We start from the raw sequence: 57,671 nt of genomic DNA on the forward strand, positions 1-57,671 counted from the left end.
CCGCATTTCACTTTTTTGTAGTAACTTTGCGCACAAAATCAGATAAAAATCTTTTTATGCAACAGAAAATCATCATTCTTGATTTCGGGTCACAGACTACACAGCTTATCGGACGTCGTGTCCGGGAGTTGGATACCTTCTGTGAGATATTGCCTTATAACAAGTTCCCGAAAGAAGATCCGTCGGTTATCGGTGTGATTTTAAGCGGTTCGCCTTTCAGCGTATATGATAAGGAGGCGTTTAAAATTGACTTGGACGAAATTCGCGGGAAATATCCGATATTGGGTATTTGCTATGGCGCGCAGTTCATGAGTTATACTTTGGGCGGCAATGTGGAACCGGCTGGGACGCGTGAGTACGGGCGTGCCAATTTGGTTTCGTTCGACAAGGAGAATCCTTTGTTCAAGGGATTTGAGGAGCACTCCCAGGTGTGGATGAGCCATGGCGATACTATTACGAAATTGCCCGAGGGCTTTAAGGTGATAGCTTCTACCGACAAAGTCGTGAACGCCGCTTATCAGGCAGAGGGAGAACCGCTATGGGGTGTGCAGTTCCATCCGGAAGTGTTTCATTCCGTACAGGGAACGCTGTTGCTGAAAAACTTTGTAGTGGACATTTGCGGCAGCAAGCAGGATTGGAGTGCGGCTTCGTTCGTAGACACTACGGTGGCCGAGTTGAAAGCGCAGTTGGGAGACGACCGGGTGATTCTCGGATTGAGCGGTGGTGTGGATTCTTCCGTGGCCGCAGTGTTGCTGAACAAGGCTATCGGTAAGAATCTGACCTGTATCTTCGTAGACCACGGGATGTTGCGTAAGAACGAGTTCAAGAATGTGTTGCACGACTACGAGTGTCTGGGGCTGAACGTGATTGGCGTGGACGCCAGTGCGAAGTTCTTCAAGGATTTGGAAGGAGTGACCGATCCGGAGCAGAAGCGTAAGATTATCGGCCGCGACTTCGTGGAGGTGTTCGATGCAGAGGCTCGGAAAATAACCGATGCCAAGTGGCTAGCGCAGGGAACGATTTATCCCGACCGTATCGAGAGCCTGAATATTACGGGAAAAACAATCAAGAGCCACCACAATGTGGGCGGTTTGCCTGAGGAGATGAACCTGCAACTTTGTGAACCGTTGAAATGGTTGTTTAAAGACGAGGTGCGCCGCGTAGGGCGGCAGATGGGAATGCCGGAACATTTGATTACCCGTCATCCGTTCCCCGGACCGGGACTGGCCGTGCGTATCTTGGGTGACATTACGCCGGAGAAGGTACGTGTGTTGCAGGATGCCGACGATATTTTTATCCAAGGGTTGAGAGACTGGGGGTTGTACGATCAAGTCTGGCAGGCCGGTGTAATCCTGTTGCCCGTGAAAAGCGTAGGCGTGATGGGTGACGAGCGTACGTATGAACGCGCTGTAGCCTTGCGTGCCGTGACCAGTACGGATGCAATGACGGCCGATTGGGCACATTTGCCTTACGATTTCATGGCGAAGGTGAGCAATGATATAATAAATAAGGTGAAAGGAGTGAACCGTGTATGTTACGACATCTCTTCCAAACCGCCTTCGACGATAGAATGGGAATGACAATCGTATACCCACTATGAGGTAGCCGTGCGTGATATGCGCAGCTACCTTTTCTTTTATAAGGAGATATATGGTGAATGGTAGCATTGGTAGCAGCATCGGATTACCGAAAGTTTCGGTAGTCATTCCGGTGTATAATGCAGAGGACACGGTTGTAGACTGGATTGACAGTGTACTTGGGCAGGATTTTCCGGATTTGGAAATAATAGTGGTGGATGATGGAAGTAATGATGGTAGTGGAGTTTTATGTGACAACTGTGCTAGAAGAGATAGTCGTGTCAAGGTTATCCATCAAAAAAATAAGGGACGTTCTGCTGCGCGTGGCGTGGGGACGATAATGTCTCAGGCTAAATGGATTGGGTATGTCGATTCGGATGATACGCTTCCAAAGGATGCTATTTCCCGTTTGTATGCCAAGGCTATTGACGACGTGGATGTTGTTTTGGGGAATGGCTATAAATTTTCGAAGGGAAGGCGGTGCCCTAAGATTTCCATAGAAGAATTCCGTCATATGGTGGTAAGGGCGGAAGGGCCTATCGGTGTGCCATGGGGATGCTTGTTCCGTCGTTCTGTCTTGACATCTTGGGTGTGGGATATTCCTCGTGAGATCAACATGGGAGAAGACTACGTGTTTTGGTTAAGGGTCATTTTTCAAACACGTAAGCCCGTGAATGTAATATATGAGAAAGTGTATGACAAAGGGGCGGACACGACATGTGCGAATTTTAAATGGAACGCAGGTTATGCCTTAGCCATCCATGAATTACGTAAAGGCGCTATTCCCGAGCATTTGTGGGCTACATACATGTCGGATACGATAAGCGACAGGTTGGTCAACCTCTTGGATGTGGCTTGTTGTCAGCCGTGCCGCTTGTGGAGGCATAGTCGTTTCTACATGGAATTGAAGGAGGATATTGGCAAGTATGGTTATGACGTGCCATTGAAAACGAAATTATATTTGTTATTACCTTCCTTATGGATGAGGAGGATGTATTCCAAGCTTAGCGATTTAAAAAATAAGTGGATTTAGGTTAGAGGAGATGCTGTCTCTTTTTAGGGGGAGGCGGATTATATAAAAGTAATATAAAAATGGTGAAAAAAGTAGGGGCGGTTTTCGGATTGGCTGTAGTGTTTTCTTCTATTGTTTGTGCACAAAATGACTCTACATTGGTGTACAATGTGGAAATGTCTGCGAATGCCAGTTCTGGAGATTATGCACCGTTGTGGTTTACAGCCAACCGGAACGGCCTGTCAAGCCAGGAATCGAACAGTGCTTATTTGCGTGCGGGACTTGCTTACCGTAAATATTTTAATCATGGTTGGCGGATTGGAGCCGGATTGGATTTGGCTGCGGCCGTGAACAGCCCTTCCGAATTTATCGTGCAACAGGCTTATGCGGACTTTTCGTGGAGAGTTCTTAATTTGAGCATCGGGAACAAGGAACGCAATCCGTTGGGGAAGAACCCGCTGTTGAGCAGTGGCGGAATGGTGGAAGGAAATAATGCGCGGCCTGTTCCACAGGTTAGGGCAGAGATTGCGGATTATTATACGGTACCGGGAACAAAAGGGTGGTTTGCTTTTAAAGGCTATATCGCTTACGGGCGTTTTACGGATGACCGTTGGCAACGTGATTTTGCGGGGGCAAACCACCAAGCCTACGTGGAAGACATTCTTTATCACAGTAAGGAGTTGATGTTCAAGGTGGGAAACAAGGAAAGGTTTCCTTTGGAAGCAGAACTCGGCATGCTGATGTCGGCGCAGTTCGGAGGAACGCAGCATACCTTCTCTTTGAAAGACGGTGAGTGGAAAGAGACTGTGTACGAGATGCCTCATGGATTGAAGAATTATGCCAAAGTTTTCTTGGCCCAAGCCGGGGGAGACGGCACTACCGGGGGAGATCAGGTGAATGTGGAAGGCAATCATGTGGGCAGTTGGAACTTTGCGTTGAATTATTATTGGCGCGATTGGAAGTTCCGTGCATATTATGAACATTTCTTTGACGACCATTCACAAATGTTCCTCCAATACGGACGTTGGAAAGACGGGCACTTAGGATTTGAGATTACTTTGCCCCGGAACCGTTGGGTCAATACTTTGCTTTGGGAAGGATTGGCTACGAAAGACCAGTCGGGTCCTATTTTGTATGACGGAGACGAACGTTTTCCGGGAGCGGCTTTTCCGGGTATGCAAGTAAGTGCTTGTGACGATTACTATAATAATTTCTTTTACCAGTCTTGGCAACATTATGGTATGGGAATCGGTAACCCATTGTTGCCCGGACCAATCTACAACCGTGATGGCAGCCTTAAGTTCCGGAGCAACCGTGTGCGTGCCAACCATTGGGCTTTCAGCGGGACACCGTCAGACGAGTGGGCCTATCGCGTACTGATGTCATACGCGCTTCATTGGGGAACATACGTCAATCCTTTGGATAAGATATGCAAACAGTTCAGTTCGCTGTATGAAGTGACGTATTCGCCCAAGGCATTGGCCGGATGGCATTTTTCCGTTTCGGCGGCCGTGGATCACGGTAATTATCTTGGTAATAGCGGCGGTGGTATGATAACCATAAGAAAGGAGGGAATATGTATAAAATAAATAGTTTGATTTTTAAATGGATTTGTGTATGCCTGACCGTCTCATTCTGTTTGTCTTGTACGGACAAGGCACCGGAATATCCTGATTTGGAAGGATATTGGAAACAGGAGAGTATAGAGGATGAGGCTACGGACGGGCATTCGGAATGTAATCGTCTGTTTTGGGCATTTCAGCTCGGTGTGTCCGAGATTCGGGATTTGGGTGGTAACGGTTATGGGACGTACGTGTGTAGGTATGATTATAATGAAGGTTCCGCAACTTTGCGTATGTATAATTTCAGGGTAAAAGGGAATCCGTCTCAAGAGGCGGATGTAGATAAGCTGAAGCTTTTTGGCATACCTTCCGGAGATGTGACTTTTGAGGTCGTGCGGCTCGATGGTGACCGTATGGTGCTTCGCTCATCAGGGACTTCCTTGTATTTCCGTTCCTTTTAATTTTTTCCTTTTTTATATGCTCTATTTCAAAAGAAATTCATAAATTTGCAGTGCGCAAGCCGAGAGAAGGCTGACTTCAAAATATTCGTGCTGCAAAATATTAGAAAAGAGTTAGATAACTTATATTAGAACCTTTAATTTTAAAGATTAAGTAAAATGATTAAAGTAGGTATTAATGGTTTCGGTCGTATCGGCCGTTTCGTATTCCGTGCTGCTCAGAACAGAAGTGACATCCAGATTGTAGGTATCAATGACTTGTGTCCGGTAGATTACTTGGCTTACATGCTGAAGTATGATACTATGCACGGTGCTTTCGAAGGTACAATCGAAGCTGATGTTGAAAACAGCAAGTTGATTGTAAACGGTAAAGAGATTCGTGTAACGGCAGAACGTAATCCGGCTGATTTGAAGTGGAACGAAGTTGAGGCTGAATATGTAGTTGAATCTACAGGTTTGTTCCTGACTCAGGAGAAGGCCCAGGCTCATATCGATGCAGGTGCTAAGTACGTAGTTATGTCGGCTCCTTCCAAGGACGCTACTCCGATGTTCGTTTGTGGTGTAAACTTCGACAAATACGTAAAGGGTACTCAGTTCGTTTCTAACGCTTCTTGTACGACAAACTGTTTGGCTCCTATCGCTAAGGTTTTGAATGACAACTGGGGTATCACAGACGGTTTGATGACAACTGTTCACTCTACTACTGCAACTCAGAAGACTGTAGACGGTCCTTCTATGAAGGATTGGCGTGGTGGTCGTGCTGCTTCTGGCAACATCATCCCGTCTTCTACAGGTGCTGCTAAGGCTGTAGGTAAGGTTATTCCTGAATTGAACGGTAAGTTGACCGGTATGTCTATGCGTGTTCCGACTTTGGATGTTTCTGTAGTAGACCTGACTGTAAACTTGGCAAAACCGGCTAAGTACGAAGAGATTTGCGCTGCAATGAAGGCTGCTTCTGAAGGCGAATTGAAGGGTGTTCTGGGTTATACTGAAGATGCAGTGGTTTCTTCTGACTTCTTGGGTGACACTCGTACTTCTATCTTCGATGCTAAGGCAGGTATCGCTTTGACAGATACTTTTGTTAAGGTGGTTTCTTGGTATGACAATGAAATCGGTTATTCTAACAAGGTATTGGAATTGATCGCTCACATGAAGAAAGTTAACGGTTAATTCCCTTTGCTACGATAAAAATGAAGCCATCCTCCTTTTGAGAGGGTGGCTTTTTTCGTATCTTTGCTTTCATTATTATAATATGGTAAACGATGATACGATGAACTATGACCTTATTACGATATTAGGGCCTACGGCGTCGGGAAAGACTGCATTAGCTGTGGCTTTGGCCTGCGAACTGAAGACGGAGATAATCAGTGGTGACAGTCGGCAGGTGTACAGGCGTATGGATTTGGGAACCGGAAAAGACTTGAAAGACTATGTCATCAATGGTTGTTCTGTTCCTTATCATTTGATTGATATAGTAGAACCGGGTACGAAATATAATTTGTTTGAGTATCAGCGGGACTTCTTGAAAGTTTATGAAGCGTTGAAAGCACGTCGTATGCTTCCTATATTATGTGGAGGTACAGGCTTATATATCGAGTCCGTGTTGAAAGGATATAACCTGATGCCCGTACCGGAAAATCCGGATTTGCGTGCAAACTTGGCTCGAAAGAGCCTCCCCGAACTGACAAAGATACTGGGTTCATATAAGGTGCTTCATAATACGACGGATGTCGATACCGTGAAACGTGCGATACGCGCGATAGAAATAGAGGAGTATTATCGTTTGCATCCTACGGAGGCGAGGGCTTTTCCCGAAATCCGTTCCTTGGTCATAGGGGTGGACATAGAGCGGGATTTGAGACGTAAAAAAATAACAGAACGTCTAAGGCAACGTTTGGATGAGGGGATGGTTGATGAGATAAAAAGGCTGTTAGACGAGGGGATACCGGCGGAAGACCTGATATATTATGGCTTGGAGTATAAGTATCTGACACGATACGTACTCGGAGAGCTGACGTATGAGGAGATGTTCCGTGGTTTGGAAACCGCTATCCATCAGTTTGCCAAGCGACAGATGACTTGGTTCCGCGGAATGGAGCGCCGTGGCATTAAGATAAACTGGTTGGACGCAGGTTGGCCTATGGAAAAGAAAATCGGTCAGATTCAAGATTGGCTGTGTCCGTGAAGATTTAGAAGAATATTCAAGTAGAGAATAAATAGTTTTGCGTATATTTGTGCGTTTTTAGTAAATAGGATTATGGAACCATCAAGATGGGGGATTATATACTGTCCGAAAGACGGTGTCCGTCACATACATAAAGAGTGGGAGGCTATACGCTCATATTTGACGGAGAAAGGCGTACTTTATGATTTCGTGCAGAGCGAAGGGCCGAAATCCGTAGAACGCCTGGCGGGTATGCTTGCTTCAAATGGCTATACAACGATTGTCATTGTGGGAGGCGACGCTGCATTAAACCGTGCGTTAAACGGAGTACTATCGCAAGGAGAGGAGGTTCGTCGAAACGTTGCTTTCGGGGTTATTCCTAACGGTTGGGGAAATGATTTTGCACATTTCTGGGGATTTGAGGAAGATAATTACAAGCAAACGATAGATTGGCTGATAAAGCGAAGGGTCCGTAAAGTGGACGTTGGGTATTGTGTGCCGGAGCGGATAGGGGATGCCCATCCCCGTTTCTTTTTAAATTGTGTGAATGTCGGTTTGGTGGCGAACATTATGAATATCAAGCACAAGACGCGCCGTTTTTGGGGTATGCTGACCCTTTCTCATTTATCGTCTATGTTTTTGTTGCTGTTTCAGCGTATGGAACACAAGATGCATTTCAAAGTGAATTTGGATGACATCGAGAAAAGTGTAATGACGGTATGTATCAGTAGTGCCAGAGGGTATGGCCAGACTCCGAGCGGAGTTCCGTACAATGGATTATTGGATGTTTCAGTCGTGTCGCATCCGGAAATCAGCCAGATGGTGGAAGCTTTATGGATGCTTTTCCGAGGTCGCTTCTTGAATCATAAAGCCGTAAAGTCGTATAGGACTAAAGAAGTGGACTTTTTTGATAACGGAAAGGCTATGATCAGCTTGGACGGAGCGGTATGGGAGAACGGTTCTACGCCCATGAAGATAGGTATACATCAAGAATGGGTGAATTTCATCATACCGGGTTGAACGGCTCGGAAACAATAATCATGAGACCTATCCTATTTTAGATATCTTTTCCAATCTGTCTTCCGATATGATTTTGATTTTCCGGCCGTCTATCGCGATGATTTTCTCAGAGGCGAAATTAGTCAATGTACGAATCGCGTTGGAAGTTGTCATGTTGGAGAGGCTGGCCAAGTCTTCACGGGACAGATAGATGCTGAGTGTGCAGCCATCTTCTTCCAACCCGTAACTCTCCTTCAAAAACAGAATTGATTCGGCCAACCGTCCCCGTATGTGTTTTTGAGTCAAGTTGACTGTACGTTCGTCGGCTATACCCAAATCTACAGATAATTGTTTGATGAAAAACCATGCCAAGTCATTATTGCTACTTACCAACTTCGTGATGGTAGACATGGGAATCATGGCTATCGTTGAGGCTTCGAATGCGGCAGCGGCAGTCAGAAACTCCTGATGGGCAAAGTACGCACGATAGGCAAAGTATTCTACGGGCTTGATTACGCGGATGATTTGATTACGCCCGCTGACACCGTTCTTGAATATTTTTACCTTCCCGGATAAAAGACACATGAGTTGAGTCGGGAATTCACCTTCACTGTAAATCGCTTCGTTCTTTCTAAATGTATAAACTGTGAGGTTTTCTGTTAAATATTCGCGTTGTCCTGGGGTGAGTGGTTTGCATAAGTCTGAGATTTTTTCTAAAACCTCTTCCTTGTCCATGTCCTGCTTGACCATAAATCAAATCTGCTTCAAATTATGTTTTACAACACAAAATTAGTAATTCTTGATAGATTCATGAAATCTTAAGGTTATAAAAATATGTTTTGCAGCATTTTTTTATGAATCCTTAAAAAAAACTTATTCCTTATGTTCGTGGATAGCCGGATTTTTATTATTTTTGGGTTGCATAAATAAAAACAGAGACAAAATAAACAGTAAAGTGAAAACCTTATATATAATTTCTAGACTATGAGTTACATTCATTTTGATAAGACTCTGATGACCAATTTGGAGGAAGCGTTACCCAAAGAGATTTTGAGGTCTAATCGCTCGGGTGCTTATTCTTGTTCTACGATTGTGGATTGTAATACAAGAAAATATCATGGTTTGTTGGTTGTCCCGATACCGGAATTGGGCGACGAGAATTATGTGTTGTTGTCTTCATTGGATGAGACGGTGGTACAACACGGGGCTGAGTTTAACTTGGGGCTTCACAAGTATCAAGGGAACAATTTCAGCCCGAATGGCCATAAGTACATTCGGGAATTTAATTGCGACCAGGTGCCTACTACAATCTATCGTGTAGGAGGAGTGGTCCTGAAGAAAGAAAAGGTGTTCCAGCATTATGAAAACCGCATTATCATCCGTTATACGCTCTTGGACGCCCATTCCGAAACGACTTTGAAGCTCCGTCCTTTTCTGGCATTCCGTTGTGTGAGGGAGTACACGCATGAGAACACAAGGGTGAACCGGGACTATCAAGAAGTGCCGAATGGTATCAAGACTTGCATGTATGAGGGTTATCCCGAGCTTTACATGCAGTTGAACAAGAAAAACGATTTTGTTTTTCAGCCGGATTGGTATCGAGGCGTGGAGTATCCGAAAGAATTGGAGAGAGGATATGCCTTTAATGAGGACCTCTATGTGCCCGGTTATTTTGAACTGAAGATAAAAAAAGGCGAGAGTGTGGTATTTTCCGCCGGAGTGTCTGAGATAAAGACCACTCAGTTGAGACAGATAGCAGATTTTGAAGCGAAGATTCGTACTCCGAGGGATAATTTCTATCATTGTCTGGTAAATTCTGCACATCAATTCTATTATCATGTAGACGGGGAGAATTATATTTTGGCAGGCTATCCCTGGTTTAAGTGCCGTGCGCGTGATATGCTGATTGCTTTGCCGGGATTGACTTTGGTCAATGAAGAAGTGGAGCAGTTTGAAATGTGCATGAAAACGGTGGAAAAAGGCGTTCGGGAATTTATGGCCGGCGAGCCGTTGAGCGTGAAAATACATGAAATAGAACATCCGGATATTCTTTTGTGGGCGGTTTGGTGTATTCAACAATATGGCAAGATTGTTTCTTTGCAGAAATGTGTCGAGAAATACGGACTTCTGGCAAAGGACATCATGATGTATCTGAGTACAAGTTCCCATCCCAATTTGAAAGTCAGAGACAACGGATTGGTATACGCCCAGGGGAAGAGTAAAGCCGTGACTTGGATGAACTCGACGGCAAACGGCCGTCCGATAGTACCGCGAAGCGGGTATATCGTGGAGTTCAATGCCTTATGGTATAATGCATTGAAGTTTAGCGAGGAGATTTGCCGGATGGCTGGCCGAAAGGAAGAGGAACAATATTTTGCAGGGATGGCCGCCAAGGCGGAAAATTCGTTCAGAAAGGTTTTCTTGAACCAGTATGGATATTTGTTCGATTACGTGGACGAGAAAAACCAAGAACAAGACTGGAGTGTCCGTCCCAATATGATATTTGCCGTGGCACTTGACTATTCTCCCTTGCCCCTTCCGGAAAAGAAAGCGGTTTTTGATATTTGTACGAAGGAGTTATTGACCCCTAAGGGGCTTCGTTCCCTGAGTCCCAAGAGCGGGGGATATAACCCGATGTACGTCGGCCCTCAAGTCCAACGTGACTACGCCTATCATCAAGGTACGGCATGGCCTTGGTTGGCTGGATTTTATATGGAAGCCTGCATGCGTTTGTATAAAAAGAGCCGTGTAAGTTTTGTGGAACGCGTGTTGGTGGGCTTTGAAGAAGAAATGTTTTCGCATTGTATAGGCACCATACCGGAACTGTTCGACGGAAACCCACCTTACCATGCCCGAGGGGCCATATCCTTTGCGATGAATGTGGCTGAGATTCTCCGTGTGGTGAAATTAATCGAAAAATATGATATATAAAGATTAGGAGGAACTGAATATGAAAGTATTAATGTTTGGTTGGGAGTTTCCTCCTCATATTCTTGGAGGACTCGGTACGGCAAGTTACGGTCTGACGAAAGGTCTTTCCTTACAGCCAGATATGGATATCACTTTTTGTATCCCGAAACCTTGGGGAGATGAAGACCAAAGCTTTATGAAGATTATAGGTATGAACAGCGTGCCTATCGTTTGGCGTGACGTGGATTGGAATTATGTAAACGGCAGGGTGGGCAGTTACATGGACCCGCAACTTTATTATGATTTGCGCGATCATATTTATGCCGACTTTTCATATATGCATGTGGATGACTTGGGCTGCATGGAGTTTTCCGGCCGCTATCCGGACAACTTGCACGAGGAAATCAACAACTATTCCATCGTGGCAGGAGTGGTGGCCCGGCAGCAACGGTTCGACATCATTCATGCACACGATTGGTTGACCTATCCTGCGGGCATCCATGCCAAGCAAGTCAGCGGGAAACCGTTGGTGATTCATGTGCATGCCACGGACTTCGACCGGAGTCGCGGAAATGTGAATCCCACAGTCTACAGCATCGAAAAGAACGGCATGGACCATGCGGACTGTATCATGTGCGTGAGCGAGCTGACGCGCCAGACGGTAATCAACCATTATCATCAAGATCCGGCAAAGTGTTTTGCCATGCATAATGCCGTGTATCCGTTAGCTTCCGAGCTTCAGGAGATTGTGGACCAAAGGAAACCCTATTCGGAACGCAAGGAGAAAGTAGTGACTTTCCTGGGGCGTATCACCATGCAGAAAGGGCCTGAGTATTTCATCGAAGCGGCCAAGCGGGTGTTGGACCGTACACACAACGTGCGTTTTTGCTTTGCCGGAAACGGTGACATGATGAACTCCATGATTGAGATGGCTGCAGCCTACGGGATAGCCGACCGTTGCCATTTTCCCGGGTTTATGAAAGGGAAACAGGTGTTCGAATGTTTCCGTGACAGCGACGTGTATGTGATGCCTTCCGTGTCGGAGCCGTTTGGGATTTCCCCGCTCGAGGCGATGCAAAGCGGGGTGCCTTCCATTATCAGCAAACAATCCGGTTGCGCCGAGATTCTGTCTAAGTGCATCAAGGTGGACTATTGGGACATAGATGCCATGGCCGACGCCATGTATGCGCTTTGCGTGTACCCTTCCTTGCATGAATATTTGCAGGTGGAAGGAAAGAAAGAGGTGGACGGCATCACGTGGGAGAAAGTGGGCCAACGCATCCGGAAACTTTATGACGAGACAATCCAAAAATATAAATAATCTAAAATCCTAAGACATGAAAACGATATGCCTTTACTTTGAAATTCATCAAAATATACATTTGAAACGTTACCGCTTCTTCGACATCGGTACGGACCATTATTATTATGATGATTATGAGAACGAATGCAGCATAACCAATACGGTTGAGCATTCCTACCTGCCTGCGTTGCAGGCTTTGCTTCAGATGCTGAAAGAGAACCCTGGATTTTTCAAGGTCGCTTTCTCGATTTCCGGCACTGCCATTGAACTGTTGGAGAATTATGCGCCATCCGTCATAGATTTGTTACAAGATTTGAATGAGACAGGAGGTGTGGAGTTCTTGGTGGAGCCTTATTCCCACGGCTTGTCTTCCCTGGCCAATGAGGAGAGTTTCCGGGAGGAAACCTTGAGGATGTCACGAAAGATTAAGGAACTTTTTGGAAAGTCGCCAAAGGTGTTCCGCAATTCTTCTTTGATATATTCCGACGACATAGGGAATATGGTAGCTTCGATGGGGTTCAAGGGATTGCTGACGGAGGGTGCCAAACACATCTTAGGATGGAAGAGCCCTCATTTTGTGTACCATTGTTCACAGAATCCGAACCTGAAACTCCTTTTGCGGGATTATAAATTGTCGGACGATATATCCTTGCGTTTCAGTAATTCCACTTGGAGCGAGTTCCCCTTGTTTGCCGAAACCTATATGGATTGGATAGCGGCAGTGCCGGAAGAGGAGCAAGTGATTAATATCTTCATGGAGTTGTGCGCATTGGGTATGTTCCAACCGCTTTCGTCCAATATACTGGAGTTCCTCAAGGCCCTGCCGGCTTGCGCCAAGGCCCGTGGAATCTCTTTCTCCACCCCTTCGGAAGTGATAGACCATCACAAGTCGGTTGACGCGCTTGAAGTGCCTTATCCCATGTCATGGGTGGACGAAGAGCGCGACATCAGTTGTTGGTTGGGAAATGGCATGCAGCGAGAGGCTTTCAACAAGCTGTATAGCGTGGCCGACCGTGTGCGTATTTGTAACGACCGCCGTATCAAACAGGATTGGGATTACCTGCAGGCTAGCAATAATTTCCGTTTTATGACCACGAAATCCAGTAGTTGGAACATGTACCGCGGAATTTATGATTCTCCCTACGATGCCTTTACGAATTATATGAATATCCTTGGCGATTTCATTAACAGGGTGAATGGCATGTATCCTCGTGATATAGACAATGAAGAGTTGAATTCACTGCTTACGCTGATTAAGAACCAGGGAGAAGAATTGGAGGTGAAGGACAAAGAGATTGCACGTTTGAATGCCCGTATGAAGAAGTTGGCATCTGAAGGGGCGGAAACGGCCAAGAAGGTTTCCACGCGCAAGGTTGCAGCCAAGAAGTGACGCATGCCGTTCCGTGTCCCACGGTGCAGGTTTGTGCGTGGGCATGGAACGTAAGATGACAGTGGCCGACTCGCCGTAAAGAAGTGGGTCGGCCTTTCTCGTGTATAGCACCGGGGAGGGGAGGCACATGCGTGACGGACGTTTCTTTGTTGAAAATCCGGAATCTTGTAATGTTTTGGTTTATAGGTCGGTAACATTCTCCTTAGATTCGTTTTTCATTCTCAGGAGATTGAAAAATCATTCGGCTTAGATTGATTTTCCGTTTGGCGCAGATTGGTTTCCCACAGCCCTGTGTCCGTTTTTTTTTGAAAGTATGGTGAGAATTTGGCATAGGGAGGGGAATAAAAAGAACAGGTGGAGAAGCCTATGGTTTCTCCACCTGTTCTTTTTATTCCTGCCGTGGTTACGGGTAAATGAGTGGGTTAATTGAACGTACTATAAATCACTTGGATTTTAAGTTTGTCTGTTGCGCCACCCACTAACTTGGCACTTCCCAGTCCCATGTCATGCGTCACGCTGACGATATTGTTGTTGTTGTCCTGGTTGGTTTCAACAGGAATGAGTACCACCTTGTTCCAGTCCTGATGCTGCTGTTCCCAAGCTTCCGGTGTGATGCCGGCTTTGGCAGATTCCTCATTCCTCTCTCTCTTACAGTAAGATACCAAGTTGCTGATGTTGGAAAAAGTATAAGTGTTATAGCTGCTGTTGAAAGAGGTGACGTAAGATGTTTTTTCGTCCGGCACTTTTCCTTCTTCAAAGAACGTGTACATGTCTTGTTTGCGCACCAACAATAGGGTCTGGGGAACCTCGAAGGCCGATTCCTGGTTTGTGGCATTATAGCGATACAAGGAGAATTGAGCCTGGCTGATGCTGTCGTTGAGGTGTCCTTGGTAGATTTCGTTTACAGGAAGTGTGATTTCCGTAAACACTCCGGCAGGAGTTTTCAAGTAAGTGCATTGGGTGTCGTTTTCTACCAACTCGGCCAGGTCATCATTTTCCACGTAAGTGTTCTGCAAGACTTCGGGAGTAGCTGCAAAACGGCTCATACCTACGTAAACCGTGTCTTTTTCGGCATCTTTATACCTGAAATAGAGATTCATGGCTCCTACTCTCATCTTAACCATCGTACCGTCCCCGTCCGTCAGTTTGAAATAGAAGCCGGGGCATACATGGCGTATGAAATTATATGAATTCTTGAAAAAGCCCTTGTTCTCGTAGTATTTCTTTATGATGAATGTGCCGTATTCTTTAGGCAGCATGATACGTATGTTCGGAGTGTATGAGCTGCTTTCCAGATAATCGTCCGACAAAGTGAAATCCTTTGTCGTGAAGACCTTTCGTGTAATGGGCCCCGTTGCATGGCGGTTGATATACCGGCTGAAATCGGCATTGCTGTAATACGTAGTGTCCTCGCGCACGACGTTTGCGGTGTCCAATTCGTATACGTCTACTTTCATCGGATTGTTCTCGTCTCCGTAATATTTTTCGTAATATAACCTGATTTCAATGGAATCCGCTTCGATTTCTCCTTGCTCGTTCTTGACCATCAGGTCGTAAGCGGGGAATTCATAGTTTTCCAACGTGCCGAACTGCGCCAGAAACTCGGCCTTGATTTGCATGTTCGTTTCCGGGTCGGTCATACGTCCTAAGTAAGAACTGTTGCTATTGCTTAAAACGGAATCTGCCAATAGTGAGTGTGTGCTTGCTTCATATACCGAAGCGGAAGCGTTGATGTTATCGGAATCCGTGAAAATTCCGATAGTATCGGTCGTGTCGTCACAAGCCACGCTGCATAATCCAATCAACGTGATGAATGAAGTTTTGAATTTCATGTTTGCAGAGGATGATAAATGTTTTTAGTCTTCATTCTTACCTTGGCTCCATACTTTGTCGTAGAAGTCGGCAAAAGCATCGGCGTCGGCGGCACTGACGTTTTCCAACACCGGAATCTCTTTGCTTTGGGCGTATTCGGCAAAGGCTTGGAACTTGTCCGTATCGGGCACGGTCAGCCCGTCGGAATAATTGATGGCTAATTTGTTCAGTTCGTCGTATGTCACTTCCGGGCTGAAGTCTTCGAGGACAGATGCGTTCACATCCCTGAACGTTATGCAATTGCCGAAATTCGTGCCCATCGACTGTTTCAAATCTTCGGAAGACATGGAATACACGATTTTGCTGTCGCGGAACGAAGGCTCTTCCTTATAGGCGGTCTTGACATAGAGGGGAACCAAAGCTGACATCCATCCTTGGCAGTGGATGACATCCGGAACCCATCGAAGTTTCTTTACAGTCTCCAATACGCCCCGCGCATAGAATATGGCCCGTTCGCTGTTGTCCTCATATTCGTTGCCGTTCTCGTCGAGAGCCATCAGGCGTTTCAGGAAATAGTCATCGTTGTCTATGAAATATACTTGCATCCGGGCGGCCTGGATTGAAGCCACCTTGATGATGAGCGGATGGTCCGTATCATCTATGATTAAATTCATGCCGGAAAGACGAATCACTTCGTGGAGCTGGTTGCGACGTTCGTTGATATTTCCCCATTTGGGCATAAATGTTCTGATTTCTCGTCCTTTTTCCTGTATTTCCTGAGGAAGTTCTCTACCCATAGCAGCCAGTTCCGAATCGGGAACATAAGGCGTCATTTCTTGAGTAATGAATAGTATTTTCTTTGCCTTCATTGTCATGTTCACTTTTTCCTTGGCACAAAGGTACGAAAAAAGTTTGGCATTATAGCCTTTTTCAAGGGAATAGAGCTTAATTCTTTCATTAATTTCACGTATTTATTTGGCTAATGTTTTTGCTATGTGGTATTTTATATGTTATTTTGCAGAGTTTTTTAGGGAATGCAGTTTAAAATCAACCACAAATGAAGTTAATTCATACAATTGAAGATTTGCGACGCAACTTGGCAGAGGCGCGTGCAAAAGGTGAAAAGATTGGATTGGTGCCTACGATGGGTGCATTGCATGAGGGACACGCTTCCTTGGTGAGACGTTGTGTAGCAGAAAATGATGTGACCGTAGTGAGCGTGTTTTTGAATCCTACGCAGTTTAATGATAAAAAAGATTTAGAGAAATATCCTCGGACGTTGGATGCGGATTGTGCTTTGTTGGAAGGTGTGGGGGCTGATTTCGTCTTTGCGCCGTCTGTGGAAGAAATGTATCCTCAGCCTGATAGCAGGAAATTCAGTTATCCGCCGGTGGATACGGTGATGGAAGGGGCTTTCCGTCCCGGACATTTCAATGGCGTATGCCAGATTGTGAGCAAATTGTTTGCCATCGTGGAGCCTGACCGTGCTTATTTCGGGGAGAAGGATTTCCAACAGATTGCGGTGATTCGTGCCATGGTCGAAGATTTGCATTTGAAAGTAGAGATAGTGCCTTGTCCGGTTGTCCGTGAAAAGAGCGGGTTGGCCATGAGTAGCCGTAACACCTTGTTGACGGACGGGGAGAAGGCCGTAGCGGCTCATATCTTCGGCATTCTTTCCAAAAGCAAGAATTTTGCCACGAACCATACCTTGAAAGAGACCCGGCAATATGTGGTGGATTCCTTGAATGCCATAGTGGGACTGGAAGTGCAATATTTTGCCATAGTGGATGGAGGGTCTTTGCAGGAACTGGACAGTTGGTCGGATTCGGATGACATCGTAGGGTGTATCACCGTTTTCTGTGGAAGCCAGCCTATCCGTTTGATAGATCATATTAGATATAAAGAATAAGATTAAAAGCAAAAGGGTATGATGATCCAAGTGCTGAAGTCGAAGTTGCACTGTGTGCGTGTGACGGAGGCTAATTTGAATTATATGGGGAGCATCACTATTGATGAGGACTTGATGGATGCGGCTAATTTGATTGCAGGAGAAAAGGTCCAGATTGTGAACAACAACAATGGTGAGCGTTTGGAAACCTATATTATAAAAGGTGAACGCGGTTCGGGGTGTATTTGCCTGAACGGCGCAGCTGCCCGTAAAGTGCAGGTAGGAGACGTTTGTATTATCATCTCATACGCCATGATGGATTTTGAAGAAGCCAAGACGTTTGCTCCTACTGTCGTTTTTCCGGATTCAGCGACTAACCGTTTGGTGCGTTAAGGATTTGCGATAGGGGAGGGCATGCATTTGTGGAGTGCCGCCATCGTTCTTATATAATTGTTCCGGCCGACAGTGTCCGTAAAGAGACGGTCGGCCGGTTTCTTTTTTATTTCCTTTGCCCTTTTTGGCTAAACAGAAATTGTTTGCCCTGATAATAATATGAACCCTTTTAAAGTCGTGGTGATATGTGGCGATTTTATTTTAGATTTTCAGCGGTTTGACTTAGCCTGTTGAGGAATAAACTTTTAGCGAACTGTTTGAGAAATAGAAGTAACGAAACTTTGTCTTTTACCGTACTTTTGAAGTCTTGTAAGCAGGACTTTCGGACAATAAAAAAAGCCACAAATCATTGATTTGTAGCTTTTTGTCCGTTTGCTGACCATTTCTGTCCAACACGTTCAGCGGAGAGAGAGGGATTCGAACCCCCGGTGCCTCTCAGCACGACGGTTTTCAAGACCGTTGTAATCGACCACTCTACCATCTCTCCAATACTTTGTCCGGGAAACTCTCTTCCTCAAAAGCGATGCAAAGGTACGTGATTATTTTCATTCGTCCAAATTTTCAATGAAAAAAGTGCTTTGAATTTTTGATTTTATTCTTTCCCTGCTTTCATAGCCCTATGTAAGTTACTATTATTAAACGATATATAGAATAAAGTTTTAGGGCACTCTTTCAATAATCCGGTTCTTTATTTTATATAAACTCTATTATATATAAGGAGATTGGTGTTGTGTGGAAAGGGAATAGGACAGTTCTTTCGGCTACAATCTAGCCGATAGCATTTTCTTGAAGATTTCCGTTTGTTCTTTTCGTTCTTCCTCTGTAAAATCAGGATGCAGTGTTGCCAAGTAACATTTGAAGGTTTCTATGGCTTGCATACGAGCCATGGCTTTTCCTGCTTGTAAACCGCTGTGGTAAGGGGTGTGAGGCAATAGGCTGCGATTGAAATTTCCGTCACTCATGATTTTTTCTTTTAAGATGGGATAAAGTTAAGTGATTTTTTTTATTTCAACGAAGGGTTGGGAGAAATTTAGGACTAATGGGGTATATTTATGAGACAATTTTAGATTCATCTCTCCCGGGGAAACCGGGAGAGATGGGTGAAGTGTATCATTGTCATATTTTGGTCTTAAAGTATAACCACTTCACCTTCTATATGAGGTAGAATGGTTACAAGTCGTTTAATATTAAATAATTGGCTTTGTCTATGACAGTCGTGTCCAAAGAAGCCAGATAAATCTGTGTGGTGGTTTCGGAATCATGTCCCATTCCTTCGCTGATGATGGATAAAGGTATGTTTTTACTTTTAGCGATGCTCGCCCACGAATGCCTTGCAACGTACATGGACAAGGGGTGGGGGCTGTGTACGAATACGGACAGAATCTTGAGTTTCCTGTTTACCAGTGTGAGAGAGTTACGGTATTGTAGGCGTTCGTTTTCATTGGTTGATGTAATGATAGGGAGTAGGTATTCTGTCGGGTTAGGAGGGTATTTTTCTATAATCTCCTGCATGCATTGTTCCCATTTGATGGAAAGTTGCTGTCCGGTCTTTTTTCTGCGATAGGTCAGTATGCCGTTGTGCAAATCCTTTTTTTTCAGATATGCCATGTCTACAAAAGACATGCCTCGCGTGTAGAAACTGAAAAGGAACATGTCGCGGGCGTAGTCTACCGAACTTCCGGTCAGGAGTTCCTTTTCTTTTATCTGCCGGATGATAGGTTGGGGAATAGCTCGTTTTATGGTTTTCTCTATTCCGGTGTATACGTGGCGAAAGGGAAAGCGTTGTGTGGTCAGTTCTTTCTCCACTGCCCGGTTGTAAACAGCTCTTAAGATACGCATATAAAAAGATATGGTATTCAGGCTTAATCGTCCTTTTTTTAAGTATGCCTCATAGGCTTCTATTGTTTCCTGGTTCATCTCGTCCAGTATGATTTCTTCTCCGTTTTTGAAACGCATGAAGCTGTTCAGTGTGCATTGATAAGTTTCTCCCGTGCGTATTCTTCCTTGTTCTTTCAGATGACGGATGAGCGAGGTCATGAAACCGGTCAAAGTGTCGTTTTCACATCGCTTACGATAGAATCGGAGAAGCTCGTCAGTACTGTATGGCTGCCCTTTGCGCGTCAGGTTGGCAATGCACTCATTCAGACGGAACAAATCCTGTTTGATTTCATGTCGGTAGCGGGATAATATGGAATGCCTGTCCGGTCTGGAAGGAGATGGTGTGATGCGTGCGGTACGTGCGTTCCATTCGTCGGGATAGACTTTATACTTAGTCTTTTGTGAGCGTACGATACGACGGTGGATAACTTGCAAATAAAGAGTTCCTGTTTTTCCTTCGATAATCGAGGGTCTGAATTTTACTTTAACTGATGCCATTTGTATGTTTTTTAGTTATGGATTTATGGGCAAGTCTTAAAAAAGGGCTTGCCGTGAAATAAGTTCAAATGTCCAAACCAATTTAAAACATGCTGTAGACGTTGGGCATATCCGGTGTTTTTTATAATTTTGCCCGTCTAAATCGAACACTTATAAGAAATGGGAACCAAGAACGCTTTAACAGAAAAAGTCTATTCCGGGAAAGATATCATGCGTATTGCTTATCCTATTCTGATCAGCCTGTTGATGGAACAGATGATAGGAATGACGGATACAGCTTTTCTCGGCCGGGTGGGAGAAGTGGAACTGGGAGCAGCTGCCATTGCCGGCATCTACTATCTGGCTGTTTTCATGATGGGTTTTGGTTTCGGCGTCGGGGCCCAGATTCTGATTGCCCGTCGTAATGGGGAGAAGCATTACGACGAAATCGGCGAAATCTTTTATCAGGGTATTTATTTCATGTTGGGGTTGGCTTTGTTCGCTTTCCTGCTCACCAAAATCATTTCTCCGTTTTTGTTGCCGGTTATTGTGTCGTCGCCTCATATCTGTGAGGCTGCTCTCAGTTATATAGACTGGCGTATTTTCGGTTTTTTCTTTTCCTTCATAGCTGTAATGTTCCGGGCGTTTTTTGTTGGTACGACTCAGACTAAGACGCTGACACTGAACTCTGTGATAATGGTCTTGTCCAATGTGGTGTTCAATTATATATTGGTGTTCGGAAAGTTCGGCTTTCCGGCATTGGGGATTGCCGGGGCCGCCATCGGTTCGTCGTTGGCGGAGTTGGTTTCAGTCGTATTTTTCATTCTTTATACCTATCGTCGTGTGGATTTGGTCAAATACGGTTTGGTTCATCCTGTGCGTTACAGTTGGTGTAAACTTCGCAGGATGCTTGACGTGTCTTTTTGGACGATGATACAGAATTTTATCTCTCTTTCCACCTGGTTCTTGTTCTTTCTTTTCGTGGAACACCTCGGAGAGCGTGCTTTGGCCGTAACCAATGTCGTACGCAATATCTCCGGAATACCCTTTATGGTTGTGGCTGCTTTTGCTTCCACGTGCAGTGCCCTGGTCAGCAATCTGATAGGCTCGGGAAGAGAAGACATGGTGATGTCCACCATTCGTCAGCACGTCCGTCTGACTTTTATGATAGTGTTGCCGATGGTAGGATGTTTTGCTCTTTTTCCGAAAGTGATATTGGGTGTTTACACCAATATACCGGATTTGATTGCTGCCGCTATTCCTTCGCTATGGGTCTATTGTACGACTCCTTTGCTGATTGCTCCGGGAAATATTTATTTCCAGGCCGTTTCCGGTACGGGTAATACCCGCAAGGCTTTTATCCTGGAGATGGTGACATTGTCGTTTTATACCTTATATATATACGTTACCATCCAGCATTTGCGTTTCGATGTGGCTTGGTGTTGGACATCCGAGCACGTATACGGTTTTTGCATCCTGTTGCTTTGTTATGCCTACTTGCGTGGGGGCCGTTGGAAGTTGAAGAAGATATAATGTGTTCCGGTTCTTGTTCTGGTAAACATTTATCGGTTCAGGCTATCCGTACGGACATAAGTCGTGATTTGCCCGTTCTTTTCTAAGCTCAGCATTTTTTCGTCCACGTCTATAATCTTAAACGCCGTTCTCTCTGGTCGTTTTTGGGCCATGCGTTCGAACAATTCTTTTACTAAGGTCTTGTTTTCCTCCGTTATGCTGTCGCCGAATTCGTAAGTCGTGTTTTGAATGTCGTTGGCGATAATCAGGCTGTCGCCGTCTACTTTCCAAGTTCCGGGATGTTTTATGATACAGTCCATGGTGCCGGCTCCAGTCGTATTCATAAATGTGTGGTCGGCATGAAATTCAAAGGTTTGTCCGGGCAGGGCCGGATGTTCGTATATTCCTGCTATTCTGCTTTCGGTATCATTCTGGCAACCGATGGTTATGAAAGCGGTTGCAGCCATTAGGGCTGCCATGAGACAGGCTCTTTTCATCATTCATTATTAATTAATCGTTAAACTTATCGGGCAGCTCTGAGCCGCATCCTATCTTATCCAAAGATAGCGATTAATCACAGGAGAATTACTGTAAAATCCCCAAAATATTGCAAATTATTCTTATTTGATTTGCCGGACAAGGTGTTGGCTTGTCGGGTTATATAAAAGCAGAAACGGTCTCTCCTTCACGGAGAGGCCGTTCTTTTAGTCAGTGAAAACACTGACTTTTCATAGTTGAGGTTTCCTTATTTAGATTCAATTCATAGTTTTTTCCTTGATTTATGTTTCTTTGTCCAGAATGAAACACAGGTTGCTATCTCTTAGGGTCGCGTTTGCTGTGTGGGGCTGCCGGACTTCTTTTGACCGAGGGTGTCGGTTTAGAGAAAGACGAACGTGTAGGACTCCTTTGTATCCGTTGTGTACTTTGCACTCGCGGAGACATTGGCGATTTTGCCGTTGGGATTTCCGGGTGCACCGATGGACGGTTTACTGTTGTCCGGGTGGAACTCCGTCTATTGTAGTGGCTCTTCGTCCTCAGGTTCGTCACCGGTTCTTCCCGTTTTCTGTTGTCCGAATGTGGCCGTACGACGGGCGGTCGTTTATTGTCGTTGTCCTTTCCTACGACTTGATTTCCAGGTTTTTGTACGGAGGTAAAACGGAAACCATTACCATGGTGCCCGTTCGGGCGTTGTCCTGGTCGTGGCGGTCTGCCGGGCGATTCGAAATGAAAACCAGAACCACCGTTGCCTTTGTGTGGCCCGGGACGGTGAGGTGGCAGGGCAGGACGCCCCGGTAACGGGCCTCTGTGTTCCCCTCTCAATCCTCCGTTCCATACCGGGCGCCGGTGAGCGTAGAAGCTCTGCCGATGCTCGTGCCGGTAACGGTAGTGTCCGCCCCTGTACACCCGGTATACCCTTGGTGGACTGTAATAGAAGCGGCTCGGGCTGTAAATGGTATACACCGGTAAGAACCACCCCGTAGCTCTCCATATCACAGGACGAAAAAAGTAAGTGGTAGCCTGAAACAAAGCATACTGCCAATCGTAGAGGATAAAGCGCAAATCGGCGTTTCTGTATTCCAGATACACGCTCGAAGCGTCGCTTGCCGTCCTGATGTTCATCAGGTAATCCAGATTGATTTCGTAGGCGTCGTTGTATTGTTGGTCGTTAAGGTTCAGTTCATACGCCATCTTGTCCGTCAGGAACCTGGCCCGGTCGCGGGCTTCTTCGTAAGACATGGCATTAAGGCTGGCCAGTCCGAAGCATAGAGCAGTAATCAGTCCTAATAACTTTTTCATGTCTTTTTTGTTTAACGGTTCGTACTTCATCTTTTCTACATTGCAAATATCCGGCTTTTTCATGGAACGTGAAAAGGATTTTTCCTATTTTGCGGTAGGCGTTTCCCTATCATACAAGAGGAGAATGTTTTTGGGAAAAGATTGGTTAATAGACTTTAAAAATGGGGGGGTAAAAAGAGAAAGTTAAAAGAATTATCTTCGTTCATCATTTAAATCGTTACTTTTGAGAAGGCAAGATGGGAGGCTTGCGAAAGCCTTATTTTGATAAATGGAAAAACAAGGAAGCCGAATGGAAGGACTTTTAAAAGCGATATGGGTGTGGGGGCTGTTGTTGGGTTTATCGTCCGGGGCTGTGGCTCAGGCTCGGCAGGAGGTAGCGAAGGAGGACACGGTTAAATCACGCACCATTGCCCTTTGGGGGCATGTGAAGGACGGTTTCACCTATGCCGCCCTTCACGGCACGTTCGTCACATTGATGCGCGAAGACAGCACTGTGGTGGATACCATGCACGTGCAGTGTTTAGATTCCGGCACACCGCAGGAAGACACCTATTACAGGTTCAATGTACCTCCCCGGAGGGCGCGTTACATCATCAAAGCCGAGCATCCCGATTACTATCCGGAATACGTGGACTGCACGGTGCGTTACGTGGCACGCAATTCCTACGTTGATGCCCGGCATCATGAGATGCGCCGTCGTCCGCGTTCGTCGTTTGCAGACCGCAGTTTGGGAGAAGTGGTGGTAAAGGCTACCAAAATCCGGGTGGCTTACCGGGGCGATACGGTGGTCTACAATGCAGATGCCTTCAACTTGTCCGAAGGGGCGATGCTCAATGAACTGGTCCGCCAGTTGCCCGGAGCGGAATTGAAGCCGAACGGCGAGATTTACGTCAATGGCCGCAAGGTGGATTACCTGACGCTGAACGGTACGGACTTTTTCAAGGGCGACAACCGTAAGATGCTCGACAACCTGCCTGCCTTCACGGTGCAGCAAGTGAAAGTGTATGACAAGACGACCGACCGCAGCGAGTTTCTCGGTTACGACACGGAGAAAAAAGCCTACGTGATGGATGTGAGCCTCAAACGCGAATACAACACCGGCTATATGGCCAATGTCGCGGCGGGAGGTGGTACGGACAGCCGCTATGCCGGACGGGCTTTCGGCCTGCGTTATTCCGATCGCTCGCGTGTCACCCTTTTTGGCGGGATGAACAACACCAACGTTTATAATGATCGGCCGGGCGAAAACGGCGAATGGCCGGAGGAAAGCCTGACCAACGGTGAGTTTGTCACCCGGCAGGTCGGTGGGGAGTTTTTTTGGCAGAACAAGGCGAGGGGCATTGAGGACAAACTCACGGCCAATGCCGAATGGAGCGACCAGTTCGTCAACCAAAAGTCGGCGACAGAGGCTTATCTGCCGCAAGGCAACCGTTACACCCGTTCTTCTTCCCTTCAAGACGTGGATTATACGGGGGTGAATGCCAATAACTGGTTGACGTGGAAAACAAAGGACCATTTGCTCACCGTGCATTCCTACGTAGGTTACGATTGTACGGACATGCGCGGTCATGCCCGTGATGCGGCTTTCGACGCCGACCCTTCGGCCGTGGGGGGCATCGACGAGGTGCTCGATTCCGTTTTTCTCCTTCCTTCGTCCGGAAGCGCACGGATGCGTTGGCTGAACCGCTCTTCCACCCGGTCGCTTTTCGAGGAATGGAAGTACAATGTGGGGCATGACATGATGTGGGACGCCAAGTTGCCGTGGGGTGACAATCTCCAGTTGCGATTCACCGGCTCTCTCAGCCGGACGGAGAACGACCGTTTCGAGCATTACCTGCTGGATTATGCTTCGTCCGAGTCCGAAGCCGACCGCCGCAACCGTTACGACCGCAGACGTCGGCGTAATTATTATTACCAACCCTCGGCGGAATACACTTTCAACTTTCCGAACGACTGGCATTTCCTTACCTATTATATATATAAGCAGGATTATCGTTCCGATTCCTCGCCACGCTATCGTCTGGACAGTCTGGCCGGTTGGGAGGTGGGAGCGGTTCGGCATTTGGGCGAATTGCCTTCCGCACGCGAATTGTCCGCAGCATTGGACGTGCCGAACAGTTACTACCGGCATGACCTTTCTCGGGTGCATACTTTAGGGCTGCGCACGTTCTATTCCCGGCGGACGGAGGACAAATACATCTGGTTCAATTTCCATTTGCCTTTCACACAGTCGAAGGAAGACATGCGCTACCGCCGGGAGGAGATAGATGCCGGCCTGCAACGTCGCGTGTTCCGTGTCCAGCCCGATTTCACTTATTTGGTCTATTGGTTTGGAGGTACAAGATATTTCAGGACGTTCATGGTCAATGCCGACATGGCTTTGGGCACGCCCGACCTTGTGAACCGTTTGTCTGTCCGAGATGCTTCCGATCCCTTGCATGTACGTGTGGGGAATCCGCACCTGCAAAACAGTTGGCGGTATAACTTCCGCACGGGATTCTTGCACCGCAGCTCGGAGAAAAAGTGGTTTACACAAGTGAACGTGAATGCCTGGCTTGGGGTGAACGACGTGGCACAGGGGTTCAGCTACAATTCCGAAACCGGAGTGTACACCTACCGTCCGCAGAACGTGGACGGTAATCGGGGCATCAATGGAAGTCTGGCATTTCAGAAAGAAGGTATGGCCGAATATTGGAATGTGGGAGCGAATTTGAACTATGACTTTCACCGTAGCGTGGACCTCTCGTCCGTGGAGGGGATGACGGAGAGCGTGTTGAGCAAGGTGCACAACCACGAGACGAAGGCCTACCTTTCCACCGGTTACCAGCGCGGAAGTCTGACCCTGAATGTGGGATGCGATGCCACTTACCGCCATGCCGACGGCAGCCGGGCGGACTTCAACACCGTGGATGCTTTCGATTTCCGTTACGGCCTTTTGGGAGAATACACGATGCCGTGGAAAATCCACTTGTCCACCCGTTTGAACATGTACAGCCGCAGGGGCTATGACGAAGCCGCCATGAATACGGACTATCTGATATGGAACGCCTCCCTTTCGCGTTCTTTCCTGAAAGACCGCCTGATGGTGAAGGTGGAAGGCGTGGATTTGTTGCGCCAGATGCGTTCCGTTTATATGGACGTGAACGTGCAGGGGAAGACAGAGACTTATTATAATATCGTGAAAGGCTACTATATGCTTACTTTGGGGTGGAAGTTGACACGAAATCCTAAAAAGCGGGAGTAAGGCGTGCAAAATGTCATTTCCGACCCGGTTTTCGGCCTGTCTGAAAAAGGAATCCAGAAAGAGAATGTGAAAAACAATTTATCCGGAATGCTTGTATGAAGCATTCCGGAAGGGTGTTTCTTAAAAAAAAGGGATTTTTCTCAGCCGAATGAAAAATCGTTCGGCTGAGATTGGAAAATCGTTCGGCTGAGAAAAGTTTGAGGATGTCAGCCGACAAGGGAAAAAGCGGGCTTCAATCGTGAAAAGACGAGGCTTTCACGGGCAGATTTGCCTCCTTTTTTCGTCTTTTATGAATTATTAGACCCTTTTTTCGTACAAGAGTCCGGGTGCAAAATGTCAGTGAATTGCTGTAAAGGCAAAACGGATAAATCCGTTATGGCGGAAGTCAGCGGACAGTCTCTGTCTTTATTTCCCGTTTTGCCCCGTTCGGATGCCAGAATGATAAAATCCCGATGTGGGAGAATCATTTATTTGCAGTCAAATCCCACTCTGGGTGTGTATGGACGAAGGAGGAGGGGGCAGAATGTCAAATTGCCAGGATATGGCATTTTGCCAGAAAAACGCTATCTTTGCCGTAATAAAGACCAAAGGTTGCGGATATGAGGATAGCAGTATTGATTTCAGGCGGAGTGGACAGCGCAGTGGCCGTCCATCGGATTTGCGAAATGGGATATAAGCCGGATTTGTTTTATATTAAGATAGGAATGGAGGGCGAAGGGCTGAGCTGTACGGCCGAGGAGGACATAGAGCTTTCTACGGCTACGGCACGCCGTTACGGCCTGCACCTTGAGGTGGTGGACCTGCAAAAGCAATATTGGGAACTTGTGGTGGGCTACGCCATGGAGCGTGCCCGGCGGGGACTGACCCCGAATCCGGACGTGATGTGCAACAAGCTTATCAAATTCGGATGCTTTGAACAGGAGGTGGGACACCGGTACGACAAAATCGCCACGGGACATTATGCCACGGTACGCGAGCGGGACGGTAAGATATGGCTGGGTACGGCACGCGACCCCGTGAAAGACCAGACGGACTTTCTGGCGCAGATTGACAGCTTGCAGGTGGCAAAGCTGATGTTTCCTGTGGGCGACCTGATGAAAGAAGAGGTGAGGCGCATTGCGGAAACGCAGCGTCTGCCATCGGCCAAACGCAGGGACAGTCAGGGCATCTGTTTCTTGGGACAGATAGATTATAATGATTTCGTACGCCGTTTCTTGGGCGAACGGGAAGGGGCGGTAGTGGAAATCGAAACCGGACGTCGCATTGGTACTCACAAAGGGTATTGGTTCCATACCATTGGCCAACGCAAGGGCTTGGGGTTAGGGGGCGGACCTTGGTTTGTGGTGAAGAAGGATGTGGAGCAAAACATTCTTTACGTGTCTCATGGTTATGACACGCTTTTGCAGTATGGACATAGTTTTAATCTGAAGGACTTCCATTTCATTACGGGAAACCCGTGGGGCGACGCGCCGGAAGTGGATGTCACCTTCAAGACGCGCCACCAGCCCCATTTCATGAAAGGCCGCCTGTATCGCGCAGGGCACGGCTACCGGTTGGAAAGTCCCGAAAGGATACAGGGGATAGCTCCCGGACAGTTCGGTGTAGTGTATGATGCGGCGGCAGAGATTTGCATCGGGAGCGGCGAAATAGGGGTTTAGCCCCTTTGTTGTCCGGTATTCTTTCGGGGCTTCCGGCTATATGAGCGGGAGGGTCACGAACCGGGTTTCCGGATATTCCTTCTCCAGTAAATGGCGGATGTAGCTTTCCGTGTCGCGCCGGATGATGTCGTCTTTCTCTTCGGGGTATAGGTTGTACACGACCGTGTGCAGCCGGATATTCCGGCGTGCGATGGCTTCCAGACTCAATAAGGTATGGTTGATGCTTCCCAATTTGCCGGAGGTGACGAAAATAAGCGGGTAATGGTGACGGGCGATGTAGTCGATGGTCAGCAAATCACGGGTGAGGGGCACCATCAGGCCGCCCGCTCCTTCCAACAAGACCGCATCGTAGGTCTCACTGAGCCGTTGCGTGGCACGTTCTATCTTGTCGAAATCCACCGGACGTTTGTCTATCTCGGCCGCCAGATGCGGAGAGCAGGGATAGCTGAAAATTTCGGGCATGGTCAGTCCTTCGGCATCCTCGGGCAGCAGTCCCGTACCCATGATGCAGCGGTGCAGTTCGATGTCTTCCGAAAGTCCGGTATTACCCGTTTGGATAAGTTTTTGCGTAATCGTACGGATGCCTTGTCCGTTCCATGATTTGGCCAGATAGCCGGTGGCATAACTCTTGCCAATGTTGGTATCGATGCCACTTACGAAAAATACGTTTTCTTTCATTGTTCTTGTTTTTTGCAAATCATATAAATAGGGTGGTAAGTCAGGGAGACCGTTCCGTCCGGTGCGGCATATTGCCGGTGGTAGCGTCGGCAGAAGTCTTCCAGTTGTCCTTTGGTCCATTTCCGGTTCCGTATGCCCGTCACGCCGGTGGCCTGCAAGTGTTTCAGCACATCCAAGGGTGAGGGGAATGTGAAATGCAGGATTTCTTCCCGGCTGTACACGATTTGGTATACGCCCGAAAGCATCCGGCGCAGTTCCTCTAATGAGCGGTAGGGCAACGCTTCGGAAGTGAGCGAGGCCACTTCCCTTACGTTCTGTGGGCCGAAAGTGCTGAAGGCCAGATAGCCTTCCGTCTTCAGCAAGTCCTTGCATTGGCAGAGGAACCGTTCGGGATGCTCGAACCATTGTATGGCCGAGCATGAAACGATTAAGTCCTGTCCCTTGGGGAAAGGCAGAGGCTCTGCGTCGCAGGCCCGGAATTGGAATCGGGGAGTGTCCGGCAGTCCGGACAGGTAAGGCTCCACTTCCGGGCAGATGTCGTTCAGGAGCAAGCTTCCGGGACGGGCATCACGGAGATATTCACGGGTGAACAGCCCTGTCCCGCATCCGATTTCAAGCACGTTCCAACCGTTGCTGTCGGGGATGTGGTTTTTGATGGCCCCGGCCATGTGCCGGGCCACGTGTCTTTGCATTTCGGCTTGTCGGTCGTAGCTGCCGGCAGCTTTCGCAAAACGTTGCCGTATCAATGCCTTGTCCATTCTTCCCCCTTTCCTTCAAGCAGACGGCTGAACAGCGGTGTATCGTAGTGTTCGGCTTCTGTTTCCATGATTTCTGTTCCTTGCCATGCCTTGTGTTGGTTGCGTGGCGGAAATATTTTGTCCCGGTTTCCTATGATGGCTTTGTCCCAGGTGAAGGAAGGGGCTGCACATGTGGTTATTACCTGTGCCAGTGCGGCCAGTTCTTCGCGGAGCTCTTCCGCCGTACGGGTGGGGGCATGGGACAGGAATTCTTCCGTTTGTCCGGAAGAGCCGCACATCCTGCGGCGGAAACGTGCTAACGTGTCTTCCGAGAAATGCTCCAATGTGCCTTTGAAAATCATTTCGGGGATTCCCTGCCGGTCGTCTATCGGGAAAGGCGTCCCGTTGACAGCCAGTTTCATTTGCCACGGAAAGGAACGCTCTGCGAAGACCCGGCTTGCCGCCCACACGCCCATCGACCATGCCAACAGTCTGATTTCTGTGTAGCCCTTGATTGAGGCATAGTCGAAATCCAGTGTGCGGTAGTCGAAGCAAAGCAGGTAGTCATAACCTTCTTCCACGGGGCGTCGGAACAGGTTTTCTTCGCTTCCCCATCCGGCAAAAAACAACATGAGCCGGGGATTTCCTTCTTTCTTTATGAATGTTTGTTTCATTTTTGTTCTATCTTTAAAGTGTAGCCAATGTCGTGCAGAGACGGTCTGTCTCCTCGTCGGTCAATGCCGCGGTGAGTGAAAGGCGCAGGCGCGAAGTCCCTTCCGGCACGGTAGGTGGACGGACTGGCAGGACATAAAATCCTTTGCGTTGCATGTCTTCCGCTTTCAGGATGGTGTCGCGGCTTTCTCCTATTACCACGGGAATGATGTGACTCGAAGACGGGCAGGATTTGCCACTCTCTTGTATCGCTTGCCGCACGTGGAGCGAATGTTTGGCGAGCCGGTCGCGGCGCTCGCCCCACGTGTCCAGGCGGGACAGCACGAACTTTGTCCACGCGGTATTGAAGGGAGGCAAGGCTGTGGTAAAGATCAATGTACGCATGCGGTTGACCAGATACTCCCTTATCGTTTGGCTGCACACCACGTATGCCCCTACTGAGGCCAGTGCTTTGCCGAACGTGCCGCACAGAAAGTCTATGTCCTTCAGGCAGCCTTGTTCTTCGGCTATTCCCAGTCCCTTTTGTCCGCGTACTCCGACGGCATGTGCTTCGTCTACGTAAAGCATGACGTTGGGATATGTTTTTTTCAGCTCGGCCAAACGGGAGAGGGGGGCCACATCGCCGTCCATGCTGAAAATGCTTTCCGTCACGATGATGATTCTGGAAAAGTCATGACGGTGCTTTTCCAACAGGGCTTGCAGCTGCGTATAATCCTGATGACGGTAGCGGATGCATTTTGCAGCCGACAGGCGGATGCCGTCTATCAGACTGGCGTGTACCAATTTGTCGGCCAGTATCAGTGTGCTTGCGTCCGTCACGGCAGGCAATATGCCTGTATTCAGATGATAACCGCTGGAGAAGACCAGTGCCCCGTCCCGTCCGAACAATCCGGAAAGCATCTCTTCCAGTTCGTCGTGGACGGGAAAATTGCCTGTCAGCAAACGTGAGGAGGAAGCCGAGAGCAAGAAATCGCGTTCGGAAAGGCCTTTCATGAATTCATCGCGTAGTGACAAGTCGGAGGCCAGGCTCAGATAATCGTTGGATGACAAGTTCAACATGTCGGTATCGTTTCGTATCATCCATTTGTCCCGGTGCCCGGCTTGTGGCAGGTTTCGCAAGTTGCCTGAACGTTGCAAGGCTTCGAGCGTGTCGGTATATATTTTCTCCGGTGTTTCCATTTTCGGTGTGTGGTTTGTTACGGTTTATAATGGCTGCCTTTGTCTAGCGGGTATTTCTCTTACGATTTTCAAGAGTCCGCTTGTCAGTTTTGTCAGTTCCTCCGTCCGGATGACAAACGGAGGCATCACGTATACCAGCCGTCCGAACGGGCGTACCCATATTCCCTCTTCCACGAACCGGCGTTGCATCCATGCCATGTCCACGGGATGTTCCATTTCTATCACTCCGATGGCACCTAACACCCGTACGTCGGCCACTTGGGGCAGGTCGCGGGCCGGAGCCAGTTCCCTGCGGAGCTGACTTTCTATGCGTAGTACTTTTTCTTTCCATCCGTAAGACAGGAGTAGCCTGACGGAAGCGCAAGACACGGTGCAGGCCAACGGGTTGCCCATAAACGTAGGGCCGTGCATGAAGGTGTGCGGGGCGTGGGCTGAAATGCAGGTGGCTACCCGGTCAGTCGTCAGTACGGCGGAAAAAGTCAGGTAGCCGCCCGTCAGGGCTTTGCCGATGCACATGATGTCGGGTTCCACTCCGGCGTGTTCCCATGCAAACAGTTTTCCCGTCCGTCCGAAGCCGGTGGCTATTTCGTCGAAGATGAGCAGCAGGCCGTATGCCTTGCACAACTTTGCCGCCTCGCATAAATAGCGGGGATGGTAGAAACGCATCCCTCCTGCACCTTGTACGACGGGTTCCAGTATCAGTCCGGCCAGTTCGCTATGGTGCCGCTCTATGGTCTCGCGCAGCGGAAGTATGTCTTTTTCGTCCCATTCCCCGTCGAACCGGCATTGGGGAGCCGGGACGAAATGCCGTATGGGGAGGGCGGAGCCGAACAGGCTGTGCATGCCCGTAACGGGGTCGCATACCGACATGGCGTTCCATGTGTCGCCATGGTAACCGGAACGGATGGTCACGAAGTTGTTCTTTTCCGGCTTCCCGGCAGCATATTGGTATTGTGCGGCCATTTTCAATGCGACTTCCACGGCCACCGAACCGCTGTCGGCATAGAATATCTTTTGCATGGAAGGAGGGGCTATGTCCAATAGCAGTTTGCCCAGTTCGATGGCCGGTTCGTGTGTCAGTCCGCCAAACATGACATGGGACATGTTCCGCAACTGGTTTTCCACGGCACGGTTCAATACCGGGTGGTTGTATCCATGCACGGCGCACCACCACGACGACATGCCATCCACGAGTTCCGTGCCGTCTTCCAGCGTAATGACACAACCTTCCGCCCGTCTCACTTTGTAGGTTGGGAGCGGGTCAATCGTGGAGGTATAGGGGTGCCACAGGTGTTCCCGGTCGAAGTTGTCGGTAATCAGTTCATAATTCATAGCCCGTTTCTTTGATTCGTTTTACATCTTCTTCTACATTTGATCCTATCGTCGTAAGCAAGTCGCCTGCGATGGCCGAGTTTATTCCCGTGTACATGGCCCGGCGTACCGTTTCGTCGCCCAGTTGGGAGCGTCCTCCGGCAAACCTGAGATATGCGGAAGGGTTCGCAAAACGGAACAAGGCAATGGTGCGCAGGATTTCTTCTTCGCTCAACGGCGGTATGGCTTCGAGCGGTGTCCCTTTGATGGGGTGTAGCAGGTTCAATGGGATGGAAGGGATTTCCAATGCTTTGAGCGTGAAGGCCAGTTCCGCACGTTGCCGCATGTTTTCTCCCATTCCGATGATGCCTCCGCTGCATACTTCCATGCCCACCCGGCGGGCGGCACGTAAAGTTTCTATTTTCTCAGCTTGCGTATGGGTGGTACATAGTCGGGCAAAATAGGAAGGAGCTGTTTCTAAGTTGCAATGGTAGCGGCTTGCTCCTGCCTGGCGCAGTTTGCGTAACTGTTCTTCGGAGGCAAGCCCCAGTGAGACGCAAAGGCTGAGTCCGGTGGTTTCGCGCAGATACGAGAGATGTCCGCACCATGTGTCCACTTCCTGGTCTGTGGGGCGTTTTCCGCTGGCCACCAACGAGAACCGGCGTATGCCCGATTGCTCGTTGATACGCGCATGGCGCAGGCATTCCTCTTTCGGGACGATTCCGTAAGTTTCTATTCCGGTGGGGTGGTGTGCCGATTGCGCGCACCATTTGCAGTTTTCGGAACAACGTCCCGATTTGGCATTGATGATGGAACATAAATCGAATTTGCGCGAAGCATATTTCAACGTGATGCGGTGGGCGGCATCGCATAGGGCATCAAGGGGCGCCTTTTCTACCGTCCGGAGCACTTCTTCCGGTGCGAGGGCCTGGCCTTCATGCACTTTCTTTTCCAGTTCTTCAATCATAATAAACAAGTATAAAAAGAGCGGAGTGACGAAGAAAACCCATGAGCATCCCTATGGATGTGGTGAGGTTCTTTCGTCACTCCGGTTGTATGGATGACAAATAAATGAGAATACGTGGCAGTGGCTTCCGGGATATTCGTAAGCTTTATGGCCGCAGATAATCCGGACGCCGGAAAAAGAAAAAGGATGGACAATAGTTCCGGACTGCCTTCCGGTGGCTGTGCTTCTTCTTCCTTTTGTGTTCGGGTATCACTGCCTCTGCTTCCGTTTCCAAGGTTCATTGTGTTCTTGTCCTTGCTTAATGCGGAGTCAGCGATGCTTTTGCATACGCGTCCTATCGTGACGTGGCTATGCAGGCTTCTGAATATGGCATATCCTTTCCGGCTCCAGCAACGGAAACGGATGGTTTTCTCAGCGTTGTAGATGACAGTCTTGTGCATTCAAAAGTCCTTTAGCCATTGCAAAAGTATGAAAAAAAAGATGAACCCGGAACAAGCTAACGTAGAAATAGGTTAAAAAAGACATTAGTACGTACAGGCACGCATTCGGATTTGTTTTAAATCTGCTTGCGGTTCATGATGTCCACCCAGGCACTCACGACGGTGTCCGTTTCGAGGCGTTTGAACAGGTTCCGTTTGGTGGTTTTGATGGTGTTTACCGACTTGCATATCTGTTCGGCGATTTCTTTTTCAGTGTATCCTCTGGCAGACAAAAGCAGGATTTCACGTTCCGTCTCGCTCAATCCTTTTATTTTCTTTTTGTACCAATCGTGGCATAGCAGGTCGTATTTGTAATACGTATCGGTCTCCGTGTGCAGCATGAGGACGTGTCCGGGGGCTTTATGTGCCGAAGGTAATATGGTGCATATCGCAATCCAGACCTGGCCGTCCGGGGCAAGCGCAAACGGAGTGAGTTTGTGGTTTAAGAGTGTTTTTTTCCTGTTTCGGATAAGGTCTATGTCATAGGACAGGGTAAAGCTTTTCCTTTCACCGGCAGGGAATGTGTGGAATAGGCCAAGGCCTTTTTCGTGAATCTCCGAAAGCATGTCCCGTTCTTCTTCCGGGACATGTTTCAAGTACGTTTCATAACTGAAACCTTTGCTTCCGTCCGTTTTCTCCCCGCAAAGTCTGGCGATTTTGTCGGATACGTACAGGAAATCCCTTTTAAAGTAATCGATAATATAGATATATGTGGTACTTCCGAAAAATATCTTGAAAGCTTCTATAAGCGGCTTCGTTTTTTCGTATTCCTCCGGTGATATGTAAGGAATAAGATATGTGGATTTGGCCTTCATGGTTGTTTTGTTGAAATTAAGTTAATTACCACAAAGGTATAAAAATCCTTTTAATAGAATAATAAAAAAGCCGATAATTTTCACACTTTAGGGTGAAAATGGCCTTTGGAACTATAAAAATATCATTCACAAATTGGCGGAACGGAGTCAAATCACATACTTTGTGTAAAAAAATGCAAGGCTATGCAAAAACAAGAATGGAAAACAAATCTTAGGGCGTTGGTTGCAGGTGGTGCGGGTTTCGTAGGAAGCCATCTTTGCCGGAGGCTTCTTCAATCAGGTTATGGGGAAGTCATCTGTGTGGATAACTTGCAGACCGGCCGGATAGCCAATGTGGCAGATTTGTTATGCTCTCCGCATTTCAGGTTCTTTGAGCATGATATCGTAAATGGGTTGCCCGTATCCGGGGCATTGCATGAGATTTACCATTTGGCCTGTCCGGCTTCTCCTGTGCAATATCAAAAATCCCCGATACACACATTCAAGACTTCCGTCCTTGGCAGCATCCATCTTCTGGAACTGGCCAAAGAGAAAGGGGCAAGAATCCTGTTTACTTCCACCAGTGAAGTGTATGGCGATGCGCAAGTCTCTCCCCAAAACGAATCATATTGGGGCAATGTGAATCCTTTCGGTATCCGCAGTTGCTACGACGAAGGGAAACGAGGTGCCGAGACCTTGTTTCACGACTATCATGAAGAATACGGTGTAGATACACGTATCATTCGCATATTCAATACATACGGGCCACAGATGAGTGCGGAGGACGGTCGTGTAGTGTCCAATTTCATTGTGCAGGCACTTCGCGGCGAGCCTTTGACTATCCATGGCGACGGCACTCAGACACGTTCGTTCCAGTACGTGACAGATTTGATAGAGGCGATAGTCCGCACCATGCGGGACGGAGTGCCGCATGGCCCCATCAATGTCGGAAACCCTTACGAGATTTCGGTAAACGATTTGGCGGAACGGGTGTTACGCATGACCGGTTCCCGATCGCCTGTTGTGTATAAACCTCTTCCACAGGACGACCCCTGTCGACGGCGGCCAGACATTACATTGGCCGCATCCGTGTTGGACGGGTGGAAGCCGGTGGTGGGGTTGGATGAAGGTTTGTCGCAGACTATAGCCTATTTCCGTCAGAATATGAACCAGGTTGTATGAAGCAAGAATACGGTTGTTTGTTACTTAGTAAGTGTATGAAAGAAGAAATGGATAAAATCGCGGATTATTTGCTGTTACGGAGTGGTTATCTGCAAGAGCTTGGGCTGTTTCATGGCAAGATGGGCGTGGTGGTCGCGTTGTATCTGTATGCTGATGCTTATGGGGACGAGGTGATGCGCGAGTACGCATGGGAGTTGTTCCAACAAGTGTATGACGGGGTGCATACCGATATGCCGGTAGGTTTGGAACGCGGTTTGGCCGGTATCGGTTACGGCACGACGTTCCTCTGTAAACGCGGTTTGGTGGAATGTAGCTTGAATGACATCTTGGAAGACATAGACCGCAAGATTATGGAACGTGATCCGCGTAGGCTGACAGACATGTCTGTACGTTCAGGTTTGAGGGGATTGATGCTTTACCTTGGTCTGCGCCAAAGCGTGGAGGCTGTGACGACGTTCGACAGCCGGTATATGATGGAATTACAGGACACGGTGGAAAGGAACAACCTGTCTTGCCGGACGTTGGACTTCATGGATGTTTTGAACGAACCCACATTCCCAGAGGCGGAATATATCGAGAAGCCGTTAGGCATAGACGGGGGATGTGCTTATTATATATTAAAATCCATAGGGGTATGATGCACATATTCATTTTCAATAACGCGAGCCGTGCGGCCAATTATGGCATAGGCACTTACGTACGTTTGTTGGCAGACGGGCTTTTTGGACGTTCCGGCGTGAAAGTGTCTTTTGTGGACATGTTTTCGGATGTGAAAGAGTATTCGATAGCGGAAGACGAACGCGGATGCCGTCATTACAAGGTTCCGGCTTTGTTTTCGGGCATGGAGAATGAGCCTTATTGCCGCAATGTGTTTTATTTTTTAGCCAGGCATATCAAGGCGGAGGATGATGAACGGTTGGTGTTCCATTTCAACTATTTCCAGCATAAGCCGCTTGCCGCTTTGCTGAAAGGGCAATACTTTGATTGCCGGATTATTTTTACGGTACACTATTTAGGGTGGTGTTTCGAGTTGAAAGGTAACAAGACCCGTTTCCGTGAACTGATAGCCGAAGGGTATCAACCGAAAGATGACAAGGAAAGAGGCTTGTTGGCGGGCGTAGAAAACGAAAAAGAGTTTTTGCATTTGGCAGACGAGGTCATTGTCTTGTCAAAAGATACACAACAGATTCTGGCTGAAGGCTATGGCGTTTCTTCGGATAAGATGCACTTGGTTTATAATGGTTTGGGGGATGGTTTATGTTTCGACAAAGATAAAAATGTAGGAAATGGCCGCATAATTCTGTTTGTCGGTCGTTTGGACGAGATTAAAGGGTTGAACTATTTGATTCATGCGTTCAGGCATATTGCAGACAAATATGCGGATATCCGTTTGGTGGTTGCCGGGGACGGGGATTTTCAACTTTATTTGTCGCAGTGCAGGGATTTGCAAGGTCGTGTCTCCTTTTTAGGGAAAGTGTCAAGCAGTGAGGTGGAAGACGTTTATCGGTCTGCATATATCGGCGTAATGCCTTCTTTTCATGAACAATGCAGCTATACGGCTATTGAGATGATGCGTCATAAAATACCTTTGGTTGGCACGGATACAACGGGGTTGGCGGAGATGTTGGATGCCACACCGGAGTTGCGCGTATCCATCGATGAAGATAATATGATGGAGGAGGAGTTTACGGGGCGGCTTGTGTCTTGTCTGGATTTGTTGTTGTCGGACGTGGAGGCATACCAACGGGCGGCAGATGCCGTGGGCAAATTGTATGAAGACCGTTATAAGGTGCCGAATATGGTGCATGCCACGTGCTGTGTGATGGAAAGTTCATGGGACAGGCCGGATTATACCGTGTCGCCCGACTATCTGAAACATATAGATTCCCGTATGATACAGTTGATAAACCAATGTCCCGACATAGATACGGATTTTTACGGGATGGGAGGAATCGGCGTATATTTATGGAAAAGGGTGTTGGATTTATGTGACAGGAAAGAAGAGGATTTCCAAGCTTCCCTGATACTGGAACATTTGATATACTATATGGATTGGGTACAGGATGTGGCCGGTTCGGGTCCTTTGCCTGTGGAACTGTGGGCCATGATACGAAGTATGGGACAACACGGTTTTTATAAGACGTGCGTGTACGCTTTGCTCATGCGGCAACCCGGTCCGGATGCGCTTTTTCAGATGCCGTCAGATAGAGTTATAATACAAAATGCCTTAAAGATATGCAACTGCAAGATTTAAAATCACTGCTTACTTTTGTCTTTCCGGTACGTATCGACTGTGAAGAAAGATTAACTAATCTCCGTACTGTATTACGTCATTTCGAAGGCTTGGGGTGCCGTATGATTGTGTTGGAGGCCGATGCTGTGTCTGCCCTTGGAGATGAAGTTTGGCCTGATGTGGTGGAATACATTTTTGTAGAGGATGCTTCAAAGATTTTTCATCGCACACGGTATATCAATGAATTGCTGCGTATGGCCGAGACGAAAGTTGCAGCGGTTTTGGATACGGATGTGTTGGTCGATTATGCCCAGATTGATGAAGCGGTGCGACTTATTCTTGAAGGATGCACCCTCGCTTATCCCTATAATGGACAGTTTGCAATCCTTTCTGAACAAATGTCGGTACAAATGAGAAAGAAGCTAGATTTGGAGTATTTGTGCCATATGAAATTATGTTACTATTTTGGACGTAGATTTTTTGGAGGTGCTTATTTGGTAAATTGTCAGCAATATTTGCGGTGTGGAGGCGAGAATGAACGATTTGTAGGTTGGGGACCCGAAGATGCGGAGCGAATGCACCGTATAAAAATTCTTGGGTACAAGGTAGCATGGACTCAGAGTGGGCAACTGTATCATCTGTATCATCCCCGTGGCAATTCTGTCTATCGGTCAAAAGAAGATGCCAAATTCATGAGAGATGAGTTTATAAAGATTTGCTGTATGTCGTTGGATGAATTAAAATCATATATATCAAAATGAAGACTATTCTTGAATATTTCTTAGATGCTTTAGAGATTAACTATACGAAACATTTTACTAAAGTGCTATACCAAGAGCATCCGCATAAGTACAATATGTACGGTTTGAAGCAGATGTTAGATGTGTATTGTGTAAAAGCGTTAGGAGTATGCAGTGATACTAAGGATTTATACAGTTTGAACTATCCGTGCATTTTACATATTTATGGTGATTTTGTTATAGGATTGGACTGTGCTTCAGATACAATAACTTATTTGCAGCATGGTAAGAAGACAACAGTAAACCATGATATGTTCAAACGCATTTGGACAGGTAATGCTCTTGTAGTAGAAGAAACTACGGACGCAGTAGAGCCAAACTATGGGATGCATCAGCGAGACGAATTGATTTCAATGGTGAAAACATATAGTATTTCTATGATGTTGATATTAATTATCCTTATGGGTATAGTAAGTAATTGGGGTATTATAGTTCCTTTTGATATTTTACGCATAGTGTTAAGCTTGGTAGGTATCCTTGTCTGTGCTATGCTTATGGAGAAACAGTTGTTCGGAGTGAGTCATTATGGTGACAAAGTATGTAGTCTATTTCATCGTGCAGGTTGTAATAGTGTGCTTGATGGACCTATGGCGAAAGTATTTGGTATCAGTTGGAGTGAGGTCGGTTTGGGATATTTCATGGCCAACATATTGCTCCTGTCACTCATACCTGAAGCATCTGCATTCATAGCTGTCATTAATTGGGTAGCTATGCTCTATGGGGTATGGAGTATTTATTACCAATGGCGTGTGGCTAAAAGTTGGTGTGTGTTGTGCCTAATAGCTCAGGCTGTTATTTGGGCTATGGGAATAACAGCAATCATTTCATATTTGACAGTACCTTTTACTTTCGGCATCCTCTGTGGATTGTTGTCTTGTATGGTCTTTTCCATCAATATTTTGATTGTACACCAATATGCTTCGGCTTATGTAACAGAAAAGGAACGTGTACGTGCTGTGCAAAAGTATCGGGCTCTTAAAGCCAATAGTGATGTAGCTAAAGTACTCTTTGAAAAAAGTGATTTTTATGAGACTACACTCAATGATTCATCAATAATTTTCGGAAATCCAAAAGCAAAGGTGCGTGTGACGATACTGAGTAATCCTCATTGTAATCCTTGTGCATATATGCATACACAAGTAGAAAAATTGTTGGATATGAGTGAAAATAAAATCTGTGTACAATATATCTTTTCGTCATTTAACGAATCGTTGGAGGATAGCAGTAGGTATCTTATATCTTGTTACATGAATAATCGTAAAGATGAGGTGTTACGTAAATTTGCTCTTTGGTACAATAAAGAAAAGTTTGATTACGAGAGAGTTATTAAAAGGGATGAGGTGCATATACATACAGAAAAGGTTGAAATGGAAATGGAAAAGCATAGGATGTGGCGTAAGAAAACATCTTTAATTGAAACCCCGACAATCTTAGTAAATGGCTATAAACTTCCCAATGAATATGAATTGGTGGATTTGGCTATGATTGACAATTTGGTTATAACTGAAAAAATATCTTGTGAGATATCAATGGCCGAAGCACTACGCCATTGGGAGCAGAATAGCTAACTGCAGAATAGTCAGTGTGATTGTTTAACAAATAAATAACACAGTAATGAAAAAGCTTAAAAGATTTGTGTTAAATCCTTCATGTCATTCTCTGGATATAGGTGCAATGACTGGTATAGTGGGGGGATTTTCTGCAAGGTCTACTTCTTGTGGTACTTCTTGTGGTTCTTATCCTTCCATATATATCACCAATTGTAACGGAGACTGTTTTACTAAGGAAGGGCAATACGCAGTATGTGTTGGTCCGACTAGAGAAGAGTGGAAATATTGCGAATAAACGAATGGATTGGTGGCCATGGTCGCCAATCCTTTTCAAATTCATATTTGCATAATTTAGTCAAAGTACATATTGAAAATGCCTTTTTATATTCTGCTTCAAAATACATGTCATTTAATTGAATAAAATGAAAACTATACGAAAAACATAGTTTACTAATTAATTATATAAATAATATTATGTGGGGGGACAACTAATGACATTTTTTAAGAAAATAGTAATATTCGTGATTTTTAGCCAACTATTCAGCCTGAAAGGAGTAACACAGGGTATCATTGTTCAAGGAATAGTGCGAGATGCTTTTGACAACCGTGGACTTGAAAACGCACATGTGAAGATATTGAACAGCGATAGTAATGTTGTAGCTCTCGTTACAACTGAAATTCCGTATACAGTAATACATTCTGAAGGGGCGGTCAAAAAGAACAAAAATCCTAATAGCGGTGCCTTCTTTGAGTGTATAGTGCCAAAAAACGGGAGCTATACGGCTGTGGTCAGTATGATGGGATATAAGACAAAACGAGTGCTGTTTCATGTGCCCCAAGATTATGGAAAAAAGTTGGAAATAGGGGATATTTACCTTTTTCAAGAGCAGAAGGCTCTGGAAGAAGTGACAGTGGCAGCTACTAAATTAAAGATATATCATAGCGGGGATACGCTTGTCTATAATGCGGATGCCTTTGTATTGGACAAGCAAAATGTTCTGGAGGATCTCGTAAAAATGCTTCCTGGGGTGGAACTGCGTGATGGAAGGGTTTTTGCTAATGGACGATTTGTAGAAAGCATCATAATCAGTGGAAAAGATGTTATGCCAAGCGATCCCATGCAACTTATGAAAATGTTGCCAGCTTATATCGTAGACAAGTTAAAATTTTACGACCAACAAGGAGAAAAAAGCAAAACGATGGGTAAGGATATGCACGATGCCAGTTATGTGATGGATGTATATCTCAAGCGTGATTATCATGCAGCATGGCTTGGCAATGCACAAGCAGGAGGAGGAACACAAAAGCGTTGGGAGGGATTAGGCTTTATTATGCGTTTTGATGACAGGCAGTTCTTCACTATTAGTGCTGATGCCAACAACATAGGTCGAGAACGAGAAAATACAGATATTTGTACCATAGAAAGTGCATACGATGATAGAGACTTGACAAACCATCAATTGAACCTAAACTATTCTTATCATCCTACGGACAAATTACGTTTTGATGTAAACGGAGTTGCAAGAAGACAGGATACGGAATTTGGGGTTAAAGAAAAGCAGAAGTTGGATCTTTCTAATAGCACGGATATATATAAATTGTATAGTAAAACAAGTAATAAAATAAATGATTATTATAGAGGTGGAATGTCAATGACTCTACGTCCGCGTAAGGGGCTATATGGAAAACTCATGTATTCTTTCAAATATGGAAAAGATACAGAAGAAAGTAAAGGATACTCCATAACATCGTTGCGGGACATCAATATAAGTGATTCCGTATGGCTGCAAATTGGGCAAATGCAGGCAACAGTTCCTACAGGAATAACAAACATATATAAAGACAGCGTACTTTCTTTGCGTCATGCGTATGAGCATAAGGCTGAAACAGAATGGCACTTGGCATTGGGGGGCAATTTATTAAAATTTAAAATTGACTATGATATGCACGGGGATAATGGTAATATCAATCAACGATATATAAACAGAGTGTTTGAAGACGAAGAAACAGAAGCCAAACGCAAGAGCCTTCATGACACACAAATTAAAGATGTAGCCACGACTATGCAGTTGGAATACAATATCAACTACATCGAGGATAGTAGCAAGCGAGGAATACTGACACCATATTACACTTTTATACATAAGAAAGCACATGATTATCGTGAATTGGTTTTATTTGAGCCACAAAATGACGGATCGGAGGTAAGTCATATAGATGTGGATAATAGTAGAAGGATTAAAGAAAAATCAGAAACTCATACGTTAGGACTGTATTGGATTCATGAGATGCAACTGCATCGGAAGGGATGGGTTTGCTTCAATGGTCAAATGCCTATTCATATAAAGGATGTGAGTGTGCAGCTTATCCATGAGACGGCATCCAATCGACAACACAAGCAATATATACTTCTTTCGCCCACTTTAGAAATGAAATGGTATCCAAAAGCAGATGACAGAAAAGGAAGTATAACATCGTTGAATTTGAAAGGTTGGTGCAATCAGACGACTCCTAAAGAGATTTACCTGTTAAACCAGACTGATACCTCTGATCCATTAAATACTTATATGGGTAATCCAGAGTTGCGGAAACAAACAGATTTAGGGCTTTCATTGGGATTCCGCCATTACTTCGAACGTAACAAGCATAACACCTATGCCACATTCGGTAGCACAAATACGTGGAATGCCATAGCTATTCAGTCTATCTATGATAAACAAAATGGAACGAGGACTCTTATGCCCGTTAATGTAGATGGAAAGTATAATATTTCTTTAGAATGTGGCTATGGTATGCCGCTCGCTTCCAACCAAACCTGTTGGCTAAACTTGTCGGCTGGAGCCAACTACACACGCTGTGCCAATATGATGTTTGATAATAGTAACAACCAAGGATTTGACTATATGAAACTATATGGTTATCGTGTTAAAGCCAATCTTAGATGGAACAATACATCCCGAAACGTAGAAGTGGCTTACACTGTTGCATCCAATGGTAATGGCATTATTTCCAATGCGGATTCTAACGAAAAATTACAAGAACTCACTAATAGTTTATCTATAACTAGTCATTTGCCGGCAGGTATTAATGCCTCTGTAAATTGTAATTTTATCTCACGGTTTGGATTTGAAATGAAGACACTGAACAGGACATTTATATTCACCGATGCACATATTTCCAAATCAATTTATAAAGAAAAAGTAGAATTAAGCCTTAGTGCCATAGATATTTTCCATCAACGTAAACATGTACAATTTGTTATGAATGGAGAAGGGCACATTGAAACTATGGCCACTCAATATATACCGGCCTATGTCTTGGCAAGTATACGATTCAATTGGTCTCTTTCCTCTAAAAAGAAAAGGTAATATGAAATTATTAAATCGTTTTCCACACTTTAAGCAGCTTGATGCCTCGGATTGTGGCCCGACATCTTTGCGTATGATAGCCAGTTTTTATGGCCTAAACTATTCTGCGGAGATGTTACGAAAGCATTGCTATATTTCTCGCCGTGGTGTCAACATGCAGGGCATAAGTGAAGGAGCGCAATATATTGGTTTTGATACAATTGGGATGAAAATGACATTTAGCCAATTAGCGGAGGAGGGTGTATTTCCCTGTATCCTGTATTGGAACCAAAACCATTTTGTGGTTTGTTACGGTATAGAAAGAGATAAGGCGGGAGGTTATAAAATCCATATTTCAGACCCGGCTTCACAACGCCTTACCTATACCCAAGAAGAATTTAAGAAGTGTTGGATTGGAAGACGTGCCGAAGATAAAGGGTGCGGTGTGGTTTTGATGTTGGAACCGGGGGATAATTGGGGGAAAGTGGAAGATGAATATCGGAAGAACAGCCGGAGCATTCTTTCGTTTACCCGTTATTTTATGCCTTACCGTTGCATGATAGGCCAGTTGCTGTTGGCCATGCTTGTCGGGAGTTTGATACAGATGGTGTTGCCTTTCCTTTCGCAAGCGATGGTGGATCAAGGCATCAATGGGCGCAATTTGGATGTCATCACCCTGATACTTTTGGCGCAGTTGGGGTTTTTCGTGGCCACGCTGAGCATCGACTACATCCGTTCGTGGATTATGCTGCACATGAATTCGCGTATCGACATTTCGTTGATAGCCGATTTCCTGATCAAACTTACGGCCATGCCCTTGCAGTTTTTCGATTCCCGCATGACGGGCGACATCTTGCAACGCATAGGTGACCATGGGCGGATAAAGAACTTTCTGCTGGGCAACAGCATGCGTATCGTGTTTTCGATAGTGAATTTCATTGTATATTTGGGTATTCTGGCCTATTATAACATGGTGGTGCTGACCATTTTCCTTGTGGGCAATGCTTTGTATGTGGCATGGATTTCGTTCTTTATGCGCTATCGGAGGGAGCTTGACATCAAGCGGTTCAACCAGTCCGCTTTGGAACAGAGCAAGATGATACAGTTGGTACAGGGCATGCAGGACATCAAGCTCAATAACAGCGAACGCCAGAAGCGTTGGGAATGGGAGCGGATACAGGTCAAGCTCTTTCAGATAGGCCTGAAAGGGCTTCGCATCGGGCAGGTGCAGCAGTCCGGTTCGGTATTTTTCACGCAAACCACGCATATCCTTATTTATTATATCGCGGCGAAAGCCGTGGTGGACGGTTCGATGACCCTGGGTATGATGATGTCCCTGACCTACATTATCGGGCAGGTATCTGCCCCGATAGGGGAGTTCATCGGTTTTGCACAATCGTTCCAAGATGCGAAAATCAGTTTGGAACGGTTGAATGAGATACATTCGCAGGATGACGAGGAGACGGATATTGATAAAAAACTGGCCACGCTTCCTCAAAAACGGGACATTTGCATTGACCACCTTTCGTTCAGTTACACCGGTTCGGAGCGGGATTGGGCATTGAAGGACGTTTCGCTCCATATTCCGGAGCGTCAGGTGACGGCCATCGTGGGTGAAAGCGGATGCGGAAAAACCACGCTGATCAAACTGCTTCAGGGATTTTATGAACCGACCCGTGGCAGTATCAAGGTAGGAGGAGTCAATCTCTCGGACATCAATCCTCATACCTGGCGTGCGGCCACCGGTTCGGTGATGCAGGACAGTTTTATCTTTTCCGATACCATAGAGGGAAACATTGCTTTCAATACAGACGAAGCGGATGAAGAACGAATGAAAAGTGCCGCCCGCATGGCGCGGATTGATGATTTCGTGGAGTCTCTGCCTTTGGGCTATGACACCGTCATCGGTATGGAAGGCAAGGGGGTGAGCCAAGGACAGCGGCAACGCATCCTGATAGCCCGTGCCATCTACAAGAATCCGGAATATATTTTCCTCGACGAGGCGACCAATTCGCTCGATGCCACCAATGAAGCCCATATCATGGACAACCTGCACCGGTTTTACGAAGGGCGTACGGTGGTGGTCAGTGCGCATCGCCTGAGTACCGTAAAGGATGCCGACCAGATTATCGTGATGGACAAGGGAAAGATAGTGGAACGGGGCAACCATCAAAGCTTGTTGGAAAAACGAGGCAGGTATTATGAATTAGTGAAAAATCAAATGAGTGTCATGGCATGAAACAGCAGAAACAACATTGCCCGGAAGTAGAGCGGCTCATGGGGGGACGCCTTCCGTTTGTTACACGGTACGGCATAACCATCGTGGTCATTGTAATGGCATTGGTGTGTGCCGGATTGCTGTGGTCGGGAGGACCGTCGCAGCAACTGATGAGGGATATTATGGAACATACAGTCCAACAAATAAAAAACAAAATATAATGAACCATTCCAATTGTGTGATTTCGGCAGTAGGGCGGAACAGCCTGCACCGTATGTGGCTGAAAGGAGGGTGCAATTTTAACTTGCACTTGGTGGTCTACGATGATTCCATCGAAGAGTTTCGCGGAGACACGGAGTATATTTGCCACATCAAAGGATATAAGTTGAAAGTCATTTACCGGTATCTTGAGATGCATCCGGAGTTGAAGGAACAGTATGATTATTTCTTCTTTCCGGATGATGACATCCAAATGGATGCTGCGGCCATCAATGCCCTGTTCGAGTCCATGCGGCGTTACCGCTTGCAGATTGCACAGCCGGCATTGCGTATGTCTTATTACACGTGGAGGCATACGTTGCAAGACAGGTATTGCAAGTTGCGGTATATCAATTTCGTGGAAATGATGGTGCCGTGTTTCTCACGTGAGGCATTAAACAAAGTGTTGTTCACTTTTAATGAGAACGAGACGGGATGGGGGACGGAAACCCATTGGCCGGTGCTGATTGATGCTTCGCAAAGGGACATGGCCGTCATTGACGAAGTAAGCGTGGTGCATACACGTCCCATCCAATCGGGACAGGCCATCCATAACAGGGAACTGGCTGCTTACTTGCGAAAATATAACCTGTCTACCAAGGTGCTTCACTATGATTGTCTGCCTTCTGAAAGACGGTATTGCTGCGACAGGAATACCTTCAGGGAACTCTGTAACACGTTGGGGCATTGGATAGGGGCGGAACGAATATCGGCTTTCTCGGCGGGTGAGGACGGATACTTCGGATATGTACACTTCCTGTTCCTGTTTGCCCGTATGACACAGATGCGAAACTATGCGGACGCGGGTTATGATTTGTTGTGCAAGGCACAAGACTGTTTGGGGACGGTGATGCACGATATGACTTTCCGGAGCGGCATAAGCGGATGTTGTTGGCTGATAGAATATCTGTCAAAAGAAGGGCTTATAGAGGAGAATCCCGAAGATTTGCTTGAAACGGTGGATGCGTATATCAGGCAAAATATCGGGGAAACGATGTCGGTGGAGGATTTGGCCGGAATAGGACGTTATTACTTGGCCAAGATGCAGAACCGTCCTACGAAGGAACATCGTGATGACTGCGAGAGGATTGCCGTTTTGTTGCAAGGCCGAATGGGGGAGGAGGCTCCTTCGGTTACGGTGGATGCCCTCACGTTGATGCAGGCTTGCGGAATGGAAACGAAGGAACAACTTCGAGTATTGGAACGCAAAATAGAAAGTATGGAGTGTACTCAAGTGGAGCGTGTATATATGCTGTTCCGTCTTTATCTGTTGACGCACGATGGTTATTTTTTGGCAAGGGTGCAAGAGGGGATGAAAAACCTTCGGCCGCAGTTGATGACATTGGAAGATGCGGTAATGTTAGTTGAAATCATGTATCACACTGTAAAATAAGGAGAAGGCTATGAAGACGGCAATATTGTTTGTGACGCATATTTATAATGAGGATATAGAACTGCAAATCATCAAGTTACATGAAGAGACCAAGGACTTTGCCACATTGTATGTCGGCTTTCAGGCAGACAAGGTGCGCATCACGCTACCGGATGGCATCCGTTCTTTCCCCTTCACCGTCAAGGAACTCAACAGGTTGGGATATCGTTCGTGGGGATGTACTTTGATGGACGGGAATTTCCACTTCGTGATGTTGGACTTTTATCTCAAACATACCGGTTATGACTTTTATTGGCTTATAGAATACGATGTCCGTTTTAATGGGGATTGGAAAAACTATTTCGAGTTCTTTGCGGATAAGGATGACGATTTTATTTCTGCCCATATTGGAGACTTTTCCGGGAATACCCGATGGACAAGATGGAAAGAGATAGAATTGGTCAATATCAAACTGAATCATAAGATGTTGTTACGTTCTTTCAATCCGATATGCCGTTTCTCTGACAGGGCGCTTTCTTTACTGAACGAGCGATGCCTATTGGGCGACAGGGGACACAATGAGGTGTTGATGCCTACATTGTTCAAATGCTTCAATTTGAAAATGTCCGATTTCGGGGGGAATGGCAGATTTATATACACCGGTTGTTCGGGATTGTTTTATACGGATGACCCGAATGATGTTTGCGGGGACAAATGTACCCATCGTTTCCGTCCTGCTCATACGGAGGGTGAAATGGCATTGTCTGGTATGATTTATCATCCGGTGAAGTAATAAACTAAAACAAGCAAGATAGAAGATAATGGAAAATTACAATCATAATTGTTTGGTCTTTGCCACACATAAATTGGACGAAGGCATATTGGATTACCTATCCAACCTCAAAAAGGAAGTGGAAGGAGTGATGGACCTTTTGATCTTGTACGATCGGTCGAACAGCCCTATAAAGAGAGAAGACCATCCGGAATATAATTTCTATTTTTTCGATTCTACCGGATTGAAAGGTTTTTTCCATCAGAATGAGAGGTTGCTACCCAACACTTTTGTAGCTTTGGCGGAATGTGCGAAACAATATCGTTACGACCATTACCTGCTGATGGAAAATGATATTGTGCTACATGGGGATTTTCGCCGTTTCGTCCAACGGGTCAATGCAGAAGACGCGGTGGATTATATTCATATCGCTACCGACACGGAAGGCAGCCCGCAAAAGCATTGGCCAATCCGGTATATTCGGGAAAATCCTTTCAGGCATCTTTATTTCTCTTGGTGCCATATCTTGTATGTCAGTCATGGCTTCCTGACGGATGTGGCAGAGTTCATGGCACGCAATGATTCCGTTTACTACGAGTTCCTGCTGCCCACCATGGCATATAACGGCAATTATCTGGTTCGGCAATTTGAGAATTTCGGCTACCGTTTTCAAGTCTCCTGGGGACCGGCAGAACTTTACGAAAGCAAGTATATGGAAGAACGGATACCCGATACGTTCTATCATCCGGTGAAAGATTTGGGTATCGTGGATTGGGGAGCAGGAGATATGCCCTAAGGGACGTAAAACGGCCGCGACAATGACCGCCAAACAATTTTCCGTTTTCAGCCGAATGAATTTTCAATCTCAGCCAAACGATTCTTGAATCGGATGACATCGTTTGAGGCATGTATGGAAGGCTTTTTCCCGTCTTCCACCCCTTTCTATACGAGAATGCGGAAAAAGGGTTCGCATCCTTCATACTTCCTCAATGACAGCGACTTATGGTGAAGGCTCTGTGCTTTTGGCTTTCACCGTGCCTTCACGGGGATGCGTTTTCGCGGTGTGAAAACATCCTTCACCCTTTTTGCTTTGGTACTGTCATTCAATGGTTTATGGTGAAGGATGTGGTGGGAAAAGGGGCATTCACCTAAAGCAAGGCCTGGAAATAAAAGCTTTCCCGGAACAGCCTGCGCATGTCCGTTTCTTCCGGTGCCGTCCGGAAGAGGCCGAAGACGCTCGAGCCCGATCCGCTCATGGAGGCGTATGCCGCTCCCCGGTCGTACAGCCGTGTCTTGATGTCTGCGATTTCGGGATGGAGGGCAAAGACTCCTTCTTCGAAATCGTTCGTCAGGAGTCCTTTCCATTCTTCTACGGGGCGGCGGATGATGTCTGTTACAGGTATTCCGGGCTTTCGGGGGATGATTCGGGCGTAGGCTTCTTTCGTGGACACGAAGATGTCGGGCTTCACCAGAACGAGGTGCCAACCGGAGAGGGAAAGGGCTATAGGAGTGAAGATATTGCCGATGCCCGTGGCAAATACCGGACGGTTGCGTACGAAGAAAGGGCAGTCGGCTCCCAAGCCGGTTACACGTTCTTCCAGTTCGTTGTCGGACAGGCCGAGGTGGAACATTTGGTTGAGGCTTTTCATCGTATGGGCCGCGTCCGACGAGCCGCCCCCTAAGCCTGCGCCCGACGGGATTTGCTTATGCAACGATATGGAAAGGTGGGGAAGGGAATGGCGTTCCTGTATCAGGCGCAAAGCCTTGACGAGCAGGTTCTGTTCCGGCGGGCAGTCGATGCCGATGCCGCCCCACCGGAATGTATAATCTTCCGTGGCGTGTTCTTGCATGGGGATGCCGTCGGGAAAGATACCTTCCGGGCGGCTGTCCGTGTTGCCGGCAGCTTCGAGTTGCAAAGTGTCGCACAGTGGGATGGGGTAGAACACGGTTTCCAGGTTATGGTAACCGTCGGGACGGCGTTCCGTGACGTTCAGTCCTAAATTGATCTTAGCGTTGGGATGGCAAATCATGATATGATGTTTTATGTATGCAAAGGTAGTACAAAAAAGTGAAATACCGGGAGAGTTATGGAAATATAATTGAAAATAAATAGATTACGATGATTATAGGAAATCTTTCATTGTTTTGCAAACGCCCTCTCCACAGTCGAAATATTTATGGGAAAAACAAAATAAACAAGAATGAATCATCTTCTTTGATAAAAAAACAAGTATTTTTGCACTAAAATAAGAGGTTATGCTGTTTGAGGATACAAAATATTTAGATTACAAATTCCCTGAACCTCAATATTTGGGGGCAAAGTATGTTCACAGGGGATGGATTGCACAATTTATACCAGAGTGTGTTTGCACCGTTTTAGACGCCTTTTCAGGTTCTCAGTCTATTGCCTACATGTTTAAACAGTTGGGAAAGAAGGTTATTACAAATGATTTTCTTAGTTTTAACAATTCAATAGGAAAGGCTCTTATCGAAAACCCCAATAATAAACTTGATTCTTCGGATGTAGATATTTTATTCTCAAATAATGATAATCCTATCCAATTTAATTTGATAGAGGATTTGTATTCAAATTTGTTCTTTTTAGCTGAGGAAGCAGCTTTCGCCGATAGTTTTCGTAGTAATGTGCATAAATTGAGCAATCAGTATAAACAGGCTTTAGCTCTAACTGTAATGTGTAGAAGCATGACAAGGAAAGTGACAATGGGACATTTTGCTCACACTCAAGCCTTGGCTTATGCTTCAGACCCAATACGTGTCAAGAGGAATCGTAGTTTGATACGTCCTTTAAAAGATATTTTTTTAGATTTGTTGCCGGAATACAATGCCGCAGTATTTGATAATGCCAAAGAGAATGTTAGTTATAACAAGAATATTCTTGATTTATTGCCGAAACTAAAAAATGTGGATTTGGTATACTTTGACCCTCCATATTGTAATAGTCATGCAGATTATCAGTCTTTTTATCATTTGTTAGAAACATATGTGGAATATTGGAAGGACAAGCGGTTTGTGAATGGGACGAAACGGTATGAACCTAAAAGATATAGTGGTTTTGACAAGAATGGTGAGGCCGTATCAAATCTGCAATTGATGTTTGAAAGGGCTACCCATATTCCTGTTTGGCTAGTAAGTTATAACGACCGCAGTTATCCAGATATTGAAACTATGGTTAGTTTAATAAAACCGTATCGTAATGTTAAAGTTGAAAGAAAAACTTATAGTACAGGACGAGGCGGAAAAGGTAGTGTTGCAGGAAGCAGCGAAATACTTCTGGTATGTACAATGAAATAATGCTAAGTTATGAAAAACTTTGAAAAATGGGATAAGGAATTTAGAAGTCAGAATCTTTTTGCTTTTAACTTCAATGAAAAAGCCTTGATATGGTTAAAAGTGCGAGCTGTTTGTAGAGGAAGCCAAATTCAGCAATTCCTTAAAAACACTGGTATTACATTGTATTCATCAAAAATGGCAGAGCAGAATGCGGAATTGTTTGAAATTCTGGAAACTATGCCTAATGCAATGCAGCTGCTTGATTCGTTTTTGAATGAAAGAAACCATGAATGGTATAACGCAATGGGCGTAGATGAGGAATGTCTAAAAAATGATTTGTATAAAGTTCACCATTATGCTTGGGGAGGCGACCAAAATAATTCATTGGATAAGTATCTTGTAAGTAGGTATGTTAAAGTGATAAGCAATTACGATGATTTACTTAACAAACAAAATGAGATAGCCGATAATGCTTGGAATTATGTACAAACAAGTTGGTACAATAATTGGACTTCTTATCTAATTGAATCACTGTTCAAACGGCATAAAAACGTCATTTCAGCTGTGGGTGAAATTAAAAGTGTCGATTTCTTCTTGAATAATTATCCGATTGATTTGAAAGTTACTTTTTTCCCAAATCAATACATGGAAGAAAAACTGAAAGTAAAACTTGGAAAAAGAGAACTTACTTGGTTGAAGCAGAGAGCAAAGGATGCAGGCATTTCTGTGGATAGAACACAAACTGATTCTCAACAACTTTATACCTTGTCTGAGAAGTTGTCAGAAATTGGCCGGAATGACATTCTTGAAGAATTAAGAAACAAGAGAAAAGAGGTTGTTTCCGATGCGCAATCCAATGTGTTGGAACTTATGACATGGCTGTATGCTAATCAAGGGGAGATGCGTTTTGGTGCTGAAAATAGATTGTTTCTAATTCTTGTTGATTCTACAGATATGAAGGACTCTTGGAAAATGAAACGGGCATTTGCGTTAATTGAACCTAAGGTAAAGGAATATCTTGATAATTTTAACGAAGAGTCTTTGAAAGAAATAAATTTCAAGTTTAAAGGGAATCAGTACAAAAGTTTGTCGGATGTAATTTTTGTAGTAAAATAGGATTTTTTTTAGGTTAGCTTTGTGTGGTTGTGATTATTTCCATGAACTAATTGTTAACTTGCAATGTTCATAAAAGAATGCAGCCCACAGGCTTTTTTTAGGAGGGAAAGGATTATCTTTGCACGCAAAACCAGACTTGATATGGCAGAAACGAGAAAGACAGGGCGGCGCACATCCGTGCGCGCCAAAGTGAACGTGCCGGAGGAGGATGCCTACGGGCACGTGCAGCCGCAGGCTCTTGAATTCGAAGAGGCTGTGTTGGGTGCTTTGATGATAGAGCAGGATGCCTATTCGCAGGTGAGCGAGATATTGCGTCCCGAGAGCTTTTACGACCACCGCCACCAGCTTATCTATGAGGCCATCCGCACGCTGAATCTCCAACAGAAGCCGGTGGACATCCTGACGGTGACGGAACACCTGAACTCCATGGGCAAATTGGAGGAAGTGGGTGGTCCGTTCTATATCACGCAGTTGAGTGGAAAAGTGGCTTCTTCCGCCCATATCGAATATCACGCCCGTATCATCGCGCAGAAATTCCTGGCGCGCGAACTGATTACCTTCACCAGTCTAGTGCAGACGAAGGCTTTCGACGCGACGGTGGACGTGGACGACCTGATGCAGGAGGCCGAGGGAAAGCTTTTCGAAATCTCGCAGCAGAACATGAAGAAAGACTATACGCAAATCAATCCCGTGATTCGCGAGGCTTACGACATGTTGCAGAAGGCGGCGGCGCGCAGCGACGGGTTGAGCGGGTTGAGCAGCGGTTTCGAGAAGTTGGACAAGATGACTTCCGGTTGGCAAAACTCCGACTTAGTCATCATCGCGGCCCGTCCGGCCATGGGAAAGACGGCTTTCGTGCTTTCCATGGCCAAAAAGATGGCGGTGGACATGAAGATTCCCGTGGCTATGTTCTCGTTGGAAATGAGCAACGTGCAGTTGGTCAACCGTATGATTGTCAACGTGTGCGAGATTCCGGGAGAGAAATTGAAAAGCGGGCAGTTGGCGCCTTACGAATGGTCGCAGTTGGATAATAAAATCACCCAACTGTATGATGCCCCGTTTTATGTGGACGACACGCCTTCGCTGTCCGTTTTCGAATTGCGTACGAAAGCCCGTCGCTTGGTGCGCGAGCATGGGGTCAAGATTATCCTGATAGACTACCTCCAACTGATGAATGCCAGCGGCATGTCGTTTGGCAGCCGTCAGGAAGAGGTCAGCACCATTTCGCGTTCGCTCAAGGGGCTGGCCAAGGAATTGAACATTCCGATCATTGCGCTGAGCCAGCTGAACCGTGGGGTGGAGAACCGTGAGGGAATCGACGGCAAGCGTCCGCAGTTGAGCGACTTGCGTGAGTCTGGTGCCATAGAGCAGGATGCGGATATGGTTTGTTTCATCCACCGCCCCGAATATTATAAGATATATCAGGACGAGAAAGGGCACGACCTGCACGGTATGGCGGAAATCATCATCGCCAAGCACCGTAACGGTGCCGTGGGCGACGTGCTGCTGAAATTCCGTGGAGAATACGCCCGTTTCCAGGACCCGGAAGAAGATGCCTACGTGCCCATGCCGGGCGAGGCAGTGGCTTTTGGTACCGGGCGGGGGCCGGATGTGCCTTTGCCTGCGGCCGACATGATGCCTCCGTCGGATGCGGCTTCTCCTTTCGGTGCGCCTTTGCCCGAGGGGCCTCTTCCTTTTTGAGAGCGGTGGTTTCGGTGGTGGAATGAAACTCGTTGGCTTCTTGAGGCTTTGTCTGCATTCTTCTTGGCGGATTGCCTGAAAAAGTGTAATTTTGCGCGTTATTTCGAAATAAATTAAAATCTTAAGATATGAATATCTCTTATAATTGGCTGAAAGAGTATGTCGATTTTGATTTGACAGCTCAGGAAGTGGCCGATGCGTTGACGTCGGAAGGCCTGGAAGTGGGTTGCGTGGAAGAAGTGCAACCGGTGAAGGGCGGTTTGCAGGGACTGGTCGTCGGTGAGGTGCTGACTTGCGTGCCCCATCCCAATTCAGACCACATGCACGTATGTACGGTGAACCTCGGCGAGGGGGAACCAGTACAGATTGTGTGCGGTGCGCCGAACGTGGCAGCCGGACAGAAGGTGGTGGTGGCTACGTTGGGTTGCAAATTGTATGACGGCGACGAATGTTTTACCATCAAGAAATCCAAGTTGCGCGGGGTGGAGAGCAATGGCATGATATGTGCGGAAGATGAGATTGGTATCGGTACGGACCACAACGGCATCATCGTGCTGCCCGGGACGGCTGTGCCCGGAATCCCGGCTGCGGAATACTATAACCTGAAGAGCGACTATCTTATCGAAGTGGACATCACTCCCAACCGTGCGGATGCCTGTTCGCATTACGGTGTGGCCCGCGACCTGTATGCCTGGTTGGTGCAGAACGGCCATAAGACGGCTTTGCATCGTCCGTCGTGCGACAGTTTCAAGGTGGACAGCCACGAGTTGGACATCGACATCGAAGTGCAAAACGCGGAGGCTTGCCCCCGTTATGCTGCCGTGACGCTCCGGAATTGCGAGGTGAAGGAAAGTCCGGAATGGTTACAGGACAAATTGCGCATCATCGGCTTGCGTCCGATTAACAATATCGTGGATGTGACGAACTACATCATGTTTGCCTACGGGCAGCCTTTGCACTGTTTCGATGCCGACATGATCAAAGGGGGTAAAGTGGTGGTGAAGACCATGCCCGATGGTACGCCTTTCGTGACGCTCGACGGCGAGGAACATAAGCTGAGCGACCGTGACCTGGCCATTTGCAACATGGAAGAGCCGATGTGCATTGCCGGTGTGTTCGGCGGAAAAGGGAGCGGAACGTATGAAACGACCCGTGACGTATTGTTGGAAAGTGCTTATTTCAATCCGACGTGGATTCGCAAGAGCGCACGCCGTCATGGTTTGAGCACCGATGCTTCTTTCCGTTTCGAGCGTGGCATCGACCCGAATGGTGTGATTTATGCACTGAAACAGGCTGCCATGTTGTGCAAGGAACTGGCAGGCGGGGAAATCGCCATGGAGATTAAGGACGTATATCCCAACCCGTTGCCTGATTTCATCGTGGACTTGAATTATGAATACGCTTACGGCCTGATGGGAAAGAATATCGGGGCGGACACGGTGAAAAGCATCGTGACGAGCCTGGAGATGAAGATTCTGGAGGAAACGGCCGAGGGATTGAAGCTTCAGGTGCCGGCCTACCGTGTGGACGTGCAGCGCCCGTGCGACGTGGTGGAAGACATCTTGCGCGTGTACGGATATAATAATGTGGAGATTCCTTCATCTGTGAAATCCACGCTGAATGTCAAAGGCGATGAAGACAAAAGCCATAAGTTGCAGAACCTCGTGGCAGAACAGTTGGTAGGTTGCGGTTTCAATGAAATCCTGAACAATTCTTTGCAGCGTGCGGCCTATTATGACGGGTTGGAGAGTTATCCGGCTTCGCATTTGGTGAAGTTGATGAACCCGTTGAGTTCCGACCTGAACGCGATGCGCCAGACGCTGCTGTTCGGCGGGTTGGAATGTGTGGCGCACAACGCCAACCGCAAGAATGCCGACCTGAAGTTCTTCGAGTTCGGGAATTGCTACTATTTCCGCGAAGAGGACAAATGTCCCGACATCATTCCCGGCGTGAGCAGCAGCCGCGACCCGGAGGTCATCAAGCATGTGCTCGACGCTTATTCGGAAGACTATCACCTCGGACTGTGGGTGACGGGCAAGCGGGTGAGCGGTTCGTGGGCGCATCCCGACGAAGACAGTTCCTTTTATGAACTGAAAGCTTACGTGCTGAACATCCTGACCCGTTTGGGTGTGAATTTCGGTGCATTGGTTTTTGCGCCGAGCCGTAACGATATCTATTCAAAAGGTATCGAAATTCAAAACCGTGGCGGTAAGGTCTTGGCCATGTTGGGTATCGTGAGCCGGAAGATACGGAAGATGATGGATGTGGACGCGGAAGTCTATTATGCCGACCTCAACTGGAAACTTCTGATGAAGGCCATCCGCAACAACAAGATCAGTTACACGGAAATCAGCAAGTTCCCCGCTGTGAGCCGCGATTTGGCTCTCTTGTTGGACAAGGGTGTGGAATTTGCCGAAGTAGAAAAGGTGGCCTATTCCACAGAGAAGAAGCTGCTGAAGGAAGTGACGCTTTTTGATGTGTACGAAGGAAAGAACCTGGAAGCCGGGAAGAAGAGTTATGCCGTGAACTTCGTGCTGCAAGATGAGACGAAGACTTTGAACGACAAGCAAATCGACGCAATCATGAATAAGTTGATTGCAAACTTGCAGGCCAAGTTGGGTGCTAAATTGAGATAACCCGCGATATGAAAGGATTAGTCGTAGCCAAGGCCGTATATTATGTACTGGTGTTTTGTTGGTTGTTGCAGATCACCCTTCAGGGGTACACGCGTGCGTTGATTGTCCCTACGGTGGTGCTTATCGTATATGGCCTGGTGCTCAACTATAAAATGAGAAAAAGATAAATAGAAATCATCATATTTAAAATTTTATTCCAATGGGAAGAGCGTTTGAATATAGAAAGGCTGCAAAGCTGAAGAGATGGGGCCACATGGCCAAGACATTTACAAAATTGGGTAAACAAATCGCCATAGCCGTAAAGGCCGGTGGGCCGGAACCCGAAAACAATCCTACGTTGCGTT

Annotated in this window: 46 protein-coding genes, 1 tRNA gene and 1 pseudogene (1 of these 48 running past the window's edge); 32 read left to right on the forward strand and 16 right to left on the reverse strand. The window is 46.6% G+C overall.

The window, feature by feature from the left end:
- Window positions 1–56: 56 nt before the first annotated feature.
- The 7 genes from guaA (at window position 57) to HMPREF9442_RS01200 (ending at window position 7,793) form a co-directional block, all read left to right on the forward strand.
- The gene (gene guaA / locus HMPREF9442_RS01170; protein ID WP_040602456.1) at window positions 57–1,580 is read left to right on the forward strand and encodes a glutamine-hydrolyzing GMP synthase; all 1,524 of its coding nucleotides are present in this window, start codon (window positions 57–59) and stop codon (window positions 1,578–1,580) included.
- Window positions 1,581–1,650: 70 nt separating this feature from the next.
- Window positions 1,651–2,610, forward strand: a complete 960-nt coding sequence (locus tag HMPREF9442_RS01175; RefSeq protein ID WP_008624390.1) for a glycosyltransferase family 2 protein — start codon at window positions 1,651–1,653, stop codon at window positions 2,608–2,610.
- Window positions 2,611–2,669: 59 nt separating this feature from the next.
- The gene (locus tag HMPREF9442_RS01180; RefSeq protein WP_008624392.1) at window positions 2,670–4,178 is read left to right on the forward strand and encodes a capsule assembly Wzi family protein; all 1,509 of its coding nucleotides are present in this window, start codon (window positions 2,670–2,672) and stop codon (window positions 4,176–4,178) included.
- Window positions 4,166–4,612, forward strand: a complete 447-nt coding sequence (locus HMPREF9442_RS01185) for a lipocalin-like domain-containing protein (RefSeq protein WP_008624394.1) — start codon at window positions 4,166–4,168, stop codon at window positions 4,610–4,612. The genes HMPREF9442_RS01180 and HMPREF9442_RS01185 overlap by 13 nt, the downstream gene beginning before the upstream one ends.
- Before the next feature lie 156 nt (window positions 4,613–4,768).
- On the forward strand, window positions 4,769–5,779 hold the full coding sequence (gap, locus tag HMPREF9442_RS01190) for a type I glyceraldehyde-3-phosphate dehydrogenase (RefSeq protein WP_008624396.1): 1,011 nt from the start codon (window positions 4,769–4,771) through the stop codon (window positions 5,777–5,779).
- An 82-nt stretch (window positions 5,780–5,861) separates the two neighbouring features.
- Window positions 5,862–6,794 (forward strand): tRNA (adenosine(37)-N6)-dimethylallyltransferase MiaA, encoded by a 933-nt coding sequence (gene miaA / locus HMPREF9442_RS01195; RefSeq protein ID WP_008624398.1) that lies wholly within the window; start codon window positions 5,862–5,864, stop codon window positions 6,792–6,794.
- 72 nt (window positions 6,795–6,866) lie between these two features.
- Window positions 6,867–7,793, forward strand: a complete 927-nt coding sequence (locus HMPREF9442_RS01200; protein WP_008624400.1) for a diacylglycerol/lipid kinase family protein — start codon at window positions 6,867–6,869, stop codon at window positions 7,791–7,793.
- Between the two features lie 27 nt (window positions 7,794–7,820).
- On the opposite strand, the gene HMPREF9442_RS01205 is transcribed toward HMPREF9442_RS01200, so the two are convergent.
- Window positions 7,821–8,522, reverse strand: a complete 702-nt coding sequence (locus HMPREF9442_RS01205; RefSeq protein ID WP_008624402.1) for a Crp/Fnr family transcriptional regulator — start codon at window positions 8,520–8,522, stop codon at window positions 7,821–7,823.
- 234 nt (window positions 8,523–8,756) lie between these two features.
- Between HMPREF9442_RS01205 and HMPREF9442_RS01210 the strand changes: the two genes are divergently transcribed.
- Genes HMPREF9442_RS01210 through HMPREF9442_RS01220 form a run of 3 tightly spaced genes read left to right on the forward strand, consistent with a single transcriptional unit; the run spans window position 8,757 to window position 13,375 of the window.
- Window positions 8,757–10,703, forward strand: a complete 1,947-nt coding sequence (locus tag HMPREF9442_RS01210) for a glycogen debranching enzyme N-terminal domain-containing protein (RefSeq protein ID WP_008624403.1) — start codon at window positions 8,757–8,759, stop codon at window positions 10,701–10,703.
- A gap of 19 nt (window positions 10,704–10,722) precedes the next feature.
- Window positions 10,723–12,003, forward strand: coding sequence for a glycosyltransferase family 4 protein (locus tag HMPREF9442_RS01215; protein ID WP_008624405.1), 1,281 nt, complete (start codon window positions 10,723–10,725; stop codon window positions 12,001–12,003).
- Between the two features lie 16 nt (window positions 12,004–12,019).
- On the forward strand, window positions 12,020–13,375 hold the full coding sequence (locus HMPREF9442_RS01220; protein ID WP_008624407.1) for a glycoside hydrolase family 57 protein: 1,356 nt from the start codon (window positions 12,020–12,022) through the stop codon (window positions 13,373–13,375).
- 422 nt (window positions 13,376–13,797) lie between these two features.
- On the opposite strand, the gene HMPREF9442_RS01225 is transcribed toward HMPREF9442_RS01220, so the two are convergent.
- Window positions 13,798–15,207 (reverse strand): DUF4270 domain-containing protein, encoded by a 1,410-nt coding sequence (locus HMPREF9442_RS01225; protein ID WP_008624410.1) that lies wholly within the window; start codon window positions 15,205–15,207, stop codon window positions 13,798–13,800.
- Between the two features lie 24 nt (window positions 15,208–15,231).
- Window positions 15,232–16,056 (reverse strand): glycogen/starch synthase, encoded by an 825-nt coding sequence (locus tag HMPREF9442_RS01230; protein WP_172604664.1) that lies wholly within the window; start codon window positions 16,054–16,056, stop codon window positions 15,232–15,234.
- Between the two features lie 188 nt (window positions 16,057–16,244).
- Here HMPREF9442_RS01230 and panC point away from each other — a divergent pair, with 188 nt between their 5' ends.
- Window positions 16,245–17,096 carry a pantoate--beta-alanine ligase gene (gene panC / locus HMPREF9442_RS01235; RefSeq protein ID WP_008624413.1) on the forward strand — a complete coding sequence of 284 codons (852 nt, stop codon included), beginning with the start codon at window positions 16,245–16,247 and terminating at the stop codon, window positions 17,094–17,096.
- 18 nt (window positions 17,097–17,114) lie between these two features.
- Complete coding sequence (panD, locus tag HMPREF9442_RS01240; protein WP_008624414.1) at window positions 17,115–17,468, forward strand: aspartate 1-decarboxylase; 354 nt, start codon at window positions 17,115–17,117, stop codon at window positions 17,466–17,468.
- A 402-nt stretch (window positions 17,469–17,870) separates the two neighbouring features.
- Here the strand turns inward: panD and HMPREF9442_RS01245 are convergent.
- From HMPREF9442_RS01245 to HMPREF9442_RS01255, 3 genes are all read right to left on the reverse strand, one after another.
- Window positions 17,871–17,955 (reverse strand) — tRNA-Ser (locus HMPREF9442_RS01245).
- A 274-nt stretch (window positions 17,956–18,229) separates the two neighbouring features.
- A complete protein-coding gene (locus HMPREF9442_RS01250; protein WP_008624416.1) occupies window positions 18,230–18,430 on the reverse strand; it encodes a hypothetical protein in 201 nt (66 codons plus the stop codon).
- Between the two features lie 208 nt (window positions 18,431–18,638).
- Window positions 18,639–19,844: a tyrosine-type recombinase/integrase gene (locus HMPREF9442_RS01255; protein ID WP_040602457.1), complete on the reverse strand. Its 1,206-nt coding sequence runs from the start codon at window positions 19,842–19,844 to the stop codon at window positions 18,639–18,641.
- A 159-nt stretch (window positions 19,845–20,003) separates the two neighbouring features.
- Between HMPREF9442_RS01255 and HMPREF9442_RS01260 the strand changes: the two genes are divergently transcribed.
- Entirely contained in the window at window positions 20,004–21,356 is a 1,353-nt protein-coding gene (locus HMPREF9442_RS01260) for an MATE family efflux transporter (RefSeq protein ID WP_008624419.1), read from the forward strand.
- 29 nt (window positions 21,357–21,385) lie between these two features.
- Here HMPREF9442_RS01260 and HMPREF9442_RS01265 read toward each other — a convergent pair whose 3' ends face one another.
- Together HMPREF9442_RS01265 and HMPREF9442_RS01270 are read right to left on the reverse strand one after the other, a co-directional pair.
- A complete protein-coding gene (locus tag HMPREF9442_RS01265; RefSeq protein WP_232038353.1) occupies window positions 21,386–21,814 on the reverse strand; it encodes a hypothetical protein in 429 nt (142 codons plus the stop codon).
- A gap of 334 nt (window positions 21,815–22,148) precedes the next feature.
- Window positions 22,149–23,132: a hypothetical protein gene (locus HMPREF9442_RS01270; protein ID WP_253270975.1), complete on the reverse strand. Its 984-nt coding sequence runs from the start codon at window positions 23,130–23,132 to the stop codon at window positions 22,149–22,151.
- A 289-nt stretch (window positions 23,133–23,421) separates the two neighbouring features.
- On the opposite strand from HMPREF9442_RS01270, the gene HMPREF9442_RS01275 reads away from it, so the two are divergent.
- Window positions 23,422–26,376, forward strand: coding sequence for an outer membrane beta-barrel protein (locus HMPREF9442_RS01275; protein ID WP_253270976.1), 2,955 nt, complete (start codon window positions 23,422–23,424; stop codon window positions 26,374–26,376).
- 599 nt (window positions 26,377–26,975) lie between these two features.
- Window positions 26,976–28,034: a tRNA 2-thiouridine(34) synthase MnmA gene (mnmA, locus tag HMPREF9442_RS01280; protein WP_008624431.1), complete on the forward strand. Its 1,059-nt coding sequence runs from the start codon at window positions 26,976–26,978 to the stop codon at window positions 28,032–28,034.
- Window positions 28,035–28,070: 36 nt separating this feature from the next.
- On the opposite strand, the gene bioD is transcribed toward mnmA, so the two are convergent.
- The 7 genes and pseudogenes from bioD to HMPREF9442_RS01320 form a co-directional block, all read right to left on the reverse strand.
- Window positions 28,071–28,712 carry a dethiobiotin synthase gene (gene bioD / locus HMPREF9442_RS01285; RefSeq protein ID WP_008624434.1) on the reverse strand — a complete coding sequence of 214 codons (642 nt, stop codon included), beginning with the start codon at window positions 28,710–28,712 and terminating at the stop codon, window positions 28,071–28,073.
- Window positions 28,709–29,470 carry a malonyl-ACP O-methyltransferase BioC gene (gene bioC / locus HMPREF9442_RS01290; RefSeq protein ID WP_008624436.1) on the reverse strand — a complete coding sequence of 254 codons (762 nt, stop codon included), beginning with the start codon at window positions 29,468–29,470 and terminating at the stop codon, window positions 28,709–28,711. Before bioC ends, bioD begins: the two co-directional genes overlap by 4 nt.
- Window positions 29,455–30,123: a DUF452 family protein gene (locus HMPREF9442_RS01295; protein WP_008624439.1), complete on the reverse strand. Its 669-nt coding sequence runs from the start codon at window positions 30,121–30,123 to the stop codon at window positions 29,455–29,457. Before HMPREF9442_RS01295 ends, bioC begins: the two co-directional genes overlap by 16 nt.
- 13 nt (window positions 30,124–30,136) lie before the next feature.
- Window positions 30,137–31,300, reverse strand: a complete 1,164-nt coding sequence (locus HMPREF9442_RS01300) for an 8-amino-7-oxononanoate synthase (protein WP_008624440.1) — start codon at window positions 31,298–31,300, stop codon at window positions 30,137–30,139.
- Between the two features lie 24 nt (window positions 31,301–31,324).
- Window positions 31,325–33,578, reverse strand: a pseudogene (gene bioA / locus HMPREF9442_RS16960) (adenosylmethionine--8-amino-7-oxononanoate transaminase).
- The gene (locus HMPREF9442_RS01315) at window positions 33,575–34,018 is read right to left on the reverse strand and encodes a hypothetical protein (protein ID WP_008624447.1); all 444 of its coding nucleotides are present in this window, start codon (window positions 34,016–34,018) and stop codon (window positions 33,575–33,577) included. The pseudogene bioA and the gene HMPREF9442_RS01315 overlap by 4 nt, the downstream one beginning before the upstream one ends.
- Before the next feature lie 116 nt (window positions 34,019–34,134).
- The gene (locus HMPREF9442_RS01320; protein ID WP_008624449.1) at window positions 34,135–34,872 is read right to left on the reverse strand and encodes a helix-turn-helix domain-containing protein; all 738 of its coding nucleotides are present in this window, start codon (window positions 34,870–34,872) and stop codon (window positions 34,135–34,137) included.
- 183 nt (window positions 34,873–35,055) lie between these two features.
- On the opposite strand from HMPREF9442_RS01320, the gene HMPREF9442_RS01325 reads away from it, so the two are divergent.
- The 11 genes from HMPREF9442_RS01325 to HMPREF9442_RS01375 all read left to right on the forward strand — a co-directional run bounded on the left by HMPREF9442_RS01325 (window position 35,056) and on the right by HMPREF9442_RS01375 (window position 49,379).
- Window positions 35,056–36,033 (forward strand): UDP-glucuronic acid decarboxylase family protein, encoded by a 978-nt coding sequence (locus HMPREF9442_RS01325; RefSeq protein WP_008624454.1) that lies wholly within the window; start codon window positions 35,056–35,058, stop codon window positions 36,031–36,033.
- 35 nt (window positions 36,034–36,068) lie between these two features.
- Entirely contained in the window at window positions 36,069–36,671 is a 603-nt protein-coding gene (locus HMPREF9442_RS01330; protein WP_040602458.1) for a hypothetical protein, read from the forward strand.
- On the forward strand, window positions 36,668–38,287 hold the full coding sequence (locus HMPREF9442_RS01335; protein WP_008624458.1) for a glycosyltransferase: 1,620 nt from the start codon (window positions 36,668–36,670) through the stop codon (window positions 38,285–38,287). Before HMPREF9442_RS01330 ends, HMPREF9442_RS01335 begins: the two co-directional genes overlap by 4 nt.
- On the forward strand, window positions 38,269–39,027 hold the full coding sequence (locus HMPREF9442_RS01340; protein WP_008624462.1) for a galactosyltransferase-related protein: 759 nt from the start codon (window positions 38,269–38,271) through the stop codon (window positions 39,025–39,027). Before HMPREF9442_RS01335 ends, HMPREF9442_RS01340 begins: the two co-directional genes overlap by 19 nt.
- Complete coding sequence (locus tag HMPREF9442_RS01345; protein ID WP_008624464.1) at window positions 39,024–40,634, forward strand: vitamin K epoxide reductase family protein; 1,611 nt, start codon at window positions 39,024–39,026, stop codon at window positions 40,632–40,634. The genes HMPREF9442_RS01340 and HMPREF9442_RS01345 overlap by 4 nt, the downstream gene beginning before the upstream one ends.
- A gap of 458 nt (window positions 40,635–41,092) precedes the next feature.
- On the forward strand, window positions 41,093–43,984 hold the full coding sequence (locus HMPREF9442_RS01350) for a TonB-dependent receptor (RefSeq protein ID WP_147639871.1): 2,892 nt from the start codon (window positions 41,093–41,095) through the stop codon (window positions 43,982–43,984).
- A gap of 1 nt (window position 43,985) precedes the next feature.
- Window positions 43,986–46,202: a peptidase domain-containing ABC transporter gene (locus HMPREF9442_RS01355; protein ID WP_087944055.1), complete on the forward strand. Its 2,217-nt coding sequence runs from the start codon at window positions 43,986–43,988 to the stop codon at window positions 46,200–46,202.
- Window positions 46,199–46,402 (forward strand): hypothetical protein, encoded by a 204-nt coding sequence (locus HMPREF9442_RS01360; protein WP_008624471.1) that lies wholly within the window; start codon window positions 46,199–46,201, stop codon window positions 46,400–46,402. The genes HMPREF9442_RS01355 and HMPREF9442_RS01360 overlap by 4 nt, the downstream gene beginning before the upstream one ends.
- Window positions 46,402–47,832: a DUF707 domain-containing protein gene (locus HMPREF9442_RS01365; protein ID WP_253270977.1), complete on the forward strand. Its 1,431-nt coding sequence runs from the start codon at window positions 46,402–46,404 to the stop codon at window positions 47,830–47,832. The genes HMPREF9442_RS01360 and HMPREF9442_RS01365 overlap by 1 nt, the downstream gene beginning before the upstream one ends.
- A 10-nt stretch (window positions 47,833–47,842) precedes the next feature.
- Entirely contained in the window at window positions 47,843–48,604 is a 762-nt protein-coding gene (locus HMPREF9442_RS01370; RefSeq protein WP_008624473.1) for a hypothetical protein, read from the forward strand.
- Between the two features lie 28 nt (window positions 48,605–48,632).
- Window positions 48,633–49,379 (forward strand): hypothetical protein, encoded by a 747-nt coding sequence (locus tag HMPREF9442_RS01375; RefSeq protein WP_008624474.1) that lies wholly within the window; start codon window positions 48,633–48,635, stop codon window positions 49,377–49,379.
- A 352-nt stretch (window positions 49,380–49,731) separates the two neighbouring features.
- On the opposite strand, the gene ispE is transcribed toward HMPREF9442_RS01375, so the two are convergent.
- Window positions 49,732–50,613 carry a 4-(cytidine 5'-diphospho)-2-C-methyl-D-erythritol kinase gene (gene ispE, locus HMPREF9442_RS01380; RefSeq protein ID WP_008624479.1) on the reverse strand — a complete coding sequence of 294 codons (882 nt, stop codon included), beginning with the start codon at window positions 50,611–50,613 and terminating at the stop codon, window positions 49,732–49,734.
- A 226-nt stretch (window positions 50,614–50,839) separates the two neighbouring features.
- Here ispE and HMPREF9442_RS01385 point away from each other — a divergent pair, with 226 nt between their 5' ends.
- The 6 genes from HMPREF9442_RS01385 to HMPREF9442_RS01405 all read left to right on the forward strand — a co-directional run.
- Complete coding sequence (locus HMPREF9442_RS01385) at window positions 50,840–51,895, forward strand: DNA adenine methylase (protein WP_008624481.1); 1,056 nt, start codon at window positions 50,840–50,842, stop codon at window positions 51,893–51,895.
- A 9-nt stretch (window positions 51,896–51,904) separates the two neighbouring features.
- Window positions 51,905–52,990 carry a hypothetical protein gene (locus HMPREF9442_RS01390; protein ID WP_008624482.1) on the forward strand — a complete coding sequence of 362 codons (1,086 nt, stop codon included), beginning with the start codon at window positions 51,905–51,907 and terminating at the stop codon, window positions 52,988–52,990.
- 141 nt (window positions 52,991–53,131) lie between these two features.
- Complete coding sequence (dnaB, locus tag HMPREF9442_RS01395; protein WP_087944056.1) at window positions 53,132–54,691, forward strand: replicative DNA helicase; 1,560 nt, start codon at window positions 53,132–53,134, stop codon at window positions 54,689–54,691.
- 128 nt (window positions 54,692–54,819) lie between these two features.
- On the forward strand, window positions 54,820–57,327 hold the full coding sequence (gene pheT / locus HMPREF9442_RS01400) for a phenylalanine--tRNA ligase subunit beta (protein ID WP_008624494.1): 2,508 nt from the start codon (window positions 54,820–54,822) through the stop codon (window positions 57,325–57,327).
- Window positions 57,328–57,335: 8 nt separating this feature from the next.
- Complete coding sequence (locus HMPREF9442_RS16365; protein ID WP_008624497.1) at window positions 57,336–57,494, forward strand: hypothetical protein; 159 nt, start codon at window positions 57,336–57,338, stop codon at window positions 57,492–57,494.
- Window positions 57,495–57,526: 32 nt separating this feature from the next.
- Window positions 57,527–57,671, forward strand: partial view of a YebC/PmpR family DNA-binding transcriptional regulator gene (locus tag HMPREF9442_RS01405; protein WP_008624499.1) — the start only. Its footprint extends 587 nt past the window's final position; the window shows 145 of its 732 coding nt (coding positions 1–145); the start codon lies at window positions 57,527–57,529; the stop codon falls past the right edge of the window.

This window comes from Paraprevotella xylaniphila YIT 11841, assembly GCF_000205165.1.
Taxonomy (GTDB): domain Bacteria; phylum Bacteroidota; class Bacteroidia; order Bacteroidales; family Bacteroidaceae; genus Paraprevotella; species Paraprevotella xylaniphila.

Excerpts from the sequence above, each read along its gene's own strand:
- guaA (WP_040602456.1), top strand. The coding sequence starts at position 57 with ATGCAACAGAAAATCATCATTCTTGATTTCGGGTCACAGACTACACAG.
- HMPREF9442_RS01175 (WP_008624390.1), top strand. The coding sequence starts at position 1,651 with ATGGTGAATGGTAGCATTGGTAGCAGCATCGGATTACCGAAAGTTTCG.
- HMPREF9442_RS01180 (WP_008624392.1), top strand. The coding sequence starts at position 2,670 with ATGGTGAAAAAAGTAGGGGCGGTTTTCGGATTGGCTGTAGTGTTTTCT.
- HMPREF9442_RS01185 (WP_008624394.1), top strand. The coding sequence starts at position 4,166 with ATGTATAAAATAAATAGTTTGATTTTTAAATGGATTTGTGTATGCCTG.
- gap (WP_008624396.1), top strand. The coding sequence starts at position 4,769 with ATGATTAAAGTAGGTATTAATGGTTTCGGTCGTATCGGCCGTTTCGTA.
- miaA (WP_008624398.1), top strand. The coding sequence starts at position 5,862 with ATGGTAAACGATGATACGATGAACTATGACCTTATTACGATATTAGGG.
- HMPREF9442_RS01200 (WP_008624400.1), top strand. The coding sequence starts at position 6,867 with ATGGAACCATCAAGATGGGGGATTATATACTGTCCGAAAGACGGTGTC.
- HMPREF9442_RS01205 (WP_008624402.1), bottom strand. The coding sequence starts at position 8,522 with ATGGTCAAGCAGGACATGGACAAGGAAGAGGTTTTAGAAAAAATCTCA.
- HMPREF9442_RS01210 (WP_008624403.1), top strand. The coding sequence starts at position 8,757 with ATGAGTTACATTCATTTTGATAAGACTCTGATGACCAATTTGGAGGAA.
- HMPREF9442_RS01215 (WP_008624405.1), top strand. The coding sequence starts at position 10,723 with ATGAAAGTATTAATGTTTGGTTGGGAGTTTCCTCCTCATATTCTTGGA.
- HMPREF9442_RS01220 (WP_008624407.1), top strand. The coding sequence starts at position 12,020 with ATGAAAACGATATGCCTTTACTTTGAAATTCATCAAAATATACATTTG.
- HMPREF9442_RS01225 (WP_008624410.1), bottom strand. The coding sequence starts at position 15,207 with ATGAAATTCAAAACTTCATTCATCACGTTGATTGGATTATGCAGCGTG.
- HMPREF9442_RS01230 (WP_172604664.1), bottom strand. The coding sequence starts at position 16,056 with ATGAAGGCAAAGAAAATACTATTCATTACTCAAGAAATGACGCCTTAT.
- panC (WP_008624413.1), top strand. The coding sequence starts at position 16,245 with ATGAAGTTAATTCATACAATTGAAGATTTGCGACGCAACTTGGCAGAG.
- panD (WP_008624414.1), top strand. The coding sequence starts at position 17,115 with ATGATGATCCAAGTGCTGAAGTCGAAGTTGCACTGTGTGCGTGTGACG.
- HMPREF9442_RS01250 (WP_008624416.1), bottom strand. The coding sequence starts at position 18,430 with ATGAGTGACGGAAATTTCAATCGCAGCCTATTGCCTCACACCCCTTAC.
- HMPREF9442_RS01255 (WP_040602457.1), bottom strand. The coding sequence starts at position 19,844 with ATGGCATCAGTTAAAGTAAAATTCAGACCCTCGATTATCGAAGGAAAA.
- HMPREF9442_RS01260 (WP_008624419.1), top strand. The coding sequence starts at position 20,004 with ATGGGAACCAAGAACGCTTTAACAGAAAAAGTCTATTCCGGGAAAGAT.
- HMPREF9442_RS01265 (WP_232038353.1), bottom strand. The coding sequence starts at position 21,814 with ATGGCAGCCCTAATGGCTGCAACCGCTTTCATAACCATCGGTTGCCAG.
- HMPREF9442_RS01270 (WP_253270975.1), bottom strand. The coding sequence starts at position 23,132 with ATGAAAAAGTTATTAGGACTGATTACTGCTCTATGCTTCGGACTGGCC.
- HMPREF9442_RS01275 (WP_253270976.1), top strand. The coding sequence starts at position 23,422 with ATGGAAGGACTTTTAAAAGCGATATGGGTGTGGGGGCTGTTGTTGGGT.
- mnmA (WP_008624431.1), top strand. The coding sequence starts at position 26,976 with ATGAGGATAGCAGTATTGATTTCAGGCGGAGTGGACAGCGCAGTGGCC.
- bioD (WP_008624434.1), bottom strand. The coding sequence starts at position 28,712 with ATGAAAGAAAACGTATTTTTCGTAAGTGGCATCGATACCAACATTGGC.
- bioC (WP_008624436.1), bottom strand. The coding sequence starts at position 29,470 with ATGGACAAGGCATTGATACGGCAACGTTTTGCGAAAGCTGCCGGCAGC.
- HMPREF9442_RS01295 (WP_008624439.1), bottom strand. The coding sequence starts at position 30,123 with ATGAAACAAACATTCATAAAGAAAGAAGGAAATCCCCGGCTCATGTTG.
- HMPREF9442_RS01300 (WP_008624440.1), bottom strand. The coding sequence starts at position 31,300 with ATGGAAACACCGGAGAAAATATATACCGACACGCTCGAAGCCTTGCAA.
- HMPREF9442_RS01315 (WP_008624447.1), bottom strand. The coding sequence starts at position 34,018 with ATGCACAAGACTGTCATCTACAACGCTGAGAAAACCATCCGTTTCCGT.
- HMPREF9442_RS01320 (WP_008624449.1), bottom strand. The coding sequence starts at position 34,872 with ATGAAGGCCAAATCCACATATCTTATTCCTTACATATCACCGGAGGAA.
- HMPREF9442_RS01325 (WP_008624454.1), top strand. The coding sequence starts at position 35,056 with ATGCAAAAACAAGAATGGAAAACAAATCTTAGGGCGTTGGTTGCAGGT.
- HMPREF9442_RS01330 (WP_040602458.1), top strand. The coding sequence starts at position 36,069 with ATGAAAGAAGAAATGGATAAAATCGCGGATTATTTGCTGTTACGGAGT.
- HMPREF9442_RS01335 (WP_008624458.1), top strand. The coding sequence starts at position 36,668 with ATGATGCACATATTCATTTTCAATAACGCGAGCCGTGCGGCCAATTAT.
- HMPREF9442_RS01340 (WP_008624462.1), top strand. The coding sequence starts at position 38,269 with ATGCAACTGCAAGATTTAAAATCACTGCTTACTTTTGTCTTTCCGGTA.
- HMPREF9442_RS01345 (WP_008624464.1), top strand. The coding sequence starts at position 39,024 with ATGAAGACTATTCTTGAATATTTCTTAGATGCTTTAGAGATTAACTAT.
- HMPREF9442_RS01355 (WP_087944055.1), top strand. The coding sequence starts at position 43,986 with ATGAAATTATTAAATCGTTTTCCACACTTTAAGCAGCTTGATGCCTCG.
- HMPREF9442_RS01360 (WP_008624471.1), top strand. The coding sequence starts at position 46,199 with ATGAAACAGCAGAAACAACATTGCCCGGAAGTAGAGCGGCTCATGGGG.
- HMPREF9442_RS01365 (WP_253270977.1), top strand. The coding sequence starts at position 46,402 with ATGAACCATTCCAATTGTGTGATTTCGGCAGTAGGGCGGAACAGCCTG.
- HMPREF9442_RS01370 (WP_008624473.1), top strand. The coding sequence starts at position 47,843 with ATGAAGACGGCAATATTGTTTGTGACGCATATTTATAATGAGGATATA.
- HMPREF9442_RS01375 (WP_008624474.1), top strand. The coding sequence starts at position 48,633 with ATGGAAAATTACAATCATAATTGTTTGGTCTTTGCCACACATAAATTG.
- ispE (WP_008624479.1), bottom strand. The coding sequence starts at position 50,613 with ATGATTTGCCATCCCAACGCTAAGATCAATTTAGGACTGAACGTCACG.
- HMPREF9442_RS01385 (WP_008624481.1), top strand. The coding sequence starts at position 50,840 with ATGCTGTTTGAGGATACAAAATATTTAGATTACAAATTCCCTGAACCT.
- HMPREF9442_RS01390 (WP_008624482.1), top strand. The coding sequence starts at position 51,905 with ATGAAAAACTTTGAAAAATGGGATAAGGAATTTAGAAGTCAGAATCTT.
- dnaB (WP_087944056.1), top strand. The coding sequence starts at position 53,132 with ATGGCAGAAACGAGAAAGACAGGGCGGCGCACATCCGTGCGCGCCAAA.
- pheT (WP_008624494.1), top strand. The coding sequence starts at position 54,820 with ATGAATATCTCTTATAATTGGCTGAAAGAGTATGTCGATTTTGATTTG.
- HMPREF9442_RS16365 (WP_008624497.1), top strand. The coding sequence starts at position 57,336 with ATGAAAGGATTAGTCGTAGCCAAGGCCGTATATTATGTACTGGTGTTT.